Below are 56054 nucleotides of genomic sequence, written 5' to 3' on the forward strand. Positions count from 1 at the left end.
GGGGACCCTGTGGGAGAGTAGGACACCGCCGAACAATTTTTATGGAAGAGGCCCGGCCTCGGATCTTAGGATCCGACGCCGGGCCTCTTTTGCGTTCCCCGCCACCCACCGGAAAACCGGTTTTCGAGTCCGCCTATCAGCCGGGCGTCGAGGACAGGAGGAGCGGGAGGGCGAGGAGGGCGCTGGTCCAGAAGGGGGCGAGGGGACCGGCGCTCGTGTGGAGGGTGGCGGCGGCGGTCAGGGGACCGAGGGCCGCGCCGAGGTTGAGGGCGGCGGTGGCGTAGGAGCCGGACATGGTGGGGGCGGCGGCTGCTTCGTAGAGGACGCGGGTGATCAGGGTGCCGCCGAGGAGGAAGGACAGGGCGCCCTGGAGGAAGACGAGGGGGAGCAGGGCGGCCGGCCGGTCGGCCAGGAGGGCCAGGGCGAGCCAGCCGAGGAGCAGCAGGGGGCCCGCGGTGGTGAGGACCAGGCCGGGGCGGTGGTCGGCGAGGCGGCCCGCGAGGGTGACTCCGGCGAAGGAACCGGCGCCGAAGAGCATCAGGGCCACCGAGATCCACAGGCGGCCGAGGCCCGCGGTGTCGGTGACGACCGGTGCGAGGAAGGTGAAGCTCGCGAAGGTGGCCGCGTTCAGCAGGGTGCCGAGTACCGCGCCCGCGGGCACCCCGGCGACCGTGGCCACCGTCGTCCCGGAGAGCAGTACGGCCAGCGCGCGGCCCTTGCGGTCGGGGGAGACGAGGGTGACGGCGGTGGTGAGGGCGACGGCGAGGAAGCCCGCGTTCGCGAGTGCGGCGACGATCCGGGTGGCGAACAGGACCGGGAAGCTGTCGGTGACGGCGCCCGCGGCGTGCGCCGCCGCGAAGGCGACGACGAAGGCGAGCAGGCTGCTGCGTGCGGGCCAGGCGCGGGCGAGGGCGGCCATCAGCGGGGCGCCGACGACCATGCCGATCGCGAAGGCCGAGGTGAGCGTGCCCGCGGTGCCGACCGTCACGTCGAGGTCGGCAGCGATGTCCGGCAGGAGGCCGGCCAGCATGAATTCGGAGGTGCCCATGGCGAAGACGGCCATGGCGAGCAGGTACAGCGGAACAGGGAGACGGAGAGGCATCGGGAAAGGCTCCGAGGTGAGGAGATGCACGAGAGGAAACGTGAAAACGTCGTCTCGTCACCGCGGTCAGCACCCGGGGTGCGGCAGCCGTCCAGCCATGGCCGCGCGAAGAGCCGCGCGGAGAGTCGCACGAAAGCGCGGAGGGCCGCTCAAGGCCCGCAGGGCCGCTCAAAAGCGCGGAGAGGCCGCGAAAGGCCGCGCAAAAGGAGCGTGCGAAAAAGGCGGACGGTGAAAGGGAGCTGCGAACTCAGTGGTTCAGGGGGCTGACGGCGTGACCGAAAGCCCCCGCCTTGGATGCCTCGGGGCTCGACATGGCCCGTACGCTACCGGATGCGTGCCCCCAACTACAGTGGCCGTATGCGGTATGACCTGGTCATCTTCGACAACGACGGCGTCCTTGTGGACAGCGAGCCGATATCCAACCGGATTCTCGCCGGGCACCTGACGGAGGTGGGGCATCCGACGACGTACGAGGACTCGATCCGGGACTACATGGGCGCGGCGGTGCACCGGGTGCACGACGTGGTGTGGGAGCGGTCGGGGCGGCGGCTGCCCGAGGGGTTCGACGAGGAGCTGCACGCGCGGGTCTTCGCGGCCTTCGAACGGGAGCTGGAGCCGGTGGCGGGGGCGGCCGGGGTGCTGGACCGGCTGGTGGCGGAGGGGGTGCCGTACTGCCTGGCGTCGTCGGGGAGCCATGAGCGGATCAGGGTGGCGCTGCGCAGGACCGGGCTGTACGAGCGGTTCGGGGAGGAGCGGATCTTCTCGTCGCAGGACGTGGGGCGGGGGAAGCCGGCGCCGGATCTGTTCCTGCACGCGGCGGCCGTGATGGGGGTGGCCCCCGAGCGGTGCGCGGTGGTCGAGGACAGTCCGTTGGGGGTGCGGGCGGCGGTCGCGGCGGGGATGGACGTGTACGCGTTCACGGCGATGACCCCGGCGGAGAAGGTGGCCGACGCGACGGCCCTGTTCGGTGCGATGGAAGGGCTGCCCGACCTGCTGCTGAGGTGAGCGGGAGCGGTCCGGGGAGCCGTCCGGCGCGGGTTGATCACAATTGTGACCCCCGCCACCTACTCATCCGTAGCTTCCGCGTTTACGCTGCTCGCTCATGGACGAAGCCGCGCAGAGCGCCCCCGGGGGGCCCGCCGCCCCCGTGAAGTACCGGCAGCCGGACGACCGGCTGCGGCACGGGCGGGCCGCGCTCGCGATCAGCTTCTTCGCGCAGGGCGCGCTGTTCGCGCTGCTGGTCACCCGGATTCCGGCGATCCAGGACCGGTACGGCATCAGCGACGGGCTGCTGCCGGTGTTCCTGGCGGCGGTGCCGATCCTCGCGGGCCTGGGCAGCGTGGCGACCGAGTACGTCGTGAAGCGGATCAGGCCGAGTGCGGTGCTGCGCTGGGTGCAGCCGGTGGTGGCCCTGGTCCTGCTGCTGCTCGGCGCGGGCGACCAGTTGTGGATGGCGGCGGTGACGCTGGCGCTGTTCGGGGTGTGCGTCGGCGGTCTGGACGCGTCGATGAACATGCTCGGGGTGAGCCTCCAGCACACCTACGGCCGCAGCATCATGCTCGGCTTCCACGCCTCGTACAGCCTGGGCGGGATCGTCGGGGCGTGTCTGGCGTGGTCGGGGGCGCACTGGCACATCTCGCTGGTGGCGCTGTACGGGCCGGTGGTGGCGCTGCTGATCCCGCTGACGCTGGTGGCGAGCCGCTGGTACGCCGACCAGGAGCAGCCGTCCGCCACCGAGCTGGGGGGCGAGAAGCAGGCCGTCGTGATGCGGCTGCTGATGCCGCTCTGTCTGGTGATGGCCTTCGCGTACATCGGTGACTCGACGGTCTCCAACTGGAGCGCGAAGTACCTCCAGGACACCTTGCACAGCTCGGAGCAGCTCTCCACCGTGCCGTACGCCGTCTACATGGTGACGACGCTGATCGGCCGTTCGGTGGGTGACTTCGGGGTGCGGCGGTACGGTGCCGCGCCCGTCGTCCGGCTGGGGACGGTGCTGGCGATGGCGGGCTTCGCGGTGGTGGCGGTGGCGCCGGGGGCGTGGGTGGGCATGCTGGGCTTCACGCTGCTGGGGCTCGGGCTGTGCGTGATCGTGCCGCAGACGTTCGCGGCGGCCGGGCGGATGTTCCCCGGTGCCTCGGACTCGGCCATCGCGCGGCTGAACATCTTCAACTACGTGGGTTTCCTGGTCGGCTCGCCGCTGGTGGGCGCGCTGGGCGATGTGTGGAGCTACCGCGGGGCGATGCTCGTGCCGATGGTGCTGGTGGGGGCCACGCTGTTGTACGCCAAGTCCTTCGAGGCCGGGCCCGCCGGGTACGGTGTCGGCCATGAGCGGCCGAGCACAGTTGATGTGGGATGAGCGGGTAACCAAGTACGACTTCGGTCCGGGCCACCCGATGGACCCGGTGCGGCTGTCGCTCACGCGCGGGTTGGTGCGGGCCTTCGGGCTCGACCGGGAGCTGTCGGTGGTGGCGGCGCCCGCGGCCGGTGACTCGACGCTGGCGCTGGTGCACCGGGCGGATTACGTGGCGGCGGTGCGGGCGGCGTCCGCCGATCCGGCCGCGGCGGATCTGTCGTACGGGCTCGGTACCGAGGACAATCCGGCGTTCGCGGGGATGCACGAGGCGTCCGCGCTGATCGCGGGGCAGTCGGTGGGCGCGGCCGAGGCGGTGTGGCAGGGCGATGTGCTGCACGCGGTGAACTTCGCGGGCGGGCTGCACCACGCGATGCCGGGCGCGGCGGCGGGTTTCTGCGTCTACAACGACGCGGCGCTCGCGGTGGCCCGGCTGCTGGAGCTGGGCGCGGAGCGGGTGGTGTACGTGGACGTGGACGTACACCACGGCGACGGTGTGCAGACGGCGTTCTGGGACGACCCGCGGGTGCTGACGATCTCGCTGCACGAGCATCCGCGGACGCTGTTCCCGCAGACGGGGTGGCCGGAGGAGACGGGCGGGCCGTCCGCGGAGGGCAGCGCGGTCAATGTGGCGCTTCCCGCGGGGACGGGTGACGCGGGCTGGCTGCGGGCCTTCCACGCGGTGGTGCCGGAGCTGGTGGCGGCGTTCCGGCCGCAGGTGGTCGTCTCGCAGCACGGCGCGGACACCCACTTCGAGGATCCGCTGGCGCATCTGGCGGTGTCGCTGGACGCGCAGCGGCTGGTCGCGGAGGCGTGTCACGCGCTGGCGCACGACCACGCGGAGGGCCGCTGGGTCGCGCTGGGCGGCGGGGGTTACGCGGTGGCCGATGTGGTGCCGCGTACGTGGACGCATCTGGTGGGGATCGCGGCGGGCGCGCCGGTGGCGCCGAAGACGCCGGTTCCCGAGGAGTGGCGGCACGAGGTCTACGCCCGGACCCGGCAGCAGGGGCCGCTTCGGATGACGGACGGCCGTGATCCGCACTGGGCGGACTTCGCCGACTCCGGTTACGACCCGGCGGACCGGCTCGACCAGGCCGTGATCGCCACCCGCCGCGCGGTCTTCCCGCTCCACGGCCTGCTGCCGTAGGGCCTGTCCGGCGGCACGCCGTAGCGCGTTGTCCCCTTTTCCGGCGAGCGTGGCGCTCCTTCTCCACGGAATCCCCCAATTTCGCACACGCCGTCACCGCGTTGTTCGGTAACCCGTTACAGCGGAGCGCGTACGCGTGTGGCGTAGGTCTTCTACGTCCGGAGCGCACTCGGCGCGGGTCACCCGCACGGGGTGTTTTTGGCGGTTTCGTACCCGGCGGACGGAGGGAGTCGGGACGATCAAGGGGTGCTGAGTGTCGGCGCGCTGCGCGCGCATCTGGTGGCGGCCGGGCTGGCGGGACGGGTCTCGACCCCGAGGGAGAAAAGTCTGCACAGTTACCGGCTCTTCGCGGCGCGGGATCCGCGCCAGACGCTGGGGCTGGATCCGGAAGGGGAGTGGGGCACGGCTGAGTTGCTGCGGCTGATGGCCGACCGCTGCGGTGTGTCGCCGGACCCGGCGGACACCTCGGGGCAGGACACGATCGACCCGGACTGCACGGTGGCGGCGCTGGACGCCTTCGCCGAGCGCCTTGGCAGGGCGGCGCAGGATCGTATCCCCGTTCTGCTGGGGACGGGCCACCCTCATCGGCTGTTGGGCTTCTACGCCTCTTTGGCCGCCGCGCTGTCGGCGGCGGGATGTGTGATTCTCACCCCTGCGTACGGCGGCTACGTCGATATGCCGACACAGTTCGGGGTACGGCGTCACAATCTTTGGTACGTGGGAGGTGTCGCCGTGGTGCGCCCCGTGCCTGGTGCGGAGGGTTCGCAGGAGGGTGCGGGGGCGGGCGAACCGGGTGCTCATACGCACTCCCCGCTGCCCGTCAGAGCGGCCCTCGCGGCTGCCGCGGAGCAGGGCGGAGTGCTGCCGCGGCTGGTGGTCGGGGACCACGGATTCGTATGCGGGGCAGGGCAGTTGGGCATCGAGGCGATCGGTCTCGCCGACTCCGACGACCCCGCGGTGTTCGTCGCGGAAGCGGAGGGCAGGGTGTCGGTCGCGGTACCGCTGGACGACACCGTGCGGTCCGATTACTACCGGCCGCTTACCCGCTACGTACTCCATCGGGCGTGGCTGTCACAGTAATCAACTATTGGCAACTCCTCTTCCCCACTTGCATCATGCGCCCCTAATCTGAGGGGGAGCGCACTTGACTGTTGGAGTCGCCGGAGGGGAAGCCGGTGGCCGTCAGGTGCGGAAAGTTCAGGTGTGTCATGGCTTCAAGCGAAACCAGGCCTCTCAACGAGGTCGTGTTCCTTACCGTGGCCGAAGTTGCCGCGGTCATGCGCGTGTCCAAGATGACGGTGTACCGGCTGGTGCACAGCGGTCATCTGCCGGCGATCCGGGTGGGGAGGTCTTTCCGGGTTCCGGAGCAGGCCGTCCACGACTACCTGCGTGAGTCCTATGTGGGGGTGGGGGTGGGGGAATCTGCCTGATCTCGCCCGCCGAGGGCCGCTGACCGCCTGCGTGGGGCTCGGTTTATGCTCGTCCGCCTCGGGCGGGTAGGCTTGGCCGACGTAGGTCGTGTGGGCTCGGACGCCCCGCACCGAGTGAAAACGAAGCGAGGGTAGTCGTGGGCTCTGTCATCAAGAAGCGGCGTAAGCGTATGGCCAAGAAGAAGCACCGCAAGCTGCTGAAGCGGACGCGCGTTCAGCGTCGCAACAAGAAGTAAGCGGGCTCGACGCAGTACGCCGCTCTTCCTGCCCCCTCCACCGCCTGTAGGCGGCGGAGGGGGCAGTGGCGTTTTCCGGGGCAGGTGTGACGGAGGGGGCAGCGGCGTGACGTCGGCGGCCCGCACAGCGGGCCGTCACTGCGGCGCAACAACGAACGGGTACGGTGCGTACAACCCCGTAGGAAGGCGCTGAACCGTGGGCAAGGTGGTGCTCGTCACCGGAGTCGCGCGACCGATCGGCGGCCGTTTCGTCCGCCGCGTCCTGCGGGAGCCGGAGGTCGACCGGGTGATCGCGGTCGACGCCGTACCGCCCGAGCACGATCTGGGCGCCGCGGAGTTCGTCCGCGCCGACATCCGGCAGCCCATGATCGCCAAGGTCCTCGCGCAGACGTCGGTCGACACCGTCGTGCACCTGGACGTCAGCGCCACCACCACGATGGGCTCCGGCGGCCGGACGCAGGTCAAGGAGACCAACGTCATCGGCACGATGCAACTCCTGGGCGCCTGCCAGAAGGCCCCGACCGTACGGCGCCTGGTCGTGAAGTCCACCACCAGCGTCTACGGCGCCGCGCCGCGCGACCCGGCCGTCTTCACCGAGACGATGCCCGCCAAGTCGCTGCCGAGCGGCGGCTTCGCGAAGGACGCCGTCGAGGTCGAGGGGTACGTGCGGGGCTTCGCGCGCCGCCGCCCGGACGTCGCGGTCGCGGTGCTGCGGTTCGCGAACATCCTCGGCGCGCACGCCGACACCCCGCTCGCGGAGTTCTTCGCGCTGCCCGTGCTGCCCACCGTCCTCGGCTACGACCCCCGGTTGCAGTTCGTCCACGAGGACGACGTGAACGAGGTGCTGGTACTGGCCGCGCTCGACGCGCGGCGCGGGACCCTCAACAGCGGGACGTTCAACATCGCGGGCGACGGGGTGCTGCTGCTGTCGCAGACCGCGCGGCGGCTCGGCAAGCCGACCGTGCCGGTGCTGCTGCCCGCGGTCACCTGGATCGGGCGGACGCTGAAGGCCGCGGGCGTCACCGACTTCTCGCGCGAACAGATTCGGCTGTTGACGCACGGCAGGGTGGTGGACACCCGGCAGATGCGTGAGACGCTCGGTTTCGTGCCGGCGTACACGACGGCCGAGACGTTCGCCGACTTCGCGCGCAGCCGCGGGCCCGGGCTGCTGCCGCCGGACCGGATGGCGCGCGCCGTCGACCGGCTCGCCGCGGCGGCGCTGGCGCCCGACGCCGCGGACGCCACCGACGCCGACCACGCGTGACCGCACCAGGCAGAAGGAGTCGAACCATGGCAGACGCCAAGGTGATCCCGTTCGGCGACGATTCGCGGGCGCGGCGTACGGGCTCGGGTTCCGGCTCGGGTCCGGGGTCCGGCTCGGGTTCCGGCCGGTCGCGCGGCGGCCGGTCCGCGGGCGCCAGGAAGAAGGACGGCGCCGGGTCGTCAGGCGCGGGCGGGCCGGGCACGCAGCCGCTGGCGGCGGTGCCCGAGGTGCCGGAGCCCCAGGAGACGGCCGAGGCGGGCTCAGAGCCGGGCGGTACGGGCGCCGCGGTCCCCGCGCAGGGAAGCGGCGGCGGGACCGAAGCGGAATCCGCCACGGGGGCGCGTACGGGTTCCGGTTCCGGGTCCGCTTTCGGGTCCGCCTCAGGGTCCGCTTCCGGTTCCGGTTCCGCCGCGGGGGACGAGGGGCCGGGGCTGGCCGCCGCGCTCGGCGGGGTCGCCGACCGGCTGCTCGGCGGGGACTGGGAGCGGAAGGTCGCCTCCGGCCTGTCGTTCCTGCGGCGCCGGGTCACCGGCGAGTACGAGGTCGACGAATTCGGCTACGACGCCGAGTTGACCGAGCAGGTGCTGATGTCGGTGCTGCGGCCGTTCTTCGACACGTACTTCCGGGTCGAGGTGAAGGGCATCGAGAACATCCCCGCCGAGGGCGGGGCGCTGGTGGTCTCCAACCACTCCGGGACGCTGCCGGTCGACGGCCTCATGACGCAGGTCGCCGTGCACGACCACCACCCGGCGGGACGGCACTTGCGGCTGCTCGCCGCCGACCTGGTCTTCATGCTGCCGGTGGTCAACGAATTCGCCCGTAAGGCCGGGCACACGCTGGCGTGCGCGGAGGACGCCGAGGTCCTGCTGGAGCGCGGGGAGGTCGTCGGGGTCATGCCCGAGGGCTTCAAGGGACTCGGCAAGCCGTTCTCGGAGCGGTACAAGCTCCAGCGGTTCGGGCGCGGCGGATTCGTCGCGACGGCGCTGAAGACGAAGGTGCCGATCATTCCGTGCTCGGTGGTCGGCGCCGAGGAGATCTATCCGATGGTCGGCAACTCCCGCACCCTCGCGCGCGTGCTCGGCGTCCCGTACTTCCCCCTCACCCCCACCTTCCCCTGGCTGGGGCCGCTCGGACTCGTCCCCCTCCCCACCAAGTGGACGATCCAGTTCGGCGAGCCCATCCTCACCGACGCCTACCCGCCCGAGGCGGCGGAGGACCCCATGCTCGTCTTCAACCTGACCGACCAGGTCCGCGAGACGATCCAGCACACCCTGTACAAGCTGCTGGTGGACAGGCGGTCCGTCTTCTTCTGAGGGCGACCCCGCCACGCGTCGGGCGGTGTTCTTCTGAACGTGAAAGGGCGGCCGGTTCTCCTCGCGGGGAGCCGGCCGCCCTTGGGTGTGCGGTGGTGCTAGTCGTTCGAGTCGTCCACGCCGAGGCCGAGGCCGGGGAGGAGGCCGGGCAGGAGCGGGGGGAGGGTGACGGAGTGGGGCGGGGTGGCGGAGGTGGACGGGGTGTCCGTGGCGCCGTTGCCGCTGCCGGGAGTGCTGTTCGGCGGGGGCGGGAGCAGCGGGCCGCCGATCAGGCCCTCGTGCTGCGGGGTGGTGGGCGACGCCGACGGGTTGCCGCTCGGCGCCTGCCCGGACTTGCTGTCCCCGGACGCGGGCGCGGACGGCGTGCCGGAGCCGGAGCCCGTACCGCTGCCCGTACCGTCGTCGCTTCCGCCGCCGGAACGCCGGTGGCCCCGGGAGCCGGAGGAACTGTCGTCCTTCGGCTTGGGGAGCACGGATTCGAGCGGCTTAACGTCATCGTCTATGGCGGCGAAGACCGACGAGACCTGGTCGGAGACATCGGTGAGCTGGCTGGGCAGCTTGCCCCGCATCTCGGTCCAGCCCTGCCGGTGCGACGCGGCGAAGGTGTTGAGCAGCGCCATCGGCTGGAGCGAGCCGTCCTTCGCGTACGCCTGGGTGAGCAGCCGGTGTCCCTCGGCGGCCTCCTGCCGCATGCCGGACAGCGCCTTGCGCACATCGCCGACGGACTCGTCGTCGAGCTGTCCGCCGCGCTGCCGGTCCATGAGCCGCCGGGCCTCCTGCATGCGCGTGGAGGCCATGTCGAGGTAGACCTTGCCGCGGGAGGCGTCACTGCCCGCCATGTCGAGCTTCAGGTCCTCCATGCCCCGCTTGAGGCCGTAGAGGGTGTCACCTGGCAGCGCGTTCGTACTGGCCGCCGCGACTCCGCCGAAGGCACCGGCGGCGACGCCGACGGACAGGCCGCCGACCGCGAGCCGCCGGGACAGCCGGGAGCGCGGGGTGAGCTTGCGCAGCCGGTGGGCCCCGTGTCCGCCGGTGCCCTCCGAGCGCTGCTCGGGAACCCGGCCGGTGACCTCGAAACTGCCGTCGGCGATGGCCTGTTCCATCGCGGCGATGAGCTGCGCGCGCTGGACGGTCTTCTTCTCGGCGTCCAGTACGGGCGCCGGCCGGTCGCCGATGGCCGCGGCGAGCGACAGCAGCGAGTCCTGTTCGGGATCCGCGTGCCGGGCCGCGGCATGGCTGCCGTGCTGCCCGCTCGCCGGTCCGGCACCGCCGCCACCGCGCTCGCCGGTGGTCTCGTCGAGGACAGCAGCGTCCTCAAGGGCCTGGGCGAAGGCGTTCGCCCGGCGGTGTGCCGTTGCCTGTCCGATCACGGGCGGCACCTCCTCTCGTCATCCACACTCGACTCCCCATGCCGCCCGGAAGGTTGCGTTCCCGGCTGCCGTCCACCCGATCGAGTGAACAGCAACAGGCAGCGCGCGGCACAGATATGTCTGCATGTGATGCAACGAGTGCCGGGCCAGTTGGGTTACGCAGGTCTGATGATCGGGTCGGCTCTGATGATCGGACTGATAGGCCGAATGACGGCCTGCCGGGGTACGGGACAACGCGGACTCACCGGGCGTCTTCCGGTAGCAGCCTGGCCAGGGTGCGGACCGCCCGGTACTGGAGGGTCTTGATCGCCCCCTCGTTCTTGCCCATGATGCGGGCGGTCTCGGCCACCGAGAGACCTTGGAGAAACCGCAGCGTCACGCACTCCTGCTGCTGCGGATTGAGCTTGCGCACGGCCTGGAGCAGCGCCTCGTTCGACAGCGACTCCAGAACGGAGTCCTCGGGGCTGCGCTCGACCTCGTTCGCGTCGAGCATTTCACCGGTGGTCACTTCCAACCGGAACCGGCTCGATTTGAAGTGGTCGGCGACCAGATTGCGGGCGATCGTGACCAGCCACGCGCCGAAGTCACGGCCCTGCCAGGTGAAGGTACCGATTCTGCGCAGGGCGCGCAGGAACGTCTCACTCGTCAGATCCTCGGCCGTGGCTTTGCTGCCGACGCGGTAATAGATGTAGCGGTAGACGGTGTCGGAGTAGTGGTCGTAGAGCCGTCCGAAGGCTTCGGTCTCGCCTTCCTGGGCCCTTTCGACCAGGTCCATCATCCGGCCGCTGTCGGTGTCGGAGGCCGGGCGGCGGGCGGTGGTCGTGGCGGTCGACTGACCGCCGCCGGAGCCGTTGCCCGCGCCGGTGGTGCTGGTGGAGCTGCTGCGGGTGCGTCTGCCTGCGGCTGTGCTGACTTCGGCCAGCGCGTAAGCGTGGCCGGGGACGGTGGGACCGGACGTGGCGAAGGCGGGCGCGGCGTACGTGGGGACTGTGCGCATCAGGCGGTCAACCACCAGTGCGCGCAACGCAGCCAGGCCAGAGGTGTCAACCCCGTCGTGTGGGTACACGGGACTCCCAGAGGCAGAACTTCCATCACGTGCAGTACGGGACCGTTCACTCGTCGTGGCGACGTGTGGGTACCGGAATGCGTCTGAGGAGAATAACGCTTCGTACAGGCGACGCTACACCGAGTTGCTCAAATCGCCGTTTCCGCCACTTCCTAAGCGGAATGGTGATCGAGCAATTATCGAACAGGCGCCCTTAGTTGACCACTTCTGCTCGTGAAATGGTCGCGGAGAGAGCGTGTTGTGCTCGTGTTCACGCGTGTCGCTCCCGCCACTTCGGACGCCCCGCGGCACGGCGGATCCGCGGCGTCACGGGGGTCACAGGCGTCCCGTGACGGCTGCGTCAGGAGTGCCGGCGGCGGCTGATCGCGACGGCGGCCAGGGCGCCGCCCGCCACCGCGCCCATCCCGGCCGCGGCGGGGATGCCGATCTTGGCGGCCTTGCGCCCGGTGCGGTAGTCGCGCAGCCGCCAGCCCTCGGCGCGGGCGTGCTTGCGCAGCCTGCTGTCGGGGTTGATGGCGTAGGGGTGGCCGACCAGGGACAGTATCGGGATGTCGTTGGAGGAGTCGCTGTACGCGGCGCACAGCGACAGGTCCAGGTCCTCGGCGGCGGCCAGGGCGCGTACGGCCTCGGCTTTCGCGGGTCCGTGCAGCGGCTCGCCGACCAGGTGCCCGGTGTAGACGCCGTCGATCGACTCGGCGACCGTGCCGAGCGCGCCGGTCAGGCCGAGGCGGCGGGCGATGATCGTGGCGGTCTCGACGGGTGCGGCGGTCACCAGCCAGACGCGCTGCCCGGCGTCCAGGTGGGCCTGGGCGAGCGCGCGGGTGCCGGGCCAGATCTTGCCCGCCATGTACTCGTCGTAGATCTCCTCGCCGATGGACATCAGTTCTTCGACGCGGTGCCCCTTGATGATGGACAGCGCGCTCTCGCGCACGTCCTGCATGTGCTCGGGGTCCTCGTTGCCCGCCATGCGGAAGTACGTCTGCTGCCAGGCGAAGCGCAGCAGGTCGCGGGTGTCGAAGAACTTCCGCTTGTACAGGCCGCGGCCGAAGTGGAATATCGCGGCGCCCTGCATCACGGTGTTGTCGAGGTCGAAGAAGGCCGCCGCGCGGGGCTGGTCGTGCGCCGGGAACTCAGGTTCCGCGGGCTCGTCCGGCTTCCCCGTCCTGGCGGATTTCGCGGACGCCGCGGATCTCGCGGACGTGACGGTTTCCTCCGGCCCGGCGGAAACCGCGTCCCGCAGCCGGGTCTTGGTGGCCAGGGCGGTCTCCGCGGCCAGTGCCGCGGCCTCGCCTGCCAGCACACTGCGCTCGGTGCCGGCCTGCCTACGGGGGGTGAGCCATCTGCGTGCGGCCATACCGCGAGCATAACCACCCGGCGCGTCAAGCCCTGTTCGCGCACGATGCGGGGGCGTGAACGCCGCACGACCGGACAGTGACCGGCTGCGGGTCCCGGCCGGGTCAGCCCGCGGTGAGCGCCGCGCGCAGCCGCTTCTCGTCCACACGCCAGAACGTGTGCTGTTCGCCGTCGATGAGGACGACGGGGATCTGCTCCCAGTACCGCGCGTACAGCGCCTCGTCCCGGGTGATGTCCCGTTCCTCCACGGCCGCGCCGGTCTCGCCCGCCACCTTCTCGATCACGGTGCGCGCGTCGTCGCACAGGTGGCAGCCGGGCTTGCCGATGAGCGTGACCGTGCGCACGGCCGCCGCCGCGGTGTCGTCGTTCGTCATACGGGCCATTGTGCGCCGGACGGTCCGGCCCCCGTACGGCGCCGGGTCGCACCACCTGTCACCCGTGACCCTCCGTGCGGCCGTACTGCACCTGTGTCACAGGCGATATGCGGGCGTTACTCGCACTCGCGCACATTCGATTACGATCGAGGTCGTTTTGTACGGCCGGGGGCGATGCGTGAGGAGTGTGACCGCGTGCTCTCGGCTCCGAGCCAGGCTTCGGCGTACGGCTTTGCCGTGGTCGACGTCGAGGCGACCGGTTCGTCGTCGCGGCGGCACCGGGTGGTGGAGCTGGCGGTCGTACTGCTGGACAAGGACCTGACTCCGCAGGGCGAGTTCACGACGCTCGTCGATCCGCACGGCCCGGTCGGCCCGACGCACATCCACGGCATCGAGGGCGGCGACCTCGGCGGGGCGCCCTCGTTCGACGGCATCGCGGCCCGGCTGCTAAGCCTGCTGCGCGGCCGGGTGCTCGTGGGGCACAACGTGGGGTGCGACCGCTCGTTCCTGGCCGCCGAGTACGCCCGCGTCGGGGTGCGGCTGCCGTCTATACCAGAACTTTGCACGATGCGGATGGCCGCCGCCCGCTTGCCCGTTCCGCACGGACTGTCACTGCGCGACTGCGCCGAGGCAGCGGGCGTCACGGAGTGGCACGCGCACACCGCGCTGGGTGACGCCCGTGCGACGGCTGAGCTGTTCTCGCACTACGTTCGGGGTGCGGAATCGGTCGAATTTGCGGAATCCGCCGTTCTGGACGAGCGGCTGGCGCAGGCCGCCGCGGTGGAATGGCCGCAGGCCACTGGCCTACCGGGGGTCGTTGACGCACTCTGGAAGCGCCGCAGCAACGATTCCGCACGGCGAATGGTGCCCAATGTCCGTAATGGGAGCGCGTGATGCCGGTCACGTCCGCCGGGCAAATCGGACACCATCTTTGTGCACGCGTTCACAAAGACATAGCCTGCTGTCCACGGGGCGGCCCCAAAGACCGTGGTCGTCTTCAGCCCAGCTCTACCCGCAGGAGCACCGTGGCAACTGGCCGATCTCACCGACCGGCGACCCGCAGCCGAGGGATTCCCGAGGCCACCGTCGCCAGACTTCCGCTGTACCTGCGGGCACTGACAGCACTCTCCGAGCGCTCGGTGCCCACCGTGTCGTCGGAGGAACTCGCCGCCGCCGCCGGGGTCAACTCGGCCAAGCTGCGCAAGGACTTCTCCTACCTCGGCTCCTACGGGACCCGTGGCGTGGGCTACGACGTCGAGTACCTCGTCTACCAGATCAGCCGTGAGCTGGGCCTCACGCAGGACTGGCCGGTCGTCATCGTCGGTATCGGCAACCTCGGCGCCGCGCTCGCCAACTACGGCGGGTTCGCCTCCCGCGGCTTCCGGGTCGCCGCGCTGCTGGACGCCGACCCCGCCCTCGCGGGCCGTCTGGTCGCCGGGCTCCCGGTCCGCCACATCGACGAGCTGGAGTCGATCGTCGACGACAACCAGGTGTCGATCGGCGTCATCGCCACGCCCGCCGGCGCCGCCCAGGAGGTCACCGACCGCCTCGTGGCCGCCGGTGTGACCTCGATCCTCAACTTCGCGCCGACCGTGCTGACCGTTCCGGACGGCGTCGACGTACGCAAGGTCGACCTCTCCATCGAGCTGCAGATCCTCGCCTTCCACGAGCAGCGCAAGGCGGGCGAGGACCGCCAGGACCCGGACGGTGACGTACCCGCCGTGATGCCCGCATGAGCGTTCTCGTCGTCGGACTCAGCCACCGCAGCGCACCCGTGAGCGTCCTGGAAAGGGCCGCGCTCACCGGGGACGCCCGCGCCAAGCTGCTCCAGGACGCGCTCGCCGCGGAGCCCGCCGCCGAGGCGGTGGTGCTCTCGACGTGCAACCGCATCGAGCTGTACGCGGACGTCGACAAGTTCCACGCCGGGGTCGCCGAACTGTCCACGCTCCTCGCCCAGCACAGCGGCGTCGGCCTCGAAGAGCTGACCCCGCACCTGTACGTGCACTACGAGGACCGGGCCGTCCACCACCTGCTCTCCGTGGCCTGCGGGCTGGACTCCATGGTCGTCGGCGAGGGCCAGATCCTCGGCCAGATCAAGGACGCGCTGGCCGCGGGGCAGGAGCTGCACACCGCGGGGCGGCTGCTCAACGACCTGTTCCAGCAGGCCCTGCGGGTCGGCAAGCGCGCCCACTCCGAGACCGGGATAGACCGGGCGGGCCAGTCCCTGGTCACCTTCGGCCTGGACCAGCTCGCCGTGACGACGGGACCGCTCGCCGGCCGCCGCGCCCTCGTCGTCGGCGCGGGCTCCATGTCCTCCCTGGCCGCCGCCACGCTCGCGCGCGCGGGCGTGCGCGAGCTGGCCATCGCCAACCGCACGGTCGACCGGGCCGAGCGCCTCGCGGCGACCCTGGCCTCCGACAACGGCGCCCTCGACAGCCGCGCGATCACCATGTCCGAGGTGTCCGCCGCGCTGCGCACCGCCGACGTCGTGGTGTCCTGCACCGGCGCGACCGGCCTGGTGCTGAGCGCGGACGACCTGCGCGCCGCCCTCGCCGAGCGCCCGGCGGGCACCGACCTCGCCGTGCTTGACCTCGCCATGCCGCGCGACATCGACTCGGCCGCGCACGCCCTGCTCGGCGTGCACCTGGTCGACATAGAGTCGCTGGCCGCCGCGTCCGCCGACGCGCCCATGGCCGCCGACGTCGACGCCGTGCGCGCCATCGTCTCCGAAGAGGTCGCCGCCTTCGGCGCGGCTCAGCGTGCCGCTCGCATCACGCCCACCGTGGTGGCGCTGCGCGCCATGGCCGCCGACGTCGTGGCGGGTGAACTTTCCCGCCTCGAAGGTAGGCTGCCCGATCTGGACGACAAGCAGCGCGCCGAGATCACCCAGACGGTGCGCCGCGTCGTCGACAAGCTCCTGCACGCGCCCACCGTGCGGGTCAAGCAGCTCGCGGGCGAACCGGGCGGCGCGGGCTACGCCGACGCCCTGCGCGAGCTCTTCGACCTCGACCCGCAGGCCGTAGCCGCCGTCCGCTCCGCGCCGACCCGCACCACCCTGGGCGTCCCAGAACCGAATCGAGGCCGCTGAATGAACGAGACGGGTGCCCCGCACGAGCCCGGGGCTGTGTCTGATCTGGGGCTGCCGCCGGGTGGGCGCGAGGTGTCTGAGGCGGTGCCGGACGCGGCTGGACGTGCCCCGCAGGGGCGCGGGGAACTGCGCGGCCGGCCGGTGACGGCCGGTGGTCCGGGAACAACCGGCAGTGCCCCGCTGGACCCGGCGCAGACGAGCGGCGCCGCCGCGGCTGAGGCCGCGGTGCCCCGCGCCCCCGAGGGGGCACCCTCCGTGCGCGAGGAAGCCGTCGAGGGGGCACCCTCCTCGCACGGGGCGCAGCCCCTTCGGCTGGGGACGCGGCGGAGCAAGCTGGCGATGGCGCAGTCGGGCATGGTCGCCGCCCAGGTGACGGAACTGACCGGCCGCCCGGTCGAGTTGGTCGAGATCACCACGTACGGCGACGTCTCGCGCGAGAATCTGGCCCAGATCGGCGGCACCGGCGTCTTCGTGTCGGCCCTGAGGGACGCCCTCCTGGCCGGCGAGATCGACTTCGCGGTGCACAGCCTCAAAGACCTGCCCACCGCGGCGGCGGACGGCCTGACGCTCGCGGCGATCCCGGTACGGGAGGACCCGCGGGACGCACTCGTGGCCCGCGACGGCCTGACGTTCGAGACGCTGCCCGACGGAGCGCGGGTCGGCACGGGCTCCCCGCGACGGATGGCGCAGCTCAACGCGTGGGCACGGTCACACGGCAGGGCCGTGGAGACGGTGCCGATCCGTGGCAATGTTGACACCCGCATCGGGTACGTTACTTCCGGCACGCTCGACGCGGTCGTACTGGCCGCCGCCGGGCTGAACCGTATCGGCAGGCTCGCGGAGGCGAGCGAGCTGATCGCTGCCGACGCCGTACTGCCCGCTCCCGGCCAGGGAGCGTTGGCGGTCGAATGCGCCGCCTCCAACCAGGAGTTGGCCGCACAGCTCGCCGAGCTCGACGACCCGTTCACCCGGGTCGCCGTGACCGCCGAGCGATCCCTGCTCGCCGCCCTCGAAGCCGGCTGCTCCGCCCCTGTGGGCGCGCTCGCCGACCTCGTGGCCGACGGGCAGACTACCGAGCTGCGCCTGCGCGGTGTCGTCGGCACGACCGACGGCGCCTCACTGGTGCAGATGTCCATCACCGGCCCCGTACCGGCGTCCGACGACGAAGCGCGTGCCCTCGGGCGCGAGTTGGCCGTCGAGATGCTCGCCAAGGGTGCGGCCGGTCTTATGGGGGAGCGCGCACTTTGAACCCCGCCGCCGTCGCTGCAACGACGAACACCGCCGGGACCGCCGGTTCCAACCGACCTTCTTCCGGCCACGTCACCTTCCTCGGTGCCGGGCCCGGAGACCCCGGGCTGCTGACCTTGCGCGCTGTGGAGGCGCTGGCCCGTGCCGACCTGCTGGTCGGCGACGCGCCGGTGCTCGACGTGGTCCGCACGCACGCCCGCGCGGACGTGGGCACGGCCCAACCCGCCGCAGACGGCGAGGTGTTGGACATCTCCGCTGTCTCGGCTGCTGCCACCCAGCTTGTCATGGCGTCCGCGCGGACCGGAAAGCGGGTCGTCCGTGCGGTCGCGGGCGACCCCGGCCTCGACTCGTCCGCGGCCGAGGAGATGCTGGCGTGTGCCCACGCGGGCATCCCGTTCGAGGTCGTGCCCGGCGTGGCCGCCGCCGTCGGCGTACCCGCCTACGCGGGCGTGCACTTGAGCAGTGACGTGCGCTTCGTGGACGCGGCCACCGCCGGCGACCGCTGTTGGAACGAGGTGGGCGCGAGCGACGCGACGCTGGTGGTCTCCACCACGCTCCAGACCGTCGCGATCGCCACCGCGGAACTCATCGCCGCCGGACGCAAGCCCGACACCCCGCTGTCGGTGACCGTCGCCGGGACCACCACCCGGCAGCGCACCTGGACCGCGACGCTGGCCACCATCGCCGCGGAGCTGAAGGCGACCAAGGCGTTGCCGACGCCCGAGGGACCGATCGCCGCGATAGCCGTCGTCGGCGAACGCACCGCCCAGCGCCAGCACTTGTCGTGGTTCGAGACCAAGCCGCTGTTCGGCTGGCGGGTCCTGGTGCCGCGCACGAAGGAGCAGGCGGCGTCGCTGTCCGACCAACTCCGCTCGTACGGCGCCGTGCCGCACGAGGTGCCGACCATCGCGGTCGAACCGCCGCGCACCCCGCAGCAGATGGAGCGGGCCGTCAAGGGCCTGGTGACCGGACGCTACGAGTGGATCGCCTTCACGTCGGTGAACGCCGTCAAGGCGGTGCGCGAGAAGTTCGAGGAGTACGGGCTCGACGCGCGGGCCTTCGCCGGTATCAAGGTCGCCGCGGTCGGCGAGCAGACCGCCCAGTCGCTGGTGGAGTTCGGCGTCAAGCCGGACCTGGTGCCCAGCGGCGAGCAGTCCGCGGCCGGGCTGCTGGAGGACTGGCCGCCGTACGACCCGGTCTTCGACCCGATCGACCGCGTCTTCCTGCCGCGCGCCGACATCGCCACCGAGACGCTGGTGGCCGGACTGGTCGAGCTGGGCTGGGAGGTGGACGACGTGACGGCCTACCGGACCGTGCGCGCCTCGCCGCCGCCCGCCGACACCCGTGAGGCCATCAAGGGCGGCGGATTCGACGCGGTGCTGTTCACCTCGTCCTCGACCGTGCGCAATCTCGTCGGCATCGCGGGCAAGCCGCACAATGTCACCGTGATCGCCTGCATCGGGCCCGCCACCGCCAAGACGGCGGAGGAGCACGGGCTGCGGGTGGACGTCATGTCGCCCGAGCCGTCCGTGCTCGCCCTCGCGCAGGCCCTCGCCGACTTCGGTACGGCCCGCCGGGTCGCGGCCGAGGAGGCGGGCGACCCGGTGACCCGTCCCAGCGAGCGCCGTCCCGGCTCGCGCAGAAGGGCCCGCGTCTAGGGCCCGGATCTGAGGCCCGGATCTGAGGCCCGCGTCCAGGGCCCGGACCCAGGGCCCGCGTCGAGGACCTGGTGGGCCCCACGGGCCCACGACTACCGCAGCGCCGGGGGCAGTTGCTCCCGGTGGACGACGCCCAGGCGCTGCGTGGCGCGGGTGAGCGCCACATACAGGTCGCTCGATCCGAACCGGGCGGGCTCCACGACCAGCACATGGTCGAACTCAAGGCCCTTGGCCTGGCGCGGGGCCAGCAGCACCAACGGCCGGGTCAGGTCGGGCGCTTCGCCCGCCGTGACACCGTCCAGCGCGGCGGCGATCTCCTCGTGCAGCTCGCGCGGCGCGATCACCGCCAGGCGGCCCTGCCCCGGCAGCGGCGTCAGCTCCGCGGCGGCCTTGGCGACCGTCCCCGCCAGATCCCCGCCCGCGTCCCGCGTCCACGGCCGCTCGCCGGTCGACCGCACCGACACCGGCAGGACGTACCGCGGGTCCTGCGCCCGTACGACCCTGGCCGCCAGCTCCATGATCTCGGCGGGCGTACGGTAGTTGACCTTCAACGTGACGTGCTCGAAGCGGTCCCCGACGTACGGCCGCAGGATGTTCTCCCACGAGCCGACGCCCGCCGCCTCCGACGTCTGCGCCGGGTCGCCGACCAGCGTCAGCGAACGCGTCGGGGTGCGGCGCATCAGCAGCCGCCACGCCATCGGCGACAGGTCCTGCGCCTCGTCCACGATGATGTGCCCGAACGCCCAGGTGCGGTCGGCGGCGGCGCGTTCGGCCGCGCTGCGGTGGTCGTCCTCCTCGTGCCGCTCCGCCATCCGCTCGGCGTCGATGATGTCGTGCGCGGCCAGGACCTCGGACTCCTCGTCCTCGAACTCGTACGACTCCGAGCCCCGCGACAGCTCCAGCACGCCCTGCGCGTAGGCGATCCGCTCCTGCCGTACGGCCTCCTCGGCCGCCAGCCGGGCGCTGTCGTCCACGCCGAGGAGTTCGGCGGCCTCGTCCAGCAGGGGGACGTCCGCGGGCGTCCACGGGGCGTCGAGGGGGTTGTCGGGGCGCGGGCGCCGGATCGCGTCGGCGTCCTCGGCGGGCAGGTACACCGGCGCGGCCAGATAGTCGGCCAGGAACGCCTCGGGGGTCAGCGGCGGCCACAACTCGTCGACGGCGGCGTGGACTTCCTTGCTCGCCGCGATGGCCCGGCCGAGCAGCGCGATGTCGTCGGGCCCGAGGAAGTTGGGCCCGCCGTACGGGTCGGCGCCGATCCGCTCGGCGAGCTGAGCGGTCAGCGCGTCGATCACGCGGAAGACGAAGTGCGGGCGGCCGAGGTTGTGCGGCAGCAGGGTGTCGCGGGCCGCCTGCCGGGCCTCGTACGCGATCTCCCAGTCGAGGATGAGGTCGCCGTCGTCGTGCCGGATGATCAACGGGGCGCCGGGCTCGGGCAGTTGCTGCCGGTCGCGGACGGCCGTCGCCAGCGCCTCGGCCATCTCCTCGCCGCCCTTGACGGCGGCGGCGCGCGGCGTGTCGGTGCCGGTGGCGTGGACGCCGGGGAAGAGTTCGGCCTGGGTGGCGAGCAGGACGCCGGTCTCGCCGAGGGCGGGCAGCACCTCTTCGATGTAGCGCAGGAACGCCGGGTTGGGGCCGACGATCAACACCGCGCGCTTGGAGAGCAGTTCGCGCTGCTCGTACAGCAGGAACGCGGCCCGGTGCAGGGCGACGGCGGTCTTGCCGGTGCCGGGGCCGCCCTCCACGACCAGGACGCCCCGGTGCGGGGCGCGGATGATGGTGTCCTGCTCGGCCTGGATGGTCCGCACGATGTCGCCCATCCGGCCGGTGCGCGCGGAGTTGAGCGCCGCGAGCAGCACGCTGTCGCCGTTGGGGTCCTCGAAGCCGGTGCGTTCGCCGTCGGCCAGGTCCAGGATCTCGTCGTGCAGCTCGGTGACGGTGCGGCCCTCGCTGGCGATGTGGCGGCGGCGCCGCAGGCCCATCGGGGTGTGCCCGGTGGCGAGGTAGAAGGGGCGGGCGACGGGCGCGCGCCAGTCGATGAGCAGCGGCGTACGGTCGGCGTCGTCCTCGCGGATGCCGATCCGGCCGATGTGGTGCGTGGCGCCGTCGGAGCGGTCGACGCGGCCGAAGCACAGCGAACCGTCGACCGCGTTCAGCGCCGCGAGCAGGCCGGAGCGCTCCGCGACCCGGATGTCGCGTTCGAGCCGCGCCTGGAGGCCGGTGCCGACCGGCGTCAGCGCGTCCTCGACGCCCTGCGCCGCCACACCGCGCAGCGCGTCGACCCGCGCGTGGACGCGGTCGATGAATTCCTGCTCTTCCCGCAATTCGACGCTTTCCCGATTTGACAAAACGGCTCCCCGTCGGATATGGTTCTTCTTGTTGGCCCCGTGATCGGCGCCTTTCTCATGTGCGCTGAATGCGCGCAGAAGAAACCAATATACGCGTGGCGATCCCCGGTCGGCAATTGCCCACCGGGGATTTCTCGTGCCCCGCGGCCCGTACCCGGTCGTCCTCTCCTCGCCCGGCGCGGGCGACCCGCGCTCGATGGGCACCACGCTCTACGACGACCTCGCCTCGCCCGGCTACGACCGCCCCTCGCACCGCTGCCCGGAGGCGCGCTTCTTCTCCGGGTGAGCCCGGCCCGCATCGGCAAGGCGCATTCACCAGGCCGCGACACCCCCTGGGCCGCGACGCCGATGGCCCGTCGGCAACGCCCGAATTTCCGGTGGCCGCCTTTCCGCGGATACGGCGGCGGCCGACGAATTGCGCGGCGCGGAAGCGAACGGATCTTCTTCTCCTCCGCATTGCCGCGGGCCTTTGCGGAGCCGACTGGGCGTCGGGAAAAGCACACCGGGAGCGGGCGTACCGTGGGAGAGAGCCCTCGATCGTGAGGGTGCCTCGATCTCCACGGGTTCGGACCCACGGGAAGGCGGCGCAGCCATGAGCAGCCAATACGGCGAGTTTCCGGGCGCGCGCCCGCGACGTCTGCGGACGACCCCGGCGATGCGCCGCATGGTCGCCGAGACCCGGCTGTCCCCGGCGGAGCTGATCCTGCCGATGTTCGTCCGCGAGGGCATCAGCGCCCCGCAGGAGATCTCCTCCATGCCCGGCGTCGTCCAGCACACCCGCGACTCGCTGCGCAAGGCGGCGGCGGAAGCGGCGGCGGCCGGGGTCGGCGGCATCATGCTCTTCGGCGTGCCCGAGGTGAAGGACGCGGTCGGCAGCCAGGGCACCGAGCCCGACGGCATCCTCCAACTCGGCATCCGCGACGTCGTGTCCGAGGTCGGCGACGCGCTCGTGGTGATGTCCGACCTGTGTCTGGACGAGTACACCGACCACGGTCACTGCGGCGTGCTCGACGCCGAGGGCCGCGTCGACAACGACGCCACGCTGGAGCGCTACGCCGAGATGGCCCAGGTCCAGGCCGACGCGGGCGTCCACGTGGTCGGCCCCTCCGGCATGATGGACGGTCAGGTCGGCGTCGTACGCGACGCGTTGGACGAGATCGGCAAGCAGGATGTGGCGATCCTCGCGTACACCGCGAAGTACGCCTCCGCCTTCTACGGCCCCTTCCGCGAGGCCGTCAACTCCTCGCTCAAGGGCGACCGCAAGACGTATCAGCAGGACCCGGCCAACCTCCGTGAGGCGATGCGCGAGCTGGCGCTGGACCTGGAGGAGGGCGCCGACATGGTGATGGTCAAGCCCGCCCTGCCCTATCTGGACGTGCTGCGCCGCGTCGCCGACGAGGTGAACGTGCCCGTCGCCGCGTATCAGATCTCCGGTGAGTACGCGATGGTCGAGGCCGCCGCCGCGAACGGCTGGATCGACCGCGACCGCGCGATCATGGAGACGCTGACGTCCATCCGCCGGGCGGGCGCGAACATGATCCTCACGTACTGGGCGACCGAGGCCGCCCATCGGCTCTAGGGCCCGCCGGACAGGCCCTAGCCCGCCCCTGCCTCCGAGAAGTCCTCGAACTCGCAGTCGGACAGCGCCGCCAGGGCGTCGGCGTACCCCAACTCCTCGGCCCGCAGCAGCCGTTTGCGGTCGGTCTCCGTCCGGCTGGTCAGGACGTCCGGGTCGGACGGGGTGACGCGGTGGATCGGGACGGACCCGAACGAGCCCTGGACCATGATCTGTTCGGAGACCCGCGCCAGCGGGTTGTAGGCGAGCATCAGGCCGCGCACCGGGGCGGATATGCCGGGCGCGGTACGGATGACCAGCGCCTCCTTGCCGCTGAGGTGGTGGCCGAGCGAGCCCGCGCCGACCGTGGAGACGGCGATGACGGCGCTCGGATTGCGCGCCAGCGCGCGCAGCAGCGGCAGCGGGTCGGAGATGCCGCCGTCCACGTACGTCTGGGACCGCAGCCGGACCCGCCGGTGGTAGAGCACCGGGATGGCCATGGTGGCCCGCAGCACCTCGAAGAGTTCGGCGTCCGAGGTGCACCGGCCGAGGTCGAAGTACTCGGCGATGGACGTGACCGCGTTGGTGACGGCGACTTCGAAGGTCAGCGCGTGCTTGGTCAGGCTGGCCACCGAGAGCCCGGTCTGCTCGCGGATGACGGAGACGAGCAGGTCGACGTCGACCATCTTCGTCACGCGCCTGCTGTCGATGAAGTTCCGGCCGCTGAGGTCGTCCAGGAACGTCTTCACCAGCCCGGTGAGGTCCGGCGCGTCGTCGGCCCGCGCCTGCCCGGCGAGCACCGCCCCGGCCACGCACCCGGCGCTGGAGGAGTGCACGGAACCCACCTTGCTGTGGATGCCGAGGTCGACCATGCCGCGGACGACCCCCAGCGCGTAGATGGACCGCATCGCGCCACCTTGAACAGCGACCGAAAGCATCGGGGCTCCTTGACTACGGTGAGTACGGTGATCGCGGGGATGGCGACCACGGCCAGCGGCTACGGCTACGGCTACGGCTTGATGAGCTTGATGACCTGGACGGCGATGGCGACCGTCGGCGCGAGGACGGACAACGCGCCCGCGAACAGCAGGCCGTTTCGGATCGGCATGGACGGCAACTTCTGTACGTCGCGCAGGCGTTGCAGCGCCACCAGGTAGCGCACCCCGGCGGACGGATCGGTCGAGTCGGGGTCCGGCATGGCGGCGATGATCTGGTCGATCTGCTCCTTGCGGTCGACCCGCACCTGCCGCCTGATGTGCGTCATCGAGCCGATGAACACATAGAGCACCATGCCCACGAAAGCCGCCAGGCACAACAGCGTCGGATAGGTGCCGATGGCCGGCTGGAGGAAGAAGAACATGGCGAAGGACGTCGCGAAGGTGCAGGTGAGTCCGCCCTGGAGGTTGGACACCGCCTGCCGCAGCTTCGCCCAGCCGTAGAAGTTGTCGGGGTTGAGCGGGTTGGTGCCGAATTTGTACTCGTTCTTCAACTGCTTGAGGAATTTGACGTAGTGGATGCCGACGACGCCCTCCGCGTACGCCATGTACATCCCGACCGTGCCCATGAAGATCCACACCACACCGCCGAAGGTGACCGGCGCGGCCCGCCCCCACCACTGGTCGTACAGCGCGTCGGAGCCCAGGAAGTGGAAGAGGTGGCCCTGGAGGCGGAGGTTGATGCCGGTGACGACGGCGACGATGCCGAGCAGCACCAGCCAGGAGTATTTGCCGTGCTTGGCGTATTTGGCGTTGAGGTCGTCCACGGCCGACTTCAGGTGGGCGCGCGCCTGGTCGTCGCAGCGGATGCAGCCGGACTTGTCCAGGCTCTCGTGGAGGGTCTGGAGGCTGCGGAAGATGCCGTAGACCAGCGGGACGGACCAGGCGATCGAGAAGGTCAGGATGCAGGAGGGGTAGTCGCGCAGGAACGGTACGGCGTTCGCGTCCGGGTCCGCGCTCTCGCGCCGCGACAGGAACGACCACACGTCCGAGAGCACGCTGAGGTCCCAGTGCGGCCGGTAGAACGAGTTCATGATCAGCGCCGACCAGGACACGAGCAGGCAGGCGAGGAGCACCGCCCAGATCGCGACGACGTACGGCGACCGCTCGTCCTCGGGGCTGCCGACGGGGCCCGGCGTCACGGACCGTTTCTTCAGCAGCCGCGAGACGAGGATCGGCTCGACGAGGAAGGGCTTGATGTTCAGCGCTTCGGAGGTGATCGGGACGGGCGTGGGAGGCGGGCCAGGGGGCGGGACCGGGGTCGGCCCCCCCGCGCCTCCGGCGCCCCCGGCGGTCGGCACGGGAATCGGTCCGGTGGTCGGTGCGGTCACAGTTTCCCCCCGTGTCCAGCGGTGTCCTGCGGTGCCGGGTTCTTTCCCGCGCAGTTCTGTCCCGCGCAGTTCTGTCCCGCGCAGTTCTGTCCCGTGCAGTTCTGTCCCGTGCCGCTCTCCGGCACGGAAAGCGCCCGGATGAGCCGGCCGTGCGATTTCACGGCCGCCCACATCGACGGATGCGTCCGTACCGCCATTTCGGTTCCGGCGAGCAGGGCGACGAGACGTTCCGTCGCCGCCGGGAGTTCGGGAAAGGTCAGCGTGGGCGCGAGGTGATGGACGCAGTGATACGTCGTGCCGCCGCTGAGCCAGTACCAGAATCCCCGGCCGCCGCCCACGTCGGTGGACCGGGAGAGCTGAGCGGAAAGCGATTCCGTTCCGTCGACGGAAGGACCGTATTCGGCCAGATCCGTATTGTGCTGCACCTGGGTGATCAGCGAGACGAAGGTCCCGCATATCAAGTGGAACAGCAGATACGTCAGCAGCGCCCGGCGCGTCGGCAGCACCAGGAAGACCGGAATCCAGACAACGGCGTGCGGCAGGTACTTGTCGGCCAGCAGAAACCACGGCCAGCCGCGCCCCCGGGGCCCGACCACCCGCCGGACGACCGCCTGCCGTGTCGTCCACAGCTCGCTCGGCTTGAGCATGTTCAGCGTGGAGAACGGCAGCAGCAGCCACATGTAGAGGTGCTGCGCGCGGTGCAGGGCGTGCCACGGCTGCTCGGCGGTCACCCGCCCGAACCAGCCGAACTGGATGTCCGGGTCGAACGCCGGATTTCCCACGTACCGGTGGTGCAACCGCACGTGCTTGTGAAACCACCAGCGCGGCCCGAGGCCGATCGCCGCCGACCCCGCACGCAGCACGGCTTCCGACCTCCACCGGCCGCCGCGCACATTTCCGTGCACCGCGTCGTGGAACCAGGACCCGACCATGGAAACGGACGCCAGTGCGAAAAGCGTGATTCCGCCGAACCACGCGATACCGCCGGGCGAGACGAACGGCGACCGTGCGAAGGCGAGTACCAGAACGTATCCGGCGGACATGAGCGCGACCCGTACCGCGAAGTCCACGGCATAACGGGAAGCGGGCGGTCTGGCCCTTCGGGATAACTCCGACTGCCGAAATCCGCGCAGAAGGTGATCGGACGCAGGCGGGCCCGATTCGAGCGGGGGAGTGGAGGCTAATGGACCTGAGGAGATACGGCTCTGCATTGGTGCTCTCCGGTGCCTGTACGCCCCGAAAGCGGCGGACGATTGGCAGACCGTAGCACCGCCGGTAACCGGCGGTGCGCGGTTTCGTCCAAGGCGATACGCGGAGATACGCCCGAGTCCGGTGGGTTTTCTGGTGCTACCCGGCGGTCGCTTCCGAGTCGGGCCCGGTTGTCGGCGCGGGGACCGGCTTGGCCGGTTTGGCCGGCTTCTCGGGCAGCAGCCAGTTCTTCAGCGCCTTGGCCAGCGGCGTCTCCACGTATGTGTGGACGAGCCAGGCCGCCAGCAGCATCACGGCGACCAGCGCCGGAACCAGGATGCGGGCCGGGAGCACCCCGTGCGTGTGCCGGATGATCTCCCACCCGATGTCTTCGTGCAGCAGATACAACGGATACGTCATCGCACCGGCGACCGTCAGCCAGCGCCAGTTGAAGAAGTTCAGCTTCCCGAGCGCGGCGCCCAGGACGAGACCGTAGAAGATGCTCACGACGGCCAGCGACCACCACCACGACAGATTGGTGTGCGTGGACGCCTCGGCGCTGGCCACCAGATCCGTGAGCTGGTTCTGTGCCATCAGCCAGGACGCCCCCAGCAGCAGCCACAGTATGGGCGTGGGCCCCACCCGGTGCATCAGGTAGATCACGATGCCGCTGACGAAGAAGGCCGCGTACTGGGGAACGATCATCAACTGCAGCAGATCGATCCCCGACTGCGGCGCGATTCCGGCCAGCAACAGCCAGGCGATGCAGAAGGTGACCACTCGCCTGTAGGTCAGCCCCATCATCGCCACGACCATGAACAGCAGGTAGAACCGCAGCTCCACCCAGAGCGACCAGTACACGCCGTCCACGTCCTGCGCGCCCAGCAGCTCCTGGAACATCGTGACATTCGTCAGCACGTCGCTCGCGGCAAGGGTCGTTCCCCCCGGCCGCGTCACCAGCACCGTCGTGGTCACCGCGATGGCGAACCAGTACGCCGGATAGAGCCGGACGAACCGCGACACGGCGAACTGCTTCGGCGTCCGCCCCCAGCACGACATGCAGATGACGAACCCGCTGATCAGGAAGAACAGCTCGACGCCCAGCCATCCGTACCCGGCCACCTCGTGGACGCCGGGGAAGACCGCGCGCGAGGACTTCCCCCACGGGGACTCGAACCAGTCGTCGAAGCCCATGTAGTGGTAGGCGACCACCATGAGCGCGGCTATCAGCCGCAGACCGTCCAGCACGTACAGCCGCTTCTTCGGCTGCGGTGCCGCGCTCCCGGCCTTGCCTCCGGCGGCGGGCTCAGGGACCGGTGCGAGGTCGGGCAGCGGCGCGGAGCCGGTGGGGGCGGCATCTCCGCGAACAACGGTGCTCATAGGTGGGGTGTCCTAGAGGTGAACTGAGGCGAATTGGGGATTCCGCCCACCTTACCCCCGGGTAATTTTTAGGAATGTCCTAAAGAAGTGGCGTTTTATCGGTCATATCGGAACCCGGCGCCGCCGTGGCGGTGGCGGTCGCGGCGAAGGTGGCGAAGGCCGCCCATGCGGCCGGGGTGAACGTGAGGCTCGGACCCTGGGGGTCCTTGGAGTCCCGCACGTGCACGGCGGCCGGGTGAGCCGCGACCTCGATGCACTCGCCGCCCTGCTCGCTGCTGTAACTCGACTTACGCCAGGCGTAGGCGATCTCGACACAGTCGCCGCCCTGGCTACCGCTGTAGCTGGACTTGAACCACTTCAGTGGGGCGCTCATCACTCTCCTAGCAACCGGTCCAACAGACCCTTCGACTCAAAGGGGTTGAGGGCCTGGGAGCGCAGCATCGCATATTTGCGAGCCAGGATGCTCACGCCGTCTGGGTCGTGAATGATCTGGCTGCCGCGCTGAGTTTCAGCGTAGGCGAGATGATCGTGTTCCGGCGTCTCGATGAGAACGAACGGACCGGAGAGCCCCGCGTGAGCGGACAAGCCGAGAGGCATGATCTGGATTGTCACGCCCGGCGTGTCCGCGCATTGTCGCAGGTGGCGGAGCTGGTTTCGGTAGGTGGCCTCGTCGCCGAGGCGATCCATCAGCACGGCCTCGGAGATGACGAAGCTCGTCGAGGGCGGCACTCTGCGATGGAGGATGTCCTGCCGTTTGATACGCGCAGCTACGCGTAATTCAAGCTCGTCCTCATCGACCGTGGGGATGTCGTTGCTCAAGACGGCGCGCGCGTAGTCCTCGGTCTGGAGCAGTCCGGGCAGCACCTGGTTCGCGTAGAAGGAGAGAGTGATGGCCTCGTGCTCGTAGTCCATGTACTCGGCTGCCCACTCCGGGAACACGTCCATCTCGGGGAGGTGTGCCACCGCGACCTCCAGGGCGCCCTTCGTTACGAGTAGGCGATCCAGCTCTCGGGCCAGGGTGAGCGTGAGCGGGCGCCGTCCCTGCTCTATTGACGCGAGCTTGCTCTCGCTGACGATGATGAGCGTGGCCAACTCCGCCTGTGTGTGACCCGCCGCAATGCGGAACAAGGCTAAGAGCGCGCCCACGGACTGGAAGGCGGACTTGTTCTTCTTCGGCTTCGGCTGCTGCCGTTTGCGTGGTGGCATACGACCGTAACTACCCCACTTCCACCCGACCCGTATCGGCCGTTACCCGTACACGCGACATGTACGGGTAACGGGTCTAGTACACCCCGAACACGCTGCGCGACGCTGAGCTTCATGAACGAAGACGTCCAGCACCTGGACCGCCGGGAGCGGTTCTACCGTCGGGAACGGCGCTCGGTCCCCGCCGCGCGGGAGTTCGCGCGGGAAGCCCTCACCGCGTGGGGATTCGAGAGCCGGGAGGACGAAGTCCTCCTGTGTGTCAGCGAGTTGGCGACCAACGCGCTGCTGCACGGCGTGCCCCCGGGGCGCGGCTTCCTCTTACTGCTGCGCCGCGACCTCGGCACCACCTTGCGGGTCGAGGTGCACGACAGCGGCGGCGGCCGTCCGCACCTGGCCGACCGGCTGGGGCGTGAGCGCGATCAGGAGGAGTCCGGGCGCGGGCTCGTCCTGGTCGACGCGCTGGCCGACAAGTGGGACGTGGGGGAGCGGAACCCCGGCAAGATCGTGTGGTGCGAGTTCGCCGCCCGCTGACCGGGCGTCAGTCCCACCAGAAGGACCACGTGTGGACGTCGAGGACGGCCTTCTCCGCGTACTCGCGCAGCGTCTCGTAGGTGCCCTGGTCGATGTTGTCCGGGCAGAAGGCGTAGTGCTCGGCGGCGACGGCCTCGGCTTCCTCCCGGGTGCTCGGGGGCGCGGCGACGGAGACGGTGAGGCGGTCGAAGGCGAGGGCGATGACGCGTATGCCGAACCGGTCCTCCCACGAGCGGAGCACGGCGCACAGGCGGGCGGGGTCGCTCTCGTAGTTGAGCGGGCCGCTCCAGCCGATCGCTGCGGGTATGTCGGCGCTGCGGCGGGCGTGGACGAGGGCCGCGCGCGGATTCTCCAGCCAGCCGGAGCCGACCATGTCGGCGGTGACCTCGGCGGCCAGGTCGTCGGGGTCGTCCACGGCCTTCGCGGCGGGGGCCAGGCCCGGCCACGCCGCGCCGTACGGCGCGAGGACGTCGTCCTCCTCGACGTCCTCGGCGTCCTCCTCGATCAGGCCCGCCCAGAACTCGGCGAGCACTTCCTCGGCGTCGTGGTCCCCGGCGTACGACGCGTGGTCGGGCATCAACTGCCAGTCCACCGGGCCTTTCGAGTACGGCGCGCTCGCCTCTATCAGCAGCGGTTGCAGGCCCGCCGCCCGCGCGGGCAGCAGGCTCGCCCACGCGCCGTCCGCCGCGGGGCCGTCCGCCATCCACAGCAGCGGCTCGTGCCAGCGGCCCTCGAACGTCGTGTCGACCAATGTGCCCGCGGGCAGCCGCAGGTCCAACTCCGCGAGTCGCGGCAGGGGGTTAGGAAGCATCGCCATGCGCCCGACTCTAGGGGCGACCACTGACAGCCGGACAGCCGTGCGTCCCGGACCGTGGGGACGGGATCCGGGACGTACGGTGCGGCCCTGCGGGCCGGGCTTTCCCGGCGGTCAGGCGCCGGGCCCCGGCCCGGCTCCGCGGGGCCTCGTCAGAGGACCGGGCCCGTGCTGTGGCGGTCGGGATACCAGTCCCAGCCGTCCGCGCAGTACCAGACGCCGTGGTGCCGGTAGCACTCGTCGGCCATCGCCGAGGGCCGCCCCTGTCGTGCGGGTCCGGCGGCCGAGGCCGGGCCTGACACAGAGGCGAGCAAAAGTATTGCCAGCGCCGTGATCGCAGCCGTCCGACCGAGCAACTTCCGCATGCTCAAACTCCTGTTGACCTGGGGGACAGGGACGCCTGATCCCTACCACCCCGGCCTCCTCCCCTACGCGCATATGCCACCTTTCCCCCAAGTAGCTCATCCCCTCCGGGGTGCGGCGCCGGTGCGGTTCTTCTGCCGGAACGCCGGCCACGTGCTTTTAGGGGGCGCGCCCCCAGACGGCTTTCTCACCAGTGCGGCTGGCCGATCCTTTTAGGGGCGCGGGGAACTGCGCGCTCAGCCCGCGCGGTGGTGCGCCTTTGAGAACCGGCCCCAGCGGGGCAGATGCTGTTGTTTTCGGGCTGACAGCCCGGTGGGGGCTGGTCGCGCAGTTCCCCGCGCCCCTGAAAAGACCGGCCAGCCGTCCTGGCAGGGGAACCGCCGAGGGGCGCGCCCCTGAAAAGATCGGCCGGCCGCCCGGCGGAAAGAACTGCACAGAGGCGCGCGCCTCAAAAGATCGGCTAGCCGCCCCGGCAGGGGGACCGGTGAGGGGGTCAGCAGGAGAGGTTGCCGCCGCCGACGTCGGTGCCGAGGAGGCGGGTGAAATTCTTGTAGAGGTTGATGCGGTCGTTGCGCTCGTCCGGATTCTTGCCGTTGCATTCGAGGTCGCCGTTGATGCTGCGGATGGTCTCACCGAAGCCCTTGCCGTTGACCATCGCGTTGTGCGGGGTCATCCTTCCGGCGCCGCTCTGGGTGTTCCAGAACCACAGCCCGGTCTTCCAGGACACGGCGGCGTCGCGCTGCACCAGGGACGGGTTGTGCAGCAGGTCGATGCCGAGGGCGTCACCGGCGGCCTTGTAGTTGAAGTTCCAGCTCAACTGGAGAGGGCCGCGCCCGTAGTAGGCGGCGGTGCCGGCCGGGCAGCCGTAGGGCTGGCCGCGGTCGCAGTAGTGGGAGTAGTTGGCGGTGTTCTGCTCGACCACGTACCGCAGGCCGCCGGTCTCGTGGCTCACGTTGGCCAGGAAGGCCGCCGCCTCGCGCTTGCGCGCCGAGCCGTCGCCGGAGCGGGCGAAGCCGGGGTAGGCGTCCAGCGCGCGGACCAGGCCCTGGTAGGTGTAGAAGGAGTTCCGCGCCGGGAACATCTGGCCGAACTGGGCCTCGCTGACGACGAACGAACCGGCCGCCGCGGCGGGCGCCGCCGGAACGGCGACCGCGAGCCCGCTCGCGACGGCGGCGGCGCTGAGCACCGCCAGAAGGCGGGACCGGGTGCGGGACACGGCACGGGACAGGGACATCTGCGCTCCTTGGGTGAGGCGGGCACGCGTCGCTCGCCGCCCGGACGGGACGGTCCGGGCGGGGGGAGACGGAGAGCGACGCAACGGCCGCCAGAATTACAGCCGTTCGCCCGAAATGCGCATATGACGCGCCGATATGCCGTCAAGAGTGTGGATCACACGGCCGCGGCCGGCCGGGGTCAGCGCTCGTACACCCCGGTCAGCCGGCCGCGGGCGAGGACAGGGGAGGCGACGGCGGGCAGGACGGTACGAGGGCGGGCGCGGGTCAGGTCCTTCGTGGTCGGGGCGCCGTCGGTCACGGGGGCGGCGAGGGCGAAGAGCTGGAAGACGTAGCGGTGCGGGCCGTGGCCCTTGATCGGCGCGGGACCGTGGTAGCCGCGGCCGATGGTCGACCGCAGCACCCGTACGCCCGGGGCGGGTTGGCGCGCGGACAGGGCGCCGGTGTCCAGGCGGCCGGCCGTCGCCGGGTCGATCAGGGCGAGGCAGTGCACGGCGGGCTTGGACATGGGGACGTCGATGTCCTCGACGGACAGCAGGAGTTGGGCGGTGCCGTCCGGGAGCGGGGTCCACGCCAGGCGCGGGGAGAGGTCGGCGCCGCCGACGTTCTTCGCGCACTGCTCCAGCGGCAGGGGGCCGCCGTCCGTGAAGTCCTCGCTGGTGAGGGTCAGCAGGTCGGGGCCCTGGAGGTTGGGCAGGTGCCACGCCGCGTGGGCGTCGCCCGACTTGCGGTTGCTGAGGAGTCGGCCGAGCAGGGGCATGTGTCTCTCCTGGGGTGAGGGGCCGTCGGCGGCGTCAGGGAGCCGTGGACGGCTGGTGCTCGCGCTTCCGGCGCTCGCGGCCGGGAGCGGCGGGGTTGGCGCCGCGCAGCATCGAGGCGACGGCGGCGAGGAAGGCGAGGACGGCGCCGAAGGCGAACACGATGACCAGGCCGGAGTGGAAGGGCCCCGAGATCAGGTCGGGGAAGAACTCGTGTCCGGTCAGCGTCTGCCGCTGCGCCGCCGTCAGACGTGCCAGGGTGCCGGTGGGTTCGAGCAGGTGCTGCACCGGGTTGACGCCGAGCTGCGCGGCGAACAGGGACGAGACCGGGGGCAGGCCGCCGACCTGGGCCGCGACGTGCGCCGGTACGCCCTGCTGCCGCAGGCCGCTGGTGAGGGTGTGCGGGAGGCTGCTGGCCAGTCCGGCGATCATCAGGGAGAAGAAGACGCCGATGGACACGGCGGTGCCCGAATTCTGGAAGGTCGCCCGCATGCCGGACGCGACCCCGCGCAGCTCGTCCGGCACGCTGCCCATGATCGAGGAGGAGTTGGGGGAGGCGAACATGCCGCTCGCGATCCCGTTGAGCGCGATCAGCAGCGCGAAGATCCAGTAGCTGAAGTCGATCGGCAGGAGCATCAGGCCGAGGAAGCTGGCGCCGAACAGCAGCGCGCCGCCGGTGGCCAGGCCGCGGGAGCCGATCCGGTCCGACAGATAGCCGGAGACCGGGCCCGCGGCGAGGAAACCGGCGGTCAGCGGCAGCATGAAGATGCCCGCCCACAGGGGCGTGTCGCTGTAGTCGTAGCCGTGCAGCGGCAGCCAGATGCCCTGGAGCCAGATGATCAGCACGAACTGCATGCCGCCGCGGCCGATCGAGATGGCCAGGCCCGCCAGATTGCCGAAGGTGAAGGCCCGCAGCCGGAACAGCCCCAGTTGGATCATCGGCGAGGTGGCGCGTCTCTCGATGACGACGAACGCCGTCAGCAGGGCGAGGCCGCCGACGACCAGGGCGACGACCAGCGGATTCGTCCAGCCCATGGTGTGGCCGCCGTAGGGCTGGAGGCCGAAGGTGACCGCGATCAGCACCGCGCTCAGGCCCACCGCGAAGGTGATGTTGCCCCACCAGTCGACACGGCCGCCGCCGCGCTTTCCGGTGTCGCGCAGGGTGCGGTACGCCCACAGGGTGAAGAAGACGCCGACCGGCACGTTCACCCAGAACACCGCGCGCCAGTCCCACGCGGCGAGCAGGCCGCCCGCGACCAGGCCGATGAACATCCCGGCCAGGGCCGCGACCTGGTTGATCCCGAGCGCGAAGCCGCGCTGCTCCTTGGGGAAGGCGTCGACCAGGATCGCGGCGGAGTTGGCCGTCAGCATCGAGCCGCCCACGGCTTGCAGCACCCGCCAGCCGATCAGCCACATCGCGCCGTGGCCGCCGTCGTACGGGTCGAAGGAGAGCAGGATCGAGGCGAAGGTGAAGACGGCGAAACCGGAGTTGTAGATACGGACCCGGCCGTACATGTCGCCGAGGCGGCCGACGGTGACGACGAGGACGGCCTGGACCAGCCGGTACCCCATGATCATCCACAGCAGGTACGCGATGTTGCCCGGCGCGAGCGGGTCCAGGTGGATGCCGCGGAAGATGGCGGGGAGCGCGATCAGGACGATCGAGCCGTCGAGCGCGGACATGAAGACGGCGGCGGTGGTGTTGGTCAGCGCCGTCCACTTGTACCGGTCGCCCAGCGCCTGGGAGGGATGGGACATCGGCTCGCTTCCTGTCGCGTCCGGGGGCTTCCCGACGGGTCCTCGGGCGGGGTCCGTCGCGTCAGACGGCCTGGGCCAGCCGGTCGAGCAGGGGGGCCGCCGCCGCGAGCTGTGCCAGTTCGGCCGGGGTGAACGCGCCGCTGGTCAGGGCCCGGGTGATCTGCTCGGTGCGCGCGTTGCGCTTGTCCTCCAGCGCCCGCCGGCCCGCCTCGGTCACCGTCAGCACCACGCGCCTGCCGTCGTCCGGGTCCTGGCCGCGGTCGACCAGGCCGCGGTCCCGCAGCCCGGCGAGGGTGGTGCCCATGGCCTGGGCGGTGATCTGCACCTGCCGGGCCAGGGCGGAGGAGGTCGTGGGGCCCGAGCGGTTCAGGAGCGACAACGCCGTCCGCTCGGGCATGGTGAGGCCCCCGCCGGTGGGCACCTGCCGGGCGCGGCGCACCAGTGCGCCGACGCCGGTCAGGAGGGAGGCGGCGACGGCTGCGGGGTCCAGATCCTCATTCATATGCTAAGGCTACCTTATCAACCTGCCTTATCTGTTTTTCGTCTCACGGAAGTGAGGGCGGGGGCGGGGTGGCGTGCGGGCGGGCGGGCGCGTCAACGGCGTCCGCGGCGCGTCAGTGGTGTTCGCCGCCGCGGCCCAGGGTCTGCTCGGCGGTCACGCCGGGACGCGTCCACTGCGGTACGGGCCGGCTGGTCGGGCCCCAGGTCGCGTTCCCGTCCACGTCCGCGCGCCAGTACCAGCACGGACCGTTCCCCTCGGGCCAGCCCTCCGGCGTGTCCTGCCACGCCTCGCGCCGCCCGTACGGCGTCATGTCCAGCAGCGCGAAGCTCCCGCTGGCCGCCTCGGTGCCGCGGCCCGTCGTGTCGTACGTGAGGAACGTACGGTCGCCGTCGCGCAGGTAGGAGGTGAGGTGGCCCATCGCCCCGCCGACCGGCGCGGCCACGTCGCGCACCGAGTACCAGGGCTCGGTGTAGCCCATGAACTCCACGAACGGCGGGACCTCCTCCCAGCGTCCCGTCGTCAGCACGGCCCACGAGATGCCGCGCGCGTTCAGATACGCGGCGTCCTTCATGTGCCACGCCGTGACCGTGCACCCCTCGCACTGGCCCTGGTGGGGCGCCCCGTCGTGCCACATGTGCTTGTAGACCAGCAGCTCGTTCCGCCCCTGGAACAGGTCCCTGAACGGCACCGGGCCCTGCGCGCCCGTCACCTCCACCGACCCGTCGAACTCCACCATCGGCAACCGGCGCCGCGCCGCCGCGATGGCGTCCCCCTCGCGCGTATGGGCCTTCTCCCTGATCAGCAGCTCGTCCCGCGCCGCCTGCCACGTCTCCATGTCCACCACCGGCGGCCGTCCGCCGCCCGCTTCGCCCTGGGTGCTCGTCACGATGTCCTCCGCGCTCTGTCGTGAGTGTTCTCGGCCGTGTCTTCGGCCGTGTCCGGCGCCGGATTTCCGGCGGCGGTCACTACAAGAGACTCGGGGCGGGCCCGGAACTCATCGCGGAGGTGAGGCGGGTCAGGAGGGTGGTGAGGTGGGCGAGGTCTTTCCGGGAGAGGGCGGAGAGGGCCGGCGGGGGGCGGTGGAGGATCGCGTCGGCGGTGGCGATGGCGTCGTGGCCCGCCGGGGTGAGGGTGACGAGCTTGCGGCGGCGGTCGGCGGGGTGGGGGAGGCGTTCGACCAGGCCGTGGGATTCGAGTTTGTCGACGATCAGGGTGGTGTAGGGGGCGTCGGCGCCGATGGACGCGGCGAGTTGGGTGAGGGTCAGGGGCGCGTCGCGCAGGAGGAAGAGGGCCTTGCCGCGTCCGGCGCCGAGCCGGAAGCCGAGGGCTTCGGCCAGCTCGCCGTGGCGGTTGTGGGCCTCGACGAAGCCGTGCATGAGGGCCCAGACCGTCTCGGCGGAGGGGGCGGCGGGTTCCGCGTCCGGGTCCGTGGCCGACGTCGGGTCCGGGTCCGGGGGCGGGGTCACCATGCGACGGTGTTGCCGAGGTAGTCGACGTAGTGCAGGCCGGGGCTGTCCCGGAGGAAGTCGAGCGTCCTGACGACGTTCGGAATGCTCTCCTCGACGGTCAGCCGCCCGCCGGGTCCGCCGACGCCGATCCGCACCCAGCCGGGCGCCATCAGCACCAGCGGCCGGGACTCGCCCTCGTGCCGCGCCGCGTAGCTGCGCATGAAGGTGTTCAGCGCGGCCTTGCTGCCCCGGTACACCTCGTGCCCGCCGCGCTCGTTGTTGGCCACGCTGCCCTGGCCCGAGGACATGACCCCGATGGTGCCGGTCCCGGTCACGAGGTCCGAGAGCGTTTCGACGACCCGCAGCGGGCTCAGCGCGTTGGTCACCATGACCCGCACGAATTCCTCGGTCGACGTCTCCGCCACCGTCCCCTCGGGCTCGTTCGTGACGCCCGCGTTCACGAAGAGGAGGTCGAAGACGCGCCCCTCCAGCCGCTCGCGCACCGCCGTGACCTGCTCGGGGACCGTGACGTCCACCGTCTCGATCTCGACGCTGTCCGGGTGCGCCTCGGCGAGGTCGTGCAGCTCCGTCCGCCGGGTGCCGCGCACGGTCGCGACGACGTGCCACCCCTCGTGCTGCCACTCCCGCGCGAGGGCGAGGCCGAGGCCGCGGGAGGCGCCGATGAGCAGGACGCGCTTGCCGGATGCCGAATTGGTTGTAGTCATAACAATGATTGTGGGTCGTATAACTACCCGCGTCAAACGGAGCCGGGCTCCCCGAGCCGGGGATTTCGCGGGGCGCGCGGCCCCGACGACGTACACCGTCAACGTGGCGTGCGCCCGTAACCTCCGGAAAACGGGGCGATCGCGCACGCAGGGGATAAGGTCGGCGGGCGCACGGCGTCCGTCGTCCGTACAACACCCGGCTGAGGGGACGCCATGCGGGTGGCCGCTCGGACAGATCAGCCGCAGGACAAAGGGTGTTGGGCGCTGAGCCGTGATCAGTGACGCGATGGCGGAAGCACTGGTGTCGCTGCGCCGGGGCGAGTGGCCGCAGCGGGCGCGTCTCGCGGCCGTGGCGCTCGGGGTGGACGGCGTGTCGACGGCTCTGGCGGGGGACACCTCGCCGGGGAAGACCCCGGGGAGCCGGGAGGCGGCCGAAGTGCTCTGGTGCTCCGGCCCGTTGAGCCGTGCCTTCGAGGACTTGCAGTACACGGTCGGCGAGGGCCCGGCCGCCGACGCCGTACGTACCGGCCACGCCGTCCTGGCACCCGACCTGCGCCGCGTGCGCGCCGACCGCTGGCCCGCGCTGGTGCCGGAGGCCGAACGGCTGCCGGTCCGCGCGGTGTTCTGCTTCCCGATCGCGCTCGGCGCCATCCGGATCGGCGTGCTCACCGCCGTACGCGCCACGGCCGGGGCGCTCGGCACCGAACAGACCGGCGACGCCCTCGTCCTCGCCGACGCGCTGGCCGCCCGCTACCTGGGGGACGAGGGCGGCGCCGAACTGCCCGGCACGCTGTACAGCGCCGTCGTCCACCAGGCGGCGGGCATGGCGAGCGTGCAACTCGGCCTCCCGCTCGCGGACGCGCTCCTGCGCCTGCGGGCGCACGCCTTCCGGAGCGGGCGGCCCATCCGCGTCGTGGCGCATGATGTGGTGGCCAGACGGCTGCGCCTCGATGTCAACGGCGACGGCACCCTCCCCTCCACCGCAGCAGACAAGGACTGATCCCCATGACGCGTGTGCAACGCCTCACCGAAGTCTTCGTGGAGGTCGCCGACTCGCTCACCGACGACTTCGACATCATCGACTTCCTCCAGCGGCTCGCCCAGCGCTGCGCGGAACTGCTGGACATCGCGACGGTCGGCATCCTGCTCGTGGACGAGCACGGCACGCTGCACCCGCTGGCCGCGTCCGACGAGAGCACCCGGCTGCTGGAACTCTTCGCGTCCCAGCACGACCAGGGCCCGTGCGTGGAGTGCTTCCGCACCGGCGACGCCCGCATCGACGTGGACCTGACCGCGCCGATCACCCGGACCCGCTGGCCGCACTTCACCACGCGGGCCACCGAGGCCGGATTCGTCCGCACCCACGCCTTCCCGATGCGGCTGCGGCAGCGGGTGGTGGGCGCGCTCAGCCTCTTCCAGCGCGAGTCGACGCCGATCAGCGAGGAGGACCGGCTGCTGGCGCAGGCGCTCGCGGACATCGCCACGATCGCGATCCTCCAGCAGCGGACCCTGGAGCGCAGCCAGGTCGAGCGCGTGCAGCTCCAGACCGCGCTGACCAACCGGATCGTGATCGAGCAGGCCAAGGGCGTGCTCGCCGAGCGCTGGGGTCTGTCGGTGGACGACGCCTTCGGCGCCTTCCGCCGCTACGCCCGCGCGCACCACCTGCGGCTCGCGGCGCTCGCCTACGACGTCGTCCAGGGGGACTTCGACACAGCGGCGATCTTCCGCGAGCCGGAGGGGCCCGAGGGGTCCTAGCTCCTAGAGGCGCTCGGGGGTACGGATACCGAGCAGCGTCAGACCCTGCCGCAGGGTGCGGGCGGTGACGTCGCAGAGGAAGAGCCGGTTCTCCACCACGGCGGGGCTGTCCGCCTTGAGGACCGGGCACTGCTCGTAGAACGTCGCGAACGCCGAGGCCACCGAGAAGAGATACGCGGCGAGCTTGTGCGGCTCGTACGTCTCCGCCGTCGAGGCCAGCGCCTCGCCGAACTCGTCGAGCAGCAGCCCCAGCGCCCGCTCGGCGGGTGCCAGCGGCAGCTCGGGGTGGGCCGCGGGCCGCGCGTCGCCCGAGCGCCGGATGATCGACTGGATCCGGGCGTACGCGTACTGGATGTACACGCTCGTGTCGCCGTTGAGCGACACCATCCGGTCCAGGTCGAAGACGTAGTCCCGGCCCAGGGACGTGGACAGGTCCGCGTACTTCACCGCGCCGATGCCGACCTCGGCGCCGCGCTCGGCGACCTCCGCGTCCGACAGCTCGCCCTTGGTGTCCTTCTCCTTGACGACGGCCGTCGCCCGCTCCACCGCCTCGTCCAGCAGGTCCTCCAGCTTGACGCTCTCGCCCGCCCGGGTCTTGAACGGCTTGCCGTCCTTGCCGAGCACCGTGCCGAACGGGATGTGCTTGACGGTGACCTCGTCGGTCAGCCAGCCCGCCCGCCGGGCGGTCTCGAAGACCATCCGGAAGTGCAGCGCCTGCCGGGCGTCCACCACGTACAGCAAGGTGGTGGCGTGCAGATTCTGCGTCCGGTCCCGCACCGCCGACAGGTCGGTGGCCGGGTAGCCGAAGCCGCCGTCGGACTTGCGGACGATGAGCGGGACCGGCTCGCCGTCCTTGCCCTTGATGTCGTCGAAGAACACGCACAGCGCGCCGTCGGACCGGACCGCGACACCGGACTTCTCCAGCAGGTCGCTGGTCTCCACCAGCATGTCGTTGTACCCGGACTCGCCGACGATGTCCTCGTCCTGGATCGCGATGTCGAGCTTGTCGTAGACGGAGTGGAAGTAGATCAGCGACTCGTCGACCAGCCACTGCCAGATCTTCAGCGTCTCCGCGTCGCCCGACTGGAGCTCGACCAGCCGCTTGCGGGACCGGTCCTTGAACGCCTCGTCGGAGTCGAAGAGCGTCCGCGACGACTTGTAGAGCCGGTCGAGCCGGGACATCGACGCCTCACCGGCCACCGCGGAGTCCGCGGTGGTCTGCGTGCTCTCCAGCTCGTCCGGGTGCTCCATCAGGTACTGGACGAGCATGCCGAACTGGGTGCCCCAGTCGCCGATGTGGTGCCGCGGGATCACCGTCTCGCCGCTGAACCGCAGAATCCGCACGATCGCGTCGCCGATGACGGAGGACCGGAGGTGCCCGACGTGCATCTCCTTGGCGACATTCGGCTGCGCGTAGTCGATGACGGTGGTGCCGGGGTGCTCGGCCAGGGGTACGCCGAGCCGGTCGTCCGCTGCCCGCAGCGCGAGGTTGGCGGTGATCGCGGTGTCCGTGACCGAGATGTTGAGGAAGCCGGGTCCTGACACCTCGATCTCGCCGATCAGCCCGTCGGGGCCGTCCGCGGGCAGCCCGGCCAGCACGGCGGCGGCCAGCTCCCGGGGATTGGCCTTCGCCTTCTTGGCGAGGCCCAGCACGCCGTTGGCCTGGAAGTCGGCCCGGTCGCTTCGGCGCAGCAGCGGGTCGGCACCGTCGGCCGACGGCACGGCGGCCGCGAGGGCGGCCGAGACACGCTGCTGGAGTGAAGCGGACAGGGAGGTGACCGAGGCCATGGGTGTGCCGTTCCGTGTGTCGTGGATAGCGGACTTCGCCTCGCGGTGAGGCGAGGTCCCAGTGTCCCACGCGAGCCCCGATGGGCCGAGCCGGTTATCCACAGGTGGGGACGGAGCGGGCGAGTTATCCACAGGCCGGGTTATCCGCTGGCGATCGGGGGCCGGATGTCTGGGAGAATCGGAGCCGTCGGAACACCCCCATCGAACCCTCAGGAAGAAGAGGACCGTGGCTGAGAGCAACGAGGCCGACTGGGTCTCCCGTTTCGCGGACGACGTCATCGCCGAGTCGGAGCGCCGCGCACCCGGGAAACCCGTTGTCGTCGCGTCCGGGCTCAGCCCCTCGGGCCCGATCCACCTCGGGAATCTGCGCGAGGTCATGACCCCGCACCTGGTCGCCGACGAGGTGCGCAGGCGCGGGCACGAGGTCAGGCACCTGATCTCCTGGGACGACTACGACCGGTACCGCAAGGTCCCGGTCGGCATCCCCGGGGTCGACGAGTCGTGGGCCGAGCACATCGGCAAGCCGCTAACCTCGGTGCCCGCGCCCGCCGGGTCCTCGTATCCGAACTGGGCGGAGCACTTCAAGGCGCAGATGGCCGCGTCGCTGGCCGAGCTGGGCGTGGAGTACGACGGCATCAGCCAGACCGCCCAGTATCAGGCGGGCGCCTACCGCGCGCAGATCCTGCACGCGGTGCGGCACCGCGCCGACATCGACGCGATCCTCGACCAGTACCGGACGAAGAAGGCCCCGGCCAAGCAGCAGTCGCAGAAGCCGGTGGACGCGGCCGAGCTGGAGGCCGCCGAGGGCTCGGGCGCGGCGGGCGAGGACGACGGCAGCGGCTCCGGCGTGGGCTACTTCCCGTACAAGCCGTACTGCGCGGTCTGCGGCAAGGACCTCACCACGGTCACCGCGTACGACGACGAGACGACCGAGCTGACGTACACCTGCGCCTGCGGGCACGGGGAGACGGTCCGGCTGGAGGAGTTCGACCGCGGCAAGCTGGTGTGGAAGGTCGACTGGCCGATGCGCTGGGCGTACGAGGGCGTGATCTTCGAGCCGTCGGGCGTCGACCACTCCTCGCCGGGCTCGTCGTTCCAGGTCGGCGGGCAGATCGTCGGCCCGATCTTCGGCGGGAAGCAGCCGATCGGCCCGATGTACGCCTTCGTCGGCATCTCCGGCATGGCCAAGATGTCGTCGTCCAAGGGCGGTGTGCCCGTCCCCGCCGACGCGCTGCGGATCATGGAGCCGCAGATCCTGCGCTGGCTCTACGCCCGCCGCCGCCCCAACCAGTCCTTCAAGATCGCCTTCGACCAGGAGATCCAGCGGCTCTACGACGAGTGGGACGCGCTGGAGCGGAAGGTCGCCGAGGGCACCGCGCTCCCGGCCGACGTCGCCGCGCACAGCAGGGCCGCCCGCACCGCCGCCGGTGAGCTGCCGCGTACCGCGCGGCCGTTGCCGTACCGCACGCTGGCGTCGGTCGCCGACATCACCGCGGGCGCCGAGGCCCAGACGCTGCGCATCCTGACCGAGCTGGACCCGGACCGGCCGATCGGCTCGCTGGACGAGGTGCGGCCCCGGCTCGACCGCGCCGAGTCCTGGATCACCACCCAGGTGCCCGCCGAGCAGCGCACCGTGGTGCGCGCCGAGCCCGACACCGCCCGCCTCGCCGCCCTCGGCGACAGCGAGCGCGCCGGGCTCAAGCTCCTGGTGGACGGCCTCGACTCGCACTGGTCGCTGGACGGTCTGACGACCCTCGTCTACGCCGTGCCCAAGGTGCTGGCCGGTCTTGAGCCGGACGCCAAGCCGACTCCTGAGCTGAAGGTCGCCCAGCGGTCGTTCTTCGCCCTGCTCTACGAGCTGCTGGTCGGCCGCGACACCGGTCCGCGCCTTCCGACGCTGCTCCTCGCGGTGGGCGCCGACCGCGTCCGCACGCTGCTGGGCGAGGGCGCGGGCGAGGGCGCGTAGGGGCTCGTACGGCATCGGGGGCGGGACCGCGACCGCGGTTCCGCCCCCGTCGTATGCGTGGCCCCCGGCCTGCGGCCTGTGGTTCACGGCCCCCGGTCTACGGGATGTGCTCGGTGTCCGACTCGGACTGGAAGCGGTAGCGCAGGTCGCGCAGGGACGGGACCAGCTCGCGCTCCTCCGGCGGCGTACCGGTGTACATGTCGGAGAGGTAGCGGGCGAACTGCCGGGCGTTGGGGAAGGTGCCGAATTCGCGGACGTAGCGGCGGTAGGCGCCGAAGAACGCCTCGTCCTGCGAGATGCCGTCGGGGAATTCGAGGCCCGAGACGAATTCCGGCGCCGGAGGCTGCTCCGGCTCGGGTGCGGGCACCGCTTCCGGCTCCGGAGCGGCGTACTGCGGCTCGGGGCCCTGCTGGAAGCGCTGCTGCGCGGCGGCGGCGCTGCCGTTCAGTCCGGAACCGCCCAGCGGGCGCGACCGGTTGGGGCCGGCCGGGACCATGATCTGCGGCTGCTCCGGCTCCGGCTGCTGCTGGATCTGTTGGCCCTGCTGCCCTTGCTGCCCCTGCTGCTGGGCCTGTTGCATCTGCTGCGCCATGAACGCCTGCTGCTCGCGCTGGGCCTGGAGCTGGGCGGCGGCGAACCACGGGCTGTCGTGCGCGCCCGGCATGTCTTGCTGGGGCCACTCCTGCGGGTACGGCTGCTGGTTGTACTGCTGATACTGCTGGAACTGTTCGAACTGCCGCTGCTCGTACGCCTGTTGGTGCTCGAACTCCGACTGCGGCTGGAACTGCTGCCCGTCCTGCTGCCCCGCCTGCTGTCCGCCCGGTTGTCCGCCCGCGAGTCCGTTCTGCTGGGCGCTTTGCTGCTGCCGGGCCGCCTCCGCGAGGGCCGCGGCCGCCTCGGCCGCGAGGTCGGGAACGCCGTTCGGGAGGGCGTGGCCGTTCACATGGCCGTTCACCGCCCCGTTCACGGCTCCGTTCACCGCCCCGTTCACGGCTCCGTTCACCGTCCCGTTCGCGGCGGCCTTCGACGGCGCCGCCGTCACCGGCTCCGCGGCCTCCGCCGCGGTCGGCGCGGCCGACTCGGGCCCGGCCGTCAACTCCTTGGCGGGGCGCGTGATCTCGATGCCCGCCGCTTCGAGTCCGGCGTCGGCCGTCTCCGCCAGCGGCACCCCGTACTTCGCCAGCCGCAGCGGCATGATCGCCTCGACCGGGGCCTTGCGACGCCACGCGACGCCGTACCGCGCCCGCAGCCGCGCCCGGTAGACCAGGCGGTCCTGCTCGCGCCGGATCGTTTCCTCGTACGACCGCAGTTCCCACAGCTTCATCCGGCGCCACAGCCGGAAGGTGGGGAGGGGGGCGAGGATCCAGCGCGTGATGCGCACCGACTCCATGTGCTTGTCGGCGGTGATGTCGGCGATCCGCCCGATCGCGTGCCGGGCGGCCTCCACCGAGACCACGAACAGCACCGGGATGATCGCGTGCATGCCGACGCCGAGCGGGTCGGGCCAGGCGGCGGCGCCGTTGAAGGCGATCGTCGCGGCCGTCAGCAGCCACGCGGTCTGCCGCAGCAGCGGGAACGGGATGCGCAGCCAGGTCAGCAGCAGGTCGAGCGCGAGCAGGACGACGATGCCCGCGTCCACGCCGATCGGGAAGACGTTCGCGAACCAGCCAAAGCCCTTGTCCAGGGCGAGCGAGCGCACGGCCGCGTACGAACCGGCGAAGCCGATCCCCGCGATCACCACCGCTCCGGTGACGACCACGCCGATCAATATGCGGTGCGTCCGGGTCAAACGTATCGCGGCCACCCGCGACCCCTCCTACCCCTTGGCTCCAGCCTCACTGGCGGACCGGAGCCGTACCGGCTCCGGCGGGCCCCAGACTGCCATACGGGTGAGAAGGAGAGGCGCGGCGTTGACGAACGAACGCCGTACAAACGCGCGAATACCGGGGCGAGGGGAGCGGGAGTTGTTACGCGTTCGCCGCCGCGACCGCCGCGACGGCCTCCTTCGCCGCCCGTTGCGCACCGCTCTGTACGTCGCCGGCCGACGGGTTCTTCTTGCCCTCGAGGCCCGCGCCGTTGAACTCCACCAGGACCACGACATTGCCGCTGCGGACGACCACCGAGTCGTTCTGCGAGGTGACCTTCGCGACGGTGGCCTTGCTGACCACCGAGGCCGCCTGGTCGCCGAGGCCGGTGAGGGTGGCGGAGGCCGCGCCGGGGACCTGGTTCAACGTGCCGACCTGCTCGGTGTACCGCTTCTTCGCCTGGTCCTCGGCCGTGCCGAGCGCGGTGGAGGACGTGAAGCGCTGAAGGGTGACCGACAGCCAGCGGTACTGGTAGCCGTCCTTGCCGTTGCCCGTCCAGGAGCAGCCGGCGCGCGAGGTGATGTCGTCGGACTTCACCGGGGTGCCGCCGGGCGTCTTGGCCTTGGGCACCAGCGCGTTCACGGTGGCCTGCGTGATCGCCTTGCAGGACGCCGGGAGCGCGGCGAACTTCGTGGGCGCGAGGGTCGGGGTGGCCGAGCCGCCGGACGGGCCGGAACCCGTGGGGGAGGAGGCCGAGGACTTCGCGTCGGATGATCCCGAACCGGACGAGCATCCCGCGAGAGCCATCGCGGGGACGGCCGCACAGGCGAGCAGCAGAGCGAGGCGGGAGGCGGTGTGTCGTCGTTCCATGGGGGTCACCCTAAAGGGCCGCGCTGTCGGCCCCCGGTCAGTCCTTGACTTTCCTCAGGAGCTGCTCCGCGACCTGCTGGGCGCCTTTTTGCAGGTCAGCGCTGTCCGGTGGCGTACTGCCACGGGGTGACGACTCCGCGTAAGTGACGGTCACCAGGACGTTGGCGGTGCGGAAAACCAGTGTCACGTCGCGGCGGGGAGGCTGTGCGTGGGGCTTGAGGACGTCATTGATAAATGCGGCGTTTCCCACATCGGTGAGGCGGCGGGGGAGGAGGTCGGTGCCGCCGCCACCGGCCGTGCCGGAACTCGTCGCGGACCCCGTGTTCGTACCGTTGCCGCCGTTCGTACCGCTGCCGGTGGTGGAATTGTTGCCGTTCGTCGTACCGCCGGTCGGCGTGGCGGTCGTCTGCTGGCCGCTCGGGGTGGCGGAGGACGACAGCGGGGGGATCGAGGCGTCGGCCGCCTCGTTGGAGAAGTCGAGGTCGGCCTGGACCTCGTCGCTGACGGCCGGGTCGTACGACACGACGCGTTCGAGGTCGATCTTCAGGGTGTTCGACGTGCCGTCGGCCCGGGTGCCGCGCCAGGAGCAGCCGACCCGGCGGTCCGTGTCGTACGTGAGCGACTCCGAGCCCGCGACGTCGGGGACGGCGGGGACCAGGGACTTGAGCAGCTCCTGGCCGACGGCCGTGCAGGGGGCGGGCAGCGTCTGGTACTTGCCGGGCGGCGCGGGCGAGACCGTGCTCGCACTGCCGCCGCCCGCGAGCTGCGCCTTCTGGTCCGAGGCGGAATCCGCCGAGTCCCCGCCGCCGGTGCACGCGCCGAGCGTGGCCAGGGCCAGCGCCACCGCGGTCACGGCCGTGCCGACGGCGGCCGGGAGGCCGCGTGCCGCCGGAGCACGTCGCGTCGCCTGGGCACCTCGCGCCGCCGGGACACTTCGCGTGGACCGCACTGGGCGGGCCCCCTTCCCCTCAGGTTCTGCCGCTCCCGCGCGCTAAACCTTTGGCGTGAGCGGGTGCGCCGTGGACACAATGTCTACCGCAAGCTTCACCCAAACCACCTCTTGGGGCGGTTTTATCGCGTGAGGCATCCTTGATTTTGCCGTTTACGGGGGATTGTCATGTCTTATACCGAGGTGCCGGGTGTCCGGGTGCCGATCCGGATGTGGACGGACCCGACCACGGTCGAGGACGTCGCGATGCAGCAGCTCCGCAATGTCTCCTCGCTGCCGTGGATCAAGGGCCTGGCCGTCATGCCGGACGTCCACTACGGCAAGGGCGCCACGGTCGGTTCCGTCATCGCGATGCACGGCGCGGTCTGCCCCGCGGCGGTCGGCGTCGACATCGGGTGCGGTATGAGCGCGGTCAAGACCTCCCTGACGGCGAACGACCTGCCCGGCGACCTCTCCCGGCTGCGCTCCCAGGTGGAGCAGGCGATTCCGGTCGGACGCGGCATGCATGACGACCCGGTCGCGCCCGGCCGCTTCCACGGCATGGCGACCTCCGGCTGGGACTCCTTCTGGGACCGTTTCGACGGGCTCGCGGAGGCCGTGAGGTTCCGCGCCGACCGCGCGACCAAGCAGATGGGCACGCTCGGCGGCGGCAACCACTTCGTGGAGGTCTGCCTCGACGAGTCCGGCGCCGTATGGCTGATGCTGCACTCCGGCTCCCGCAACATCGGCAAGGAGCTGGCCGAGTTCCACATCGGCCAGGCGCAGAAGCTGCCGCACAACCAGGGCCTGGTCGACCGCGACCTCGCGGTCTTCGTCTCGGACACCCCGCAGATGGCCGCGTACCGCAACGACCTGTTCTGGGCGCAGGAGTACGCCAAGAAGAACCGCGCCATCATGATGGCGCTCCTCCAGGACGTCATCCGCAAGGAGTTCAAGAAGGCCCGGCCGACCTTCGACGAGGTCATCTCCTGCCACCACAACTACGTCTCGGAGGAGCGCTACGACGGCATGGACCTCCTGGTCACCCGCAAGGGCGCCATTCGCGCGGGCTCCGGCGACCACGGCATCATCCCCGGCTCCATGGGGACCGGTTCCTACATCGTCCGCGGCCTCGGCAACTCCGCCGCGTTCAACTCCGCCTCCCACGGCGCCGGCCGCCGCATGAGCCGGAACGCGGCCAAGCGCCGCTTCACCACCCGCGATCTGGAGGACCAGACCCGCGGCGTCGAGTGCCGCAAGGACTCCGGCGTCGTCGACGAGATCCCGGCCGCCTACAAGCCCATCGACCAGGTCATCGACCAGCAGCGCGACCTGGTCGAGGTGGTGGCCAAGCTGAAGCAGGTCGTCTGCGTCAAGGGCTGACGCGTCGGGCGCACGGCTCCTGGAGCCGTGCGCCCGTGGCGGGTACCTTCCTACGGCTACGGCTGCGGCTATGGCTATGGCTTCGTCTCCGGCTTCGGCTTCGTGTGCGGGGGCGCGGCTCAGGCCCTGCGGACGTGCAGGACGGTGCCGTCCAGGGGGAGGGGCGAGCGGCCGACAAGGGTGAGGCCCGCGTCGGCGAACAGGCGGGCGTAGTGGTCGGCGCGGCGTTCGCGACCGCCGACGTTGCACATCATGTGCAGGTCCCAGGCGGTGGCCAGGGAGGCCGAGCCGTCGTCGGGCAGGACGCGTTCCACGACGAGCAGTTCGGCGGTCGGGGACATCGCGCGGGCGCAGTGCCGCAGGATCTCGCGGCAGCGGTCGTCGTCCCAGTCGTGCAGGACGCGGGACAGAATGTAGACGTCGCCGCCCGCGGGCACGTCGGCGAAGGAGCCCGGGAGGAAGGCGCACCGCCCGGTGTGACCGGCCGCGCCGAGCAGGCGGCGGGCGGTCTCGACGGTGTGCGGGCGCTCCAGCAGGACACCGCGCAGGCGGGGGTGTGCGGAAAGGATTCGGCCGAGCAGTTCGCCGTTGCCGCCCGCGATGTCGACCACGGTGGCTCCTTCGGCTCCCTCGGCCGCCGCTCCTTCGGCCGCCGCTTCGACCGCCCTTACGGCCGCCGCTCCTTCGGCCGCCGCTTCGGCCGCCCTTCCGGCCGCCCCTCCGGCCGCCGCGACGAGGACCGGGTGGTCGGGCAGCGGGTCGAACATCCGGGCGCCGGCGGCCATCGACTGGTCGAACAGCCCGGCGAGTTCGGGATCGCGGGCGAAGTGCTCGAAGTGGTTCTCGCCGAAGTGCCGTTCGAAGGCGACCTGTCCGGTGCGCACGGTGTGGTCGAGCCCGGCGAAGGACGCGTAGAACGGCCCCCCGTACATCAGCGCCAGCGACCGCATCGACCCCTCGGCGTCCGCCCGCAGCAGCCCGCCGGTGTCCGTGAGCCGGAAGCCGTCGCGGTCCTCGCTCACCACGCCGAGCATGGTGAGGTACCGCAGCAAGGTGGCCAGGTTGGGTGCCAACGCACCGACCGTATGGGCCAGTTCGGCCAGGCCGACGCCCCGCTCCCCGTCCATCGCGTCCGCCACCTCCAGCCGCGCGAACGCGGCCAGCGCCTGCGTCGTCCACGCCCCGGTCAGCAGCCGCAGCAAGGTCTCGGCGGGCTGCCGCGCCCGGTGCGCCTCCATGTGCGCGTCGAGCAGGTCGCGGTGGTCGCCCGGCACGTACAACTCCACCCGCCCGTAACCGGCCTTGGCCTCGGCTGGCGCGGCGAAGTAGAACACCGTGCCGTTCTCGTGCGGGTTGTAGCCGCCGCCGTCGGGCGTCGCGCCGTACTGCCCGAAGGCCGCGCACAGACCGCGCAGCACCAGCGGGTCCGGTGCCTCGACCTCGAAGGCGACATGCGTCTCGTGCTGCCGCGCCCGCTCGTACGCCGCGACCTCGCCGAGGCCGGAGCCCGGTGGCACGGTCAGCGCGAAGACCTCGACCGTCCGCCGTACCCCGTCCCGGCACTCCACCGCCGGCCGCAGAATCGCGACGTCCAGCTCCGCCGCGCGCCGCTTGTGCCGTACGGCCAGCCGCTCGCGTACGACGACGCTCGGCGTCGGCGGCGCGTCCGCGACCAGCCCGCAGTCGGCGAGCGTGGCCTCCAACTCCGCCCGGCCGGACGGGAAGACGAGCAGCGCCGCGTGCGAGAAGGCGCAGCGCTCCGCCAGCGCCCGCAACTCCGGGCCGTCGAGCCCGGGAAGCAGGAGCCGGAGCAGCGTGGCGGTGTCCTGCTCCCTGACGAAGTCGACCGTCGCGCGCAGGCGGGACGCGTCGGACGTCTCGCCCGACAGTGCCGTGATCATGTGCGGGGGGACCCTCATTCGTTCCGGGGTTCGGTCGTCCGCGTACGGGTGTACGCGGACGGGTGTACGCGAGACGGGTGCGGGGATGCGGCGGTACGGGATGCGGCCGCACGTACAGGGATGCGTGAACGGCGGTGCGCGGGCGAGTGGTTGGGGCGGCGGGCCGGAACGGCTAGACGCCGACGTAATGCTCGGCGAACCAGTCCTGCTGGCTGCGCGACGTGCGCAATGAGGCGAGGCGGGCGCGGCGCAGGGAGTTGTGGAACAGCGACTCGCCGTCCGCGCCGGTCGGGCCGTGCAGCAGCCCGATCATCCAGTGCGAGAACTCCTGCGCCCGCCAGATGTGCGTCAGGCAGCGCGCCGAGTAGGCGTCGAGGCCGCGCGGGTCCCCGGCCGTGAGATCGGCGGCCAGGGCGTCGGCCAGGACCGCCGCTTCGAGTACGGCCAGATTGGCGCCCTTCGCGGCGGACGGGCTGATCAGACCGGCGGCGTCGCCGACGAGGAACAGCGCGCCGTGGCGCAGGGGTTCGAGCACGTCGGACTCCAGGTCGACGACGGACCGCTGGACGAACCGGCCGCGCCGCAGCGGCCCGAACTCCCGCGCCCGCATGCGCAGTTCCAGCTCGTCCCAGATCCGCTCCGCCGGCCAGGCGTCGGCCGGGGCGCCGCGCTCGTACTGGAGGTAGTAGCGGGTGACCTCGCTGGTCCTGGCCATGTGCCCGGCGAACCCGCGCTCGTGCACCGCGTATCCGACCGCGTCCAGGCTGGGCGGCGCCTCGGCGAGCAGACCGAGCCAGGTCACGCCGTGATCGCGGTGGTGGCGGACGGCGCCGGGCGGCAGCGAACGACGGGCGGCGCCGTGCCGCCCGTCGCAACCGGCCACGTACCGCGCCCGCCACAGGCCCGGCCGTCCGTCGGCCTCGCGCACGACGACCTCGGGCCGCTCGCCGTCGGCGTCGCGTACGGCCACGGCCTCGGTGCCGAAACGAATCTGCCCGCCCCGTTCCTGGAACCGGGTCAACAGGTCGCTCACCAGGTCCTGTTGGGGGTAGACGGTGTGCGGTTCGCGCTGTCCGAGCGCGCCGTAGTCCAGCCGGAACCGGCCGTCCTCGGTACGGAACTCGCAGGTGCTGTGGGGCTGCCCGCGCCGCCGCAACCCCTCGGCGAGGCCGTGCCGTTCGAGAATCCGTACGGTGTTGGCCGCCAGGAATCCGGCGCGCGCACGGGTCCGCACCCGCGCGGCCCCGGCCCGTTCCAGCACGACGCAGTCGATCCCCCGGTCCACAAGGATGTTGCCGAGCACGAGCCCGGCGGGACCGGCCCCGAGGACGACCACGTCGGTCGCGCTGCCGCCCGTCCCGCTGGTGTGGTCGGCCGGTCGCCGCCGGCTCTTCCCGTCTGTCACGGAACCAGATACTAGGTGGCTGAAAATCGCCCTTCGTACCGGAATCACCTGAATGCGCGGCTCGATACGGCAAAGAGATCGTCGGGCCCGTTGTCAGTGGCGGGGGTTACGGTGGCGGAGACCGACACGGAGCGTGACGCCCGACGTGACGCCGGACGGGACGCAGGACGTGACGCAGGACGTGACGCTCTGTGCGACGCAGGGCGTGAGCAGAACGGCGCGTGAGCAAGGGGGAAAGACCATGACCACTCTCAAGAACCGGCCGCACACCGCACTCCTCGTGGTGGACTCGCAGGTGGGCGTGCTCGACGGCTGCCACGAACGGGACGCGGTGGTCGCCAACATCGCCGCGCTGGTCGCGCGGGCGCGGGAGAGACAGGCCCCGGTGGTCTGGGTCCAGGACTCCGGCGAGGACCGGACGAAAGGCAGCGAGCCGTGGCGGATCGCGCCGGAACTGGGCGCGGACGACGCCGAGCCGCACATCGACAAGGTGTACGGCGACTCCTTCGAGGACACCGACCTGGAGGAGGTCCTGGCCGGTCTCGGCGTCGGGCGCCTGATCGTCGTCGGCGGCCAGACCGACGCGTGCGTCCGCTCCACGCTGCACGGCGCGTTCGTGCGGGGATACGACACGACGCTGGTCGGGGACGCCCACACGACGGAGGATCTGACCGAGTGGGGCGCGCCGCCCCCGGCCCAGGTGATCGCCCACACCAATCTCTACTGGAGCTTCCAGGCGGCCCCCGGCCGCACGGCGGGGACGGTCGCGACGAAGGACGTCGAATTCTGAGGCCGCCGCCGCGACGTGCGTACGCGAAGGCCCCCTGCCCGGTGGGGGGTTGAGCGGGCGGGGGGCCTTCGGCCGGGTCGGGGCGGGCGTCAGTCGTTGGCGTTGAGCACCGGCAGGTAGCCGCTGGAGTGGCCGGTCGCGGTCGGGTGGTACGACTCCCAGCTCGGCGAGATGACCAGCGAGTGGAGGTAGGCGTCGCCCGAGCACAGCTCGTGGCCCTTGAACGTGGAGCGGACGTCGCCGAAGGAGAAGCCGTGCGCGGCGGCGCGGGCCGCGGTGGTGGTGTCGAGCACGTCGGCGGCCTCGTCGATCTTGGCGTGCTTGGTGGCGCTGAGGCCGACGCAGAAGGTGTTGAGGGTGTACATGTCGGGGTAGCCCAGGACGACGACGTGCGCCGAGGGGGCCTTGGCGTGGATCGCGTTGTAGACCGCGTCGAGGCGGGCGGGCAGCGTGTTCCTGACGAAGTTCTCCGCCGTGTTCACCCGGTTGACGCAGTCGCTGTCGGAGCCGGTCACGCAGGCGGTCATGACGTCGGAGAAGCCCGCGTCATTGCCGCCGATGGTGATGGTGACCAGGCCGGTGGAGGAGTTGAGCGGGCCGAGCTGGTTGTTCAGCACGTCCGAGGTCACTGCGCCGGAACAGGCGGTGTCGGCGAAGGAGGACGGGGCGTGCGCGTTCTTCCACAGGTACGGGTAGGCGCTGAAGCTGCGGTGACAGTCGCCGCTGGCGCTGTCGTAGTTTCCCGCGCCGTTTCCGGCCGAGTACGAGTCGCCCAAGGCGACATAGGCGGGGCCTGCGGCGTGGGCCGGGCTGACGCCCACGAGGGCCAGGGCGGCGCCCGTGACCAACGTGGCCAGCATGGAGAGGGACTTGGTGCGGTTCACGGAACCTCCATCGGCGGGACGATCGCTTCAGCGATCACTTCAGCAACGAGTTGCGCCGGGGTGCGCTGAGGTGGACATGTCAAGATGGCTCTGAGCGGTAGACCGCGATGGCGGTGACGGTGGGGGGTGAGGGTGGGGGGTGTGGGGGTGAGTGGGGGGACGGGGTAACGCTCTGATTTCTGGCTGCACAGGGTGTTGCATCAAGCGGCTCCAGCGTCAACGGCCCTGCTGTCGTAAGGATCTACGCGCGAAGAACGCCGCGGGAATCATCCCCAATGAATTGGCTCCGCCAAACATGCTCACGTCAACCCACACCACATCAGCACCATCCCGCCATCCGGCGACGGTTCCGTGTCCACCCTGTGCAACCCCGCCCCGGCCGGGGGTGTTCGCCGAAGGCGGGGGGTTGCCGAGGGGTCGGCGGCCTTCCGCTGGGCGGGCCCGCGCCGGGCGGGTGTGAACCCGCTGCCGCGTGTGGGGTGTTCGCCGGAGGCGCGGGGTTGTCGACGGGTCGGCGGTGGCTCGTCGGGCGCGGGGCCCGTGGCCGCCCTGTGCGATCCCGCCCCGGCCGGGGGTGCCCGCCGGAGGCGGGTGGGGGGTAGAAGGGGGGGTGTTGGGTTGGTGCGGGTGGATGAGGGAGTGGTGGGTGTGGCGGGTCGTGGGCTGGTGGTCTGGGGGCAGCGGTGGGTGGTGAATCCGGTGGCGCGGCGGACGGCGGCCTTCACGCCGGGGGCGGCGGTGGTGGAGACGACCGGGCGGGTCAGCGGGAAGCCGCGGCGGACGCCGGTGGGGGGTGCGCTGGAGGGGACCACCTTCTGGTGGGTCAGCGAATTCGGCCGGCAGTCGCAGTACGTGCGGAACATCGAGGCGGACCCGCGCGTACGCGTACAGATCAAGGGCAAGTGGCACGCCGGTACGGCCACCCTCGTGGACGACGACGACCCGCGTGAGCGGCTGAAGCGGCTGCCGAAGTTCAACAGCGCGGCGGTCCGGGCGTTCGGGACCAACCTGCTCACGATGCGCGTCGACCTCGACCCGGAGGACTGAGTCCGCCACGGACCGGCCGGGTCACTCGCCGGGCGGTTCGACCCGCGCCAGCCACTTCGTCAGTAGGACTTCGAGCTGCGCGGCCTCGTCGCCGGTCAGGGCGCCCAGCAGGCGGCGCTCATTGGCCATGTGGGCCGTGAAGGCGCGGTCGATGACCTCGCGGCCGTGCGCGGTGAGCGCGACCACCCGGCCGCGGCCGTCGAGTTCGCTGGGGCGCCGGGTCGCCAGACCCGCGCGCTCCAGGCGGTCGATCCGTTTGGTCATCGCGCCGGTCGTGACCATGGTGTGCTCGGCCAGCTCCGAGGGCGCCCGCTCGAAGGGGGCGCCCGCGCGGCGCAGGGCGGCCAGGACGTCGAAGTCGCCCTCGCCGAGGCCGTGTTCGCGGTAGACGACGCACAGCTCCTCGGTGAGGCGGCCCGCGAGCCGGTGCAGCCGGCCGATGACGCCCTGCGGCCGTACGTCCACGTCCGGCCGTTCGCGGGCCCACTCCCGCTGGATCCGGGCGACGTGATCGAGCGGTTCGGGCGAGTCCAGCGATCTGCGTGCGCTCATGCCCTCCACAATACCTTCCGAGGAAGCTACATTAGCTTCCATGGAAGCTAATGTGCGGTGGTCACTCGTCACCGCCGTCGCCCCGGTCGCTTGGGGCACGACGTACTACGTCACCCGCGAGGCGCTGCCCGCCGACTACCCGCTGTACGGCGCGGTGCTGCGCGCCCTGCCCGCCGGGCTGCTCCTGCTGGCGGTCCGCAGGCGGGCGCCGCGCGGCGCGTGGTGGTGGAAGTCGCTGGTGCTCGGCACGCTCAACATGGGCGCGTTCTTCGCGCTCGTGTACGTCGCCGCGCAGCTCCTGCCGACCAGCGTCGCGTCCACCGTCATGGCCACCTCGCCCGTCGTGATGACGCTGCTCGCCTGGCCGCTGCTGTCCGAGCGCCCGCGCGCGCTGCCGCTGCTCGGCGCCTGCGTCGGCATCGCGGGCGTGTGCCTGATGGTGCTCGACGGCTCGGACGGCATCGACCCGCTCGGCCTGCTCGCGTCCGTCGCCGCCATGACGATGTCCTCGATCGGCTACATCCTGGCCAAGCGCTGGGGCGGCGCCGTGGACGTCCTGTCCTCCACGGCCTGGCAGCTCGTCGCGGGCGCGCTCGTCCTGCTGCCGGTCGCCGCCGCGGCCGAGGGCGCGCCGCCCGCCCTGGACGGCCGCGCGCTGCTCGGCTTCGGCTACGTCACCACGGTCGGCACGGCCGTCGCCTTCGCCGCCTGGTTCACCGGGCTGCGGCACCTCACGGCGGCCGGGGTCGGGCTGATCGGCCTGCTCAACCCGGTCACCGGCGTCCTGCTCGGGACGCTGGTCGCGGCCGAGACGCTGGGCGCGCAGCAGTGGGGCGGCCTGGCGCTCGTCCTGGCCGGTGTCCTGATCGGGCAGCCGGTGACGGCGCGGGCGGTACGGCTCGCGCGCCGCGTACGCCGTGCCCGCAGGGAACGTCATGAGGGCGACACGCGGCCCGCGGCTACTTCCGGAGCACGCCCATGATGTTCCGCGCCGTCTCGATCAGCGCGGGCTGGTACTGGACGAGGTCGGGGGAGAGCGGATAGCCGCCCCCGTCGAGGCCGTTGATGGTGTCCTCGGAGACGTTGACGTCGCTGTAGGCGTTGAGGGTGAGCGAGATGACCGCGCCGCCGTGCAGGATCTTCAGCTCCTGGCCCTCGTCGCTGCGCGTGAGGAAGTACGCCTGGTCGCCGAGTCCCGGCACCGACGAGACCTCGCTCGCGGCCTGGAGGCTGCCGGTCATCATCCGCACCTGGTCCTCGAACTCGACGCGGGGATCGGTCTTTTTGTGCAGGTCGACGGCGACGGCGACGATGTAGGACATCGTGGCGCCCCGCGCGTACGGCGCCTGGGTGGAGAAGTCGCAGGCGACCTGGTCGAGGGCGGGGCCGAGGTGCTGCATCGCGGGCGACGACGTCTCGGGCGTCTCCACCGAGAGCTTCCCCGGGCTGTTGGCCCGGACGGCGGCGGTCAGCGGCTGGAGGGTCGGGCCCTCGCAGGGGCTGTCGGCGATGTGGTAACCGTGCAGGTCCGGCAGGTCGCTGTGGCCCCGGTCGTACACGAACAGGCCGCCCGCCCACAGCGCGGAGGTGACGACGGCCGCGCCGAGCACCCACACCCACGGCGGTCGTACGCGGGAGGCGGCGGCCGGAGGCGGGGGCGGGCCGCCCTCGAAGTCCACGACGAGGTCGGCCGTGCGGCCCGAGGCGCCGGGACCGTCGGCCGTATCGGCGGCGTCGGGCGTGCCGAGCACCCCGTAGTCCGGCTCGCCGCGCTCGTGGGGTCCGCCGCCCGTCAGCTCCGGCTCGGATATCACTGCGGCTCCTCGCGGTGCACCTTGTAGTTGCTGGCC

The 56054-nt window shown here is 71.3% G+C and carries 52 protein-coding genes and 2 pseudogenes (1 of these 54 running past the window's edge); 24 read left to right on the plus strand and 30 right to left on the minus strand.

Annotation, left to right across the window (positions count from 1 at the left end; all coding sequences use genetic code 11):
* Positions 1–136: 136 nt before the first annotated feature.
* Positions 137–1102, minus strand: coding sequence for an MFS transporter (locus tag ACIOC1_RS18215; RefSeq protein WP_401855340.1), 966 nt, complete (start codon positions 1100–1102; stop codon positions 137–139).
* Positions 1103–1459: 357 nt separating this feature from the next.
* Here ACIOC1_RS18215 and ACIOC1_RS18220 point away from each other — a divergent pair, with 357 nt between their 5' ends.
* The 8 genes from ACIOC1_RS18220 to ACIOC1_RS18255 all read left to right on the plus strand — a co-directional run bounded on the left by ACIOC1_RS18220 (position 1460) and on the right by ACIOC1_RS18255 (position 8842).
* Positions 1460–2107 carry an HAD family hydrolase gene (locus ACIOC1_RS18220; RefSeq protein ID WP_355340706.1) on the plus strand — a complete coding sequence of 216 codons (648 nt, stop codon included), beginning with the start codon at positions 1460–1462 and terminating at the stop codon, positions 2105–2107.
* 169 nt (positions 2108–2276) lie between these two features.
* Positions 2277–3458, plus strand: a complete 1182-nt coding sequence (locus ACIOC1_RS18225; protein WP_401855773.1) for an MFS transporter — start codon at positions 2277–2279, stop codon at positions 3456–3458.
* The gene (locus ACIOC1_RS18230; protein ID WP_401855343.1) at positions 3427–4599 is read left to right on the plus strand and encodes an acetoin utilization protein AcuC; all 1173 of its coding nucleotides are present in this window, start codon (positions 3427–3429) and stop codon (positions 4597–4599) included. Before ACIOC1_RS18225 ends, ACIOC1_RS18230 begins: the two co-directional genes overlap by 32 nt.
* A 246-nt stretch (positions 4600–4845) precedes the next feature.
* Positions 4846–5679, plus strand: a complete 834-nt coding sequence (locus tag ACIOC1_RS18235) for a phosphatase (protein WP_391052069.1) — start codon at positions 4846–4848, stop codon at positions 5677–5679.
* A 128-nt stretch (positions 5680–5807) separates the two neighbouring features.
* The gene (locus ACIOC1_RS18240; RefSeq protein WP_188281714.1) at positions 5808–6029 is read left to right on the plus strand and encodes a helix-turn-helix domain-containing protein; all 222 of its coding nucleotides are present in this window, start codon (positions 5808–5810) and stop codon (positions 6027–6029) included.
* A 137-nt stretch (positions 6030–6166) separates the two neighbouring features.
* Positions 6167–6265, plus strand: coding sequence for a 30S ribosomal protein bS22 (locus ACIOC1_RS18245; protein ID WP_003948845.1), 99 nt, complete (start codon positions 6167–6169; stop codon positions 6263–6265).
* Between the two features lie 196 nt (positions 6266–6461).
* On the plus strand, positions 6462–7529 hold the full coding sequence (locus tag ACIOC1_RS18250) for an NAD-dependent epimerase/dehydratase family protein (RefSeq protein ID WP_355340696.1): 1068 nt from the start codon (positions 6462–6464) through the stop codon (positions 7527–7529).
* Positions 7530–7555: 26 nt separating this feature from the next.
* A complete protein-coding gene (locus ACIOC1_RS18255) occupies positions 7556–8842 on the plus strand; it encodes a lysophospholipid acyltransferase family protein (protein ID WP_401855346.1) in 1287 nt (428 codons plus the stop codon).
* A gap of 98 nt (positions 8843–8940) precedes the next feature.
* Here the strand turns inward: ACIOC1_RS18255 and ACIOC1_RS18260 are convergent, their stop codons facing one another.
* The 4 genes from ACIOC1_RS18260 to ACIOC1_RS18275 form a co-directional block, all read right to left on the minus strand.
* The gene (locus ACIOC1_RS18260) at positions 8941–10212 is read right to left on the minus strand and encodes a DUF5667 domain-containing protein (RefSeq protein ID WP_401855349.1); all 1272 of its coding nucleotides are present in this window, start codon (positions 10210–10212) and stop codon (positions 8941–8943) included.
* Positions 10213–10453: 241 nt separating this feature from the next.
* Positions 10454–11278 carry an ECF subfamily RNA polymerase sigma factor, BldN family gene (locus ACIOC1_RS18265; protein WP_355340688.1) on the minus strand — a complete coding sequence of 275 codons (825 nt, stop codon included), beginning with the start codon at positions 11276–11278 and terminating at the stop codon, positions 10454–10456.
* A 340-nt stretch (positions 11279–11618) separates the two neighbouring features.
* Positions 11619–12632: an HAD family hydrolase gene (locus ACIOC1_RS18270; RefSeq protein WP_401855352.1), complete on the minus strand. Its 1014-nt coding sequence runs from the start codon at positions 12630–12632 to the stop codon at positions 11619–11621.
* 103 nt (positions 12633–12735) lie between these two features.
* Positions 12736–13005: a glutaredoxin family protein gene (locus ACIOC1_RS18275; protein WP_401308940.1), complete on the minus strand. Its 270-nt coding sequence runs from the start codon at positions 13003–13005 to the stop codon at positions 12736–12738.
* A 195-nt stretch (positions 13006–13200) separates the two neighbouring features.
* Here ACIOC1_RS18275 and ACIOC1_RS18280 point away from each other — a divergent pair, with 195 nt between their 5' ends.
* From ACIOC1_RS18280 to ACIOC1_RS18300, 5 genes are all read left to right on the plus strand, one after another.
* Positions 13201–13899, plus strand: coding sequence for a 3'-5' exonuclease (locus ACIOC1_RS18280; RefSeq protein ID WP_355340679.1), 699 nt, complete (start codon positions 13201–13203; stop codon positions 13897–13899).
* A gap of 131 nt (positions 13900–14030) precedes the next feature.
* Complete coding sequence (locus ACIOC1_RS18285) at positions 14031–14741, plus strand: redox-sensing transcriptional repressor Rex (RefSeq protein WP_188281706.1); 711 nt, start codon at positions 14031–14033, stop codon at positions 14739–14741.
* Complete coding sequence (locus ACIOC1_RS18290) at positions 14738–16093, plus strand: glutamyl-tRNA reductase (RefSeq protein WP_401855356.1); 1356 nt, start codon at positions 14738–14740, stop codon at positions 16091–16093. The genes ACIOC1_RS18285 and ACIOC1_RS18290 overlap by 4 nt, the downstream gene beginning before the upstream one ends.
* 255 nt (positions 16094–16348) lie before the next feature.
* A complete protein-coding gene (hemC, locus tag ACIOC1_RS18295; RefSeq protein WP_355340673.1) occupies positions 16349–17341 on the plus strand; it encodes a hydroxymethylbilane synthase in 993 nt (330 codons plus the stop codon).
* Entirely contained in the window at positions 17338–18999 is a 1662-nt protein-coding gene (locus tag ACIOC1_RS18300; RefSeq protein ID WP_355340670.1) for a bifunctional uroporphyrinogen-III C-methyltransferase/uroporphyrinogen-III synthase, read from the plus strand. Before hemC ends, ACIOC1_RS18300 begins: the two co-directional genes overlap by 4 nt.
* Before the next feature lie 92 nt (positions 19000–19091).
* Here ACIOC1_RS18300 and ACIOC1_RS18305 read toward each other — a convergent pair whose 3' ends face one another.
* A complete protein-coding gene (locus ACIOC1_RS18305; RefSeq protein WP_355340743.1) occupies positions 19092–21320 on the minus strand; it encodes an AAA family ATPase in 2229 nt (742 codons plus the stop codon).
* 160 nt (positions 21321–21480) lie between these two features.
* Between ACIOC1_RS18305 and ACIOC1_RS18310 the strand changes: the two genes are divergently transcribed.
* The gene (locus ACIOC1_RS18310; RefSeq protein WP_401855359.1) at positions 21481–21630 is read left to right on the plus strand and encodes a hypothetical protein; all 150 of its coding nucleotides are present in this window, start codon (positions 21481–21483) and stop codon (positions 21628–21630) included.
* Between the two features lie 306 nt (positions 21631–21936).
* On the plus strand, positions 21937–22923 hold the full coding sequence (gene hemB, locus ACIOC1_RS18315) for a porphobilinogen synthase (RefSeq protein WP_401855362.1): 987 nt from the start codon (positions 21937–21939) through the stop codon (positions 22921–22923).
* A 17-nt stretch (positions 22924–22940) separates the two neighbouring features.
* On the opposite strand, the gene ACIOC1_RS18320 is transcribed toward hemB, so the two are convergent.
* Both ACIOC1_RS18320 and ACIOC1_RS18325 read right to left on the minus strand, forming a co-directional pair.
* Positions 22941–23837 carry a patatin-like phospholipase family protein gene (locus ACIOC1_RS18320; protein WP_355340662.1) on the minus strand — a complete coding sequence of 299 codons (897 nt, stop codon included), beginning with the start codon at positions 23835–23837 and terminating at the stop codon, positions 22941–22943.
* A 71-nt stretch (positions 23838–23908) separates the two neighbouring features.
* The gene (locus ACIOC1_RS18325; RefSeq protein WP_401855365.1) at positions 23909–25225 is read right to left on the minus strand and encodes a hypothetical protein; all 1317 of its coding nucleotides are present in this window, start codon (positions 25223–25225) and stop codon (positions 23909–23911) included.
* Between the two features lie 11 nt (positions 25226–25236).
* Here ACIOC1_RS18325 and ACIOC1_RS18330 point away from each other — a divergent pair.
* Positions 25237–25311 (plus strand): annotated as a pseudogene (locus ACIOC1_RS18330) (hypothetical protein); the annotation flags it as partial.
* Positions 25312–25425: 114 nt separating this feature from the next.
* Here ACIOC1_RS18330 and ACIOC1_RS18335 read toward each other — a convergent pair.
* The 4 genes and pseudogenes from ACIOC1_RS18335 to ACIOC1_RS18350 all read right to left on the minus strand — a co-directional run.
* Positions 25426–26436, minus strand: a pseudogene (locus tag ACIOC1_RS18335) (fatty acid desaturase family protein); the annotation flags it as partial.
* 136 nt (positions 26437–26572) lie between these two features.
* On the minus strand, positions 26573–27793 hold the full coding sequence (locus ACIOC1_RS18340) for an acyltransferase family protein (RefSeq protein WP_401855368.1): 1221 nt from the start codon (positions 27791–27793) through the stop codon (positions 26573–26575).
* 79 nt (positions 27794–27872) lie between these two features.
* Positions 27873–28166, minus strand: a complete 294-nt coding sequence (locus tag ACIOC1_RS18345; RefSeq protein WP_391123901.1) for a DUF397 domain-containing protein — start codon at positions 28164–28166, stop codon at positions 27873–27875.
* The gene (locus tag ACIOC1_RS18350) at positions 28166–28999 is read right to left on the minus strand and encodes a helix-turn-helix domain-containing protein (protein WP_401308956.1); all 834 of its coding nucleotides are present in this window, start codon (positions 28997–28999) and stop codon (positions 28166–28168) included. The genes ACIOC1_RS18345 and ACIOC1_RS18350 overlap by 1 nt, the downstream gene beginning before the upstream one ends.
* Positions 29000–29113: 114 nt before the next feature.
* Here ACIOC1_RS18350 and ACIOC1_RS18355 point away from each other — a divergent pair, with 114 nt between their 5' ends.
* A complete protein-coding gene (locus ACIOC1_RS18355) occupies positions 29114–29530 on the plus strand; it encodes an ATP-binding protein (RefSeq protein ID WP_401308959.1) in 417 nt (138 codons plus the stop codon).
* Positions 29531–29537: 7 nt separating this feature from the next.
* On the opposite strand, the gene ACIOC1_RS18360 is transcribed toward ACIOC1_RS18355, so the two are convergent.
* The 8 genes from ACIOC1_RS18360 to ACIOC1_RS18395 all read right to left on the minus strand — a co-directional run bounded on the left by ACIOC1_RS18360 (position 29538) and on the right by ACIOC1_RS18395 (position 37130).
* Positions 29538–30347, minus strand: a complete 810-nt coding sequence (locus ACIOC1_RS18360) for a DUF4253 domain-containing protein (RefSeq protein ID WP_391163540.1) — start codon at positions 30345–30347, stop codon at positions 29538–29540.
* A gap of 853 nt (positions 30348–31200) precedes the next feature.
* Complete coding sequence (locus tag ACIOC1_RS18365; protein WP_401855372.1) at positions 31201–31941, minus strand: chitinase; 741 nt, start codon at positions 31939–31941, stop codon at positions 31201–31203.
* 179 nt (positions 31942–32120) lie between these two features.
* Complete coding sequence (locus tag ACIOC1_RS18370; RefSeq protein ID WP_355340636.1) at positions 32121–32699, minus strand: YbhB/YbcL family Raf kinase inhibitor-like protein; 579 nt, start codon at positions 32697–32699, stop codon at positions 32121–32123.
* 34 nt (positions 32700–32733) lie between these two features.
* Complete coding sequence (locus tag ACIOC1_RS18375; protein WP_401855375.1) at positions 32734–34455, minus strand: MFS transporter; 1722 nt, start codon at positions 34453–34455, stop codon at positions 32734–32736.
* A 61-nt stretch (positions 34456–34516) separates the two neighbouring features.
* On the minus strand, positions 34517–34957 hold the full coding sequence (locus ACIOC1_RS18380) for a MarR family transcriptional regulator (RefSeq protein ID WP_391163538.1): 441 nt from the start codon (positions 34955–34957) through the stop codon (positions 34517–34519).
* Between the two features lie 112 nt (positions 34958–35069).
* Positions 35070–35843: a DUF899 family protein gene (locus ACIOC1_RS18385; RefSeq protein WP_401855378.1), complete on the minus strand. Its 774-nt coding sequence runs from the start codon at positions 35841–35843 to the stop codon at positions 35070–35072.
* Positions 35844–35922: 79 nt separating this feature from the next.
* Entirely contained in the window at positions 35923–36426 is a 504-nt protein-coding gene (locus ACIOC1_RS18390; protein WP_401855381.1) for a MarR family winged helix-turn-helix transcriptional regulator, read from the minus strand.
* On the minus strand, positions 36420–37130 hold the full coding sequence (locus ACIOC1_RS18395; protein WP_401855383.1) for an SDR family oxidoreductase: 711 nt from the start codon (positions 37128–37130) through the stop codon (positions 36420–36422). Before ACIOC1_RS18395 ends, ACIOC1_RS18390 begins: the two co-directional genes overlap by 7 nt.
* 286 nt (positions 37131–37416) lie before the next feature.
* Here ACIOC1_RS18395 and ACIOC1_RS18400 point away from each other — a divergent pair, with 286 nt between their 5' ends.
* Positions 37417–38130, plus strand: coding sequence for a GAF and ANTAR domain-containing protein (locus ACIOC1_RS18400; RefSeq protein ID WP_355340618.1), 714 nt, complete (start codon positions 37417–37419; stop codon positions 38128–38130).
* Between the two features lie 5 nt (positions 38131–38135).
* Positions 38136–38885, plus strand: coding sequence for a GAF and ANTAR domain-containing protein (locus ACIOC1_RS18405; protein WP_355340616.1), 750 nt, complete (start codon positions 38136–38138; stop codon positions 38883–38885).
* Positions 38886–38888: 3 nt separating this feature from the next.
* Here ACIOC1_RS18405 and argS read toward each other — a convergent pair whose 3' ends face one another.
* Positions 38889–40673 (minus strand): arginine--tRNA ligase, encoded by a 1785-nt coding sequence (gene argS / locus ACIOC1_RS18410; RefSeq protein ID WP_391163534.1) that lies wholly within the window; start codon positions 40671–40673, stop codon positions 38889–38891.
* 226 nt (positions 40674–40899) lie between these two features.
* On the opposite strand from argS, the gene lysS reads away from it, so the two are divergent.
* Entirely contained in the window at positions 40900–42639 is a 1740-nt protein-coding gene (gene lysS / locus ACIOC1_RS18415; protein ID WP_401855388.1) for a lysine--tRNA ligase, read from the plus strand.
* A gap of 97 nt (positions 42640–42736) precedes the next feature.
* On the opposite strand, the gene ACIOC1_RS18420 is transcribed toward lysS, so the two are convergent.
* From ACIOC1_RS18420 to ACIOC1_RS18430, 3 genes are all read right to left on the minus strand, one after another.
* Entirely contained in the window at positions 42737–44443 is a 1707-nt protein-coding gene (locus ACIOC1_RS18420) for a DUF2637 domain-containing protein (RefSeq protein WP_401855390.1), read from the minus strand.
* Between the two features lie 163 nt (positions 44444–44606).
* Positions 44607–45314 (minus strand): DUF3558 domain-containing protein, encoded by a 708-nt coding sequence (locus ACIOC1_RS18425; protein ID WP_401855393.1) that lies wholly within the window; start codon positions 45312–45314, stop codon positions 44607–44609.
* Positions 45315–45351: 37 nt separating this feature from the next.
* Complete coding sequence (locus ACIOC1_RS18430; protein WP_401855395.1) at positions 45352–46263, minus strand: hypothetical protein; 912 nt, start codon at positions 46261–46263, stop codon at positions 45352–45354.
* Between the two features lie 168 nt (positions 46264–46431).
* Here ACIOC1_RS18430 and ACIOC1_RS18435 point away from each other — a divergent pair, with 168 nt between their 5' ends.
* On the plus strand, positions 46432–47625 hold the full coding sequence (locus ACIOC1_RS18435; protein ID WP_355340599.1) for an RtcB family protein: 1194 nt from the start codon (positions 46432–46434) through the stop codon (positions 47623–47625).
* A gap of 119 nt (positions 47626–47744) precedes the next feature.
* Here the strand turns inward: ACIOC1_RS18435 and ACIOC1_RS18440 are convergent, their stop codons facing one another.
* Positions 47745–49526 (minus strand): methyltransferase, encoded by a 1782-nt coding sequence (locus ACIOC1_RS18440; RefSeq protein WP_401855398.1) that lies wholly within the window; start codon positions 49524–49526, stop codon positions 47745–47747.
* Positions 49527–49698: 172 nt separating this feature from the next.
* Positions 49699–50862: a 4-hydroxybenzoate 3-monooxygenase gene (locus ACIOC1_RS18445; RefSeq protein WP_401855776.1), complete on the minus strand. Its 1164-nt coding sequence runs from the start codon at positions 50860–50862 to the stop codon at positions 49699–49701.
* Between the two features lie 310 nt (positions 50863–51172).
* On the opposite strand from ACIOC1_RS18445, the gene ACIOC1_RS18450 reads away from it, so the two are divergent.
* Positions 51173–51721, plus strand: coding sequence for an isochorismatase family protein (locus tag ACIOC1_RS18450; RefSeq protein ID WP_391051992.1), 549 nt, complete (start codon positions 51173–51175; stop codon positions 51719–51721).
* 89 nt (positions 51722–51810) lie between these two features.
* Here ACIOC1_RS18450 and ACIOC1_RS18455 read toward each other — a convergent pair whose 3' ends face one another.
* On the minus strand, positions 51811–52581 hold the full coding sequence (locus ACIOC1_RS18455; RefSeq protein WP_401855779.1) for an SGNH/GDSL hydrolase family protein: 771 nt from the start codon (positions 52579–52581) through the stop codon (positions 51811–51813).
* Between the two features lie 663 nt (positions 52582–53244).
* On the opposite strand from ACIOC1_RS18455, the gene ACIOC1_RS18460 reads away from it, so the two are divergent.
* A complete protein-coding gene (locus ACIOC1_RS18460) occupies positions 53245–53652 on the plus strand; it encodes a nitroreductase/quinone reductase family protein (protein WP_391052078.1) in 408 nt (135 codons plus the stop codon).
* Between the two features lie 21 nt (positions 53653–53673).
* Here the strand turns inward: ACIOC1_RS18460 and ACIOC1_RS18465 are convergent, their stop codons facing one another.
* A complete protein-coding gene (locus tag ACIOC1_RS18465) occupies positions 53674–54204 on the minus strand; it encodes a MarR family transcriptional regulator (protein ID WP_355340587.1) in 531 nt (176 codons plus the stop codon).
* A gap of 40 nt (positions 54205–54244) precedes the next feature.
* On the opposite strand from ACIOC1_RS18465, the gene ACIOC1_RS18470 reads away from it, so the two are divergent.
* Positions 54245–55186 (plus strand): EamA family transporter, encoded by a 942-nt coding sequence (locus ACIOC1_RS18470; RefSeq protein WP_401855402.1) that lies wholly within the window; start codon positions 54245–54247, stop codon positions 55184–55186.
* On the opposite strand, the gene ACIOC1_RS18475 is transcribed toward ACIOC1_RS18470, so the two are convergent.
* Positions 55164–56018 (minus strand): hypothetical protein, encoded by an 855-nt coding sequence (locus ACIOC1_RS18475; RefSeq protein WP_355340581.1) that lies wholly within the window; start codon positions 56016–56018, stop codon positions 55164–55166. The genes ACIOC1_RS18470 and ACIOC1_RS18475 overlap by 23 nt on opposite strands.
* Positions 56015–56054 carry the 3' portion of an SDR family oxidoreductase gene (locus ACIOC1_RS18480; RefSeq protein WP_355340578.1) on the minus strand. The gene runs 731 nt beyond the window's last position, so 40 of the gene's 771 nt are visible here — the last part of the coding sequence; the start codon falls outside the window, past its right edge — the gene reads right to left on this strand; the stop codon is at positions 56015–56017. The genes ACIOC1_RS18475 and ACIOC1_RS18480 overlap by 4 nt, the downstream gene beginning before the upstream one ends.

It is taken from the genome of Streptomyces sp. NPDC088197 (assembly GCF_044741185.1).
Lineage (GTDB): Bacteria > Actinomycetota > Actinomycetes > Streptomycetales > Streptomycetaceae > Actinacidiphila.

What these genes read in the sequence shown, in the direction of transcription:
- ACIOC1_RS18400 (WP_355340618.1), top strand. Translation starts at nt 37,417, where the DNA reads ATGGCGGAAGCACTGGTGTCGCTGCGCCGGGGCGAGTGGCCGCAGCGG.
- ACIOC1_RS18380 (WP_391163538.1), bottom strand. Translation starts at nt 34,957, where the DNA reads ATGAATGAGGATCTGGACCCCGCAGCCGTCGCCGCCTCCCTCCTGACC.
- ACIOC1_RS18390 (WP_401855381.1), bottom strand. Translation starts at nt 36,426, where the DNA reads ATGGTGACCCCGCCCCCGGACCCGGACCCGACGTCGGCCACGGACCCG.
- ACIOC1_RS18440 (WP_401855398.1), bottom strand. Translation starts at nt 49,526, where the DNA reads ATGATCACGGCACTGTCGGGCGAGACGTCCGACGCGTCCCGCCTGCGC.
- ACIOC1_RS18355 (WP_401308959.1), top strand. Translation starts at nt 29,114, where the DNA reads ATGAACGAAGACGTCCAGCACCTGGACCGCCGGGAGCGGTTCTACCGT.
- ACIOC1_RS18345 (WP_391123901.1), bottom strand. Translation starts at nt 28,166, where the DNA reads ATGAGCGCCCCACTGAAGTGGTTCAAGTCCAGCTACAGCGGTAGCCAG.
- ACIOC1_RS18455 (WP_401855779.1), bottom strand. Translation starts at nt 52,581, where the DNA reads ATGCTGGCCACGTTGGTCACGGGCGCCGCCCTGGCCCTCGTGGGCGTC.
- ACIOC1_RS18275 (WP_401308940.1), bottom strand. Translation starts at nt 13,005, where the DNA reads ATGACGAACGACGACACCGCGGCGGCGGCCGTGCGCACGGTCACGCTC.
- ACIOC1_RS18270 (WP_401855352.1), bottom strand. Translation starts at nt 12,632, where the DNA reads ATGGCCGCACGCAGATGGCTCACCCCCCGTAGGCAGGCCGGCACCGAG.
- ACIOC1_RS18395 (WP_401855383.1), bottom strand. Translation starts at nt 37,130, where the DNA reads ATGACTACAACCAATTCGGCATCCGGCAAGCGCGTCCTGCTCATCGGC.
- argS (WP_391163534.1), bottom strand. Translation starts at nt 40,673, where the DNA reads ATGGCCTCGGTCACCTCCCTGTCCGCTTCACTCCAGCAGCGTGTCTCG.
- ACIOC1_RS18220 (WP_355340706.1), top strand. Translation starts at nt 1,460, where the DNA reads ATGCGGTATGACCTGGTCATCTTCGACAACGACGGCGTCCTTGTGGAC.
- ACIOC1_RS18360 (WP_391163540.1), bottom strand. Translation starts at nt 30,347, where the DNA reads ATGGCGATGCTTCCTAACCCCCTGCCGCGACTCGCGGAGTTGGACCTG.
- ACIOC1_RS18435 (WP_355340599.1), top strand. Translation starts at nt 46,432, where the DNA reads ATGTCTTATACCGAGGTGCCGGGTGTCCGGGTGCCGATCCGGATGTGG.
- ACIOC1_RS18470 (WP_401855402.1), top strand. Translation starts at nt 54,245, where the DNA reads ATGGAAGCTAATGTGCGGTGGTCACTCGTCACCGCCGTCGCCCCGGTC.
- hemB (WP_401855362.1), top strand. Translation starts at nt 21,937, where the DNA reads ATGAGCAGCCAATACGGCGAGTTTCCGGGCGCGCGCCCGCGACGTCTG.
- ACIOC1_RS18405 (WP_355340616.1), top strand. Translation starts at nt 38,136, where the DNA reads ATGACGCGTGTGCAACGCCTCACCGAAGTCTTCGTGGAGGTCGCCGAC.
- ACIOC1_RS18320 (WP_355340662.1), bottom strand. Translation starts at nt 23,837, where the DNA reads ATGCTTTCGGTCGCTGTTCAAGGTGGCGCGATGCGGTCCATCTACGCG.
- ACIOC1_RS18375 (WP_401855375.1), bottom strand. Translation starts at nt 34,455, where the DNA reads ATGTCCCATCCCTCCCAGGCGCTGGGCGACCGGTACAAGTGGACGGCG.
- ACIOC1_RS18340 (WP_401855368.1), bottom strand. Translation starts at nt 27,793, where the DNA reads ATGAGCACCGTTGTTCGCGGAGATGCCGCCCCCACCGGCTCCGCGCCG.
- ACIOC1_RS18215 (WP_401855340.1), bottom strand. Translation starts at nt 1,102, where the DNA reads ATGCCTCTCCGTCTCCCTGTTCCGCTGTACCTGCTCGCCATGGCCGTC.
- ACIOC1_RS18450 (WP_391051992.1), top strand. Translation starts at nt 51,173, where the DNA reads ATGACCACTCTCAAGAACCGGCCGCACACCGCACTCCTCGTGGTGGAC.
- ACIOC1_RS18370 (WP_355340636.1), bottom strand. Translation starts at nt 32,699, where the DNA reads ATGCCCCTGCTCGGCCGACTCCTCAGCAACCGCAAGTCGGGCGACGCC.
- ACIOC1_RS18365 (WP_401855372.1), bottom strand. Translation starts at nt 31,941, where the DNA reads ATGTCCCTGTCCCGTGCCGTGTCCCGCACCCGGTCCCGCCTTCTGGCG.
- ACIOC1_RS18240 (WP_188281714.1), top strand. Translation starts at nt 5,808, where the DNA reads ATGGCTTCAAGCGAAACCAGGCCTCTCAACGAGGTCGTGTTCCTTACC.
- ACIOC1_RS18230 (WP_401855343.1), top strand. Translation starts at nt 3,427, where the DNA reads ATGAGCGGCCGAGCACAGTTGATGTGGGATGAGCGGGTAACCAAGTAC.
- ACIOC1_RS18350 (WP_401308956.1), bottom strand. Translation starts at nt 28,999, where the DNA reads ATGCCACCACGCAAACGGCAGCAGCCGAAGCCGAAGAAGAACAAGTCC.
- ACIOC1_RS18425 (WP_401855393.1), bottom strand. Translation starts at nt 45,314, where the DNA reads ATGGAACGACGACACACCGCCTCCCGCCTCGCTCTGCTGCTCGCCTGT.
- ACIOC1_RS18465 (WP_355340587.1), bottom strand. Translation starts at nt 54,204, where the DNA reads ATGAGCGCACGCAGATCGCTGGACTCGCCCGAACCGCTCGATCACGTC.
- ACIOC1_RS18255 (WP_401855346.1), top strand. Translation starts at nt 7,556, where the DNA reads ATGGCAGACGCCAAGGTGATCCCGTTCGGCGACGATTCGCGGGCGCGG.
- ACIOC1_RS18290 (WP_401855356.1), top strand. Translation starts at nt 14,738, where the DNA reads ATGAGCGTTCTCGTCGTCGGACTCAGCCACCGCAGCGCACCCGTGAGC.